This window comes from Paraburkholderia sp. SIMBA_054, assembly GCF_046534875.1.
Classification (GTDB): domain Bacteria; phylum Pseudomonadota; class Gammaproteobacteria; order Burkholderiales; family Burkholderiaceae; genus Paraburkholderia; species Paraburkholderia hospita.
Genome location: NZ_JAWRXV010000025.1, coordinates 56,811 through 114,481 on the forward strand (window position 1 = coordinate 56,811; position 57,671 = coordinate 114,481).

A 57,671-nucleotide genomic window follows, 5' to 3' on the forward strand; every position below is an offset into this window, starting at 1 on the left:
TCGAGTCCGTCGATCCGCGGAATCGCCGGTCGCGATAACAGCCCGATCGCAGAGATCACTGCATCGGCCTCGACGGTTTCATGCACGCCATTGCGCGCGATATCGAGCCGCCAGACGAGCCGCGCCTCATCGAAACGCGCGGCCATTACGCGTGCATTGAACTGCATCGCGCTGTCCACCTGATACTTGCGTGCACAATGCTTCAGATACGCAAGGATCTCGTGTTGATGACTGAACGCCCGCGACCACGACGGGTTCGCTTCGAATGAAAACGAGTACAGATGCGACGGCACATCGCATGCAGCACCTGGATACGTGTTGTCGCGCCACGTGCCGCCCAGATCGCCGGCCGCTTCGTAGATCGTGAACGATGTAAATCCCATGCGCTTGAGCCGGATCGCCATGCCGATGCCAGAGAAGCCGCTTCCGATAATCGCGATACGCATCTCAGCACGATGGGGTGAAGGCATGGGTTCAACGCTCCAACGCATCGTCGAAGTCTGCAAACTCTCCGATGCCGAATAAGATAAAAGTTGATTTGTCTACATCCGTCTACGACGGTTAAAGCGCAGGGTAGACAACTGTACACAGTGCGTCAAGATCGTTGTACAGTGCTGGCTCCAAGGCCATGACATTGCATTGGCCGTCATGCGTCGTTAAACGGAAGCTCATGCAATCCGCATCGGAACTGGAACTCGCTCCCGGCAAGCGCAAGCTGATCGAGGCCGCGTTGCGCCTGACAGCGGGCGGCCGCAGCTTCGCGAGCCTTGGGCTGCGCGAGCTGGCGCGCGAGGCGGAACTCAACCCCAACACGTTCTATCGGCACTTCGACACGCTCGACGATCTCGCGCGCGAAGCCGTCGAATCGGTCAGCCGCCGCCTGCGCCCGATGCTTCGGCGCGAACGATGGCTAGCCGCGCACGACGAGCCGCACAGCGTGCCGCGCCGCGCCTGCGTGGCTTTCTTTGCGTTTGCGCTGGAAAACCGCGAGGCCTTTCTGAGCGCGCTAGCCGAGTATCACGGCACGTCGCCGGCGTTGCGCGAGGCTGTACGAGTGAACCTGAACGAGGTGTCGGCGGAAATGGCCGAGGACGTCGTGCAGTTGAACCTGATGCCCGCGTTGCCACGCGAAACCATCGAGGAAATCTGCACGCAGATCGTGCTGCAGCTTTTCCATCTGTCGCATGAATTCATCGGCAATGCCGCGCAGCGTGAGTCGTTGATCGACTATGCGGAGCGTTTCATCGTCAGGCTGTTTGCGGGCGCCGTCGTCCTCGCGCAGCATGAGGCGCAATGAGAAAAGGGCTCCGTGAGGAGCCCTTTGCGTTTCATGCGGACGAGGTGAATCGGTCAGGTGTCGTTCCAGCCGCCCGAATCGTCGTTGCTGCCCATATCGACACCGCCGCCGCCATTGCCGCCGTCGCTCCAGTCGTTCGAGCCCTGGCCGAAGTCGATCGAGCCTGCATCGTTGCCACCGCGCTTGCGCGATTCGTCGTCGACGATCACATCGCGTTCGATCACGCGGTCGCGGCCTGAGTTGAGCGCTTCACCGAGCAGCACGCCCGTCAGCAAGCCACCCATGCCGCCGCCGAAGCCGCCGCCTTGCTGGACGATGACGGGCGGCTGCTGTTGCTGCGGCGGATACGGGTAGGGCGCTTGCGGATAACCGGGCGGGTAACCTGGCTGCTGGCCGCCGCGTCCAAACGCCGTGTCCGCTTCGCGTGCGTAGGAAGAGTCGCCCATGCCCGCCGGCGCGGCAGGCGCCGCATTCGGATCAGGCCGGCCTTCGGCGCGTGCCTTGAGGCTCGCCACCTGCCGTTCGAGGTCTTCGATCTGATACGGCGGCACGGGGTTCTTGCTATTCGACAGCGCTTCGACCAGCTGACGCAGTTGTGTCTCCGCGCCTTCGACTTCGCGTTCGAGCGCATCGTGTCCCGGTGCCGTCGACAGCTTCACGTCGAGCTTCAGCGAGCGCACGTCGTTGAGCAGATCGGTTGCGCGTTTGAGTTGCGCGCGACGGTCGTCGGTGGCGCGCGTGTCGTCCTGCGAGCGCGCGCGGCGCAGCGTCCAGCGCAGGATCAACGCGATCGCGCCGATCAGCACGACGATGCCGATCCACATGCCCATTGAAGGACCATGCCGCTCGGGCGCCGGCTGGAACGCCGACGGTGTGGCGGGCGCGGATTGCTGCTGCGCGAATGGATTGCCGGTGCGATGCGTGACGCCGCCACCGGCGCCACCGCTAACACGCGCGGCGTCCGAGCGCAGACGCGCTTCCGTCTGCGCGAAGCGGGCGGGGTCGGTGAAGCGAACCTGCGGGTCGAGCGTTTTCGCCTGTTGAAGCTGCGCGAGCGCTTCGGCGGGGCGGCCTTCGCGATCGAGCACCTGCGCGTACAGGTAGTGCGCCCGGGCGCTGTCGGGATGCGCCTTCAGCACCTCGTTCAACTGCGAGTCGGCCTTCTGCCAGTCGCCCTGTTGAATCGTCGTTTCGATCTGCGTCGCCGTCGGCAACGCGAAGGCGGAGCCAGACACGAGCATCAGCGAAAGCGTCAGGGACACACCGGCTGCTGCGAGGAGTTTTTTCATGATGCGGGCCGGGCGGATTGACGCCCGTCTCCTTGACTATCGAGTTGCCGTGTCGCGCGGCCGTCGTGTCGTAGTACACGGCGCCGCGCGGCACATCGCCTGTTGCGCGCTTATTGCACGCTTACTGCGCAGGCGTGTCCAGCTGCTTCTTCAGTGCGGCGAGACGGTCGTCGATCGACGGGCCGCGGTTCAGGTCCGCGAGCTTGTCGTCGAGCGCCTTGCCGCTCTTCACGTCGGCCGAATTCAGGCGCGCGTCGGAACGTGCCGTCGACAGCGCGACCTTGTCTTCCAGCTTCTGGAAGTCTTCAGCAAGATTCTTGCCGCCGATTCCACCCAGCGCGGTGGCCGCCGTGTCCTTGGCCTCCGCGATCTGCTGCTTGGCCTGCAGGATGTTCGAGCGCGCGTTCAGGTCGTTGCGGCGCTGACGCATATCGTCGATCTGCGTCTTCAGCTGGTCGACGGAAGGCTCGAGCGTGGTCAATTCCCTCGCGAGCGCATCGCGTTCGGCTTCCGCCGTCGACTGTGCGCCGAGCGCCTCGCGCGCGAGCGCTTCGTCGCCCGACTGCAGCGCGCGTTTGGCGCCGTCTTCGTACTTCTTCGCCTTGTCGGCGGCCACGTCGCGCTTGCTTTGCTGCGTGGCGACCTGCGCCTGGATCTCGATCAGCGAGTTCTCCGCTTTCGCGATGCTCTCGTCGAGTTCGCGCACGATCTGGCGCGCATCACGCGACGGGTCTTGCACGGAGTCGGCTGCATCGTTCAGGAGACCTTTGACCGTCCGCGTGATGCTGTCAAAAAGCGACATGAAATACCTCCATTGATTGAAATCGACGCTGAATACCCGGCGCATTGAAGCTCGCGCGAAACGACGTCGACTGAACATAGTTTACGCCGCCCTGCGCAATGCTGCGGGTCATGCTCCATGCCATCAGACAGCGCGTCTTCGCGCTTGTTGCATGACGGCGGAGCAAACGGACCTGACATCGGGGCGCGCGCACGGAATGCAATACCTGAGCGCAGATTTAAGTTGCCGCGACGCATCCGTTGACGCTTCGCACACGCTTTGCAATCGATGCATGACCGGCTATTCAACAGCTCGCGGATATTACACCACGCGTACTCTTAAAACGGTCTTAAAACGCGATTTCCTGCGCCTTTCAGCCGATGCTTTCGCAATCTTTGCGACGTGCGCGCGCATCCGCAACGTGATGGACGAATCAGCGTGCGGATTTGTCAAATCGCATGGTCGGATTCTTTCGGATAGCCGACGATACAGCGTCTGCGAGCACGACGCACACATGCCATGTAGCGCCGCTAACTCAGGCGAAACGGCCGCTGCCTTCGGCGGGATCGATGCCCGGTTCGTCGTCTTCGTGCTCCTGCTTACGCTTGCTTGCGGCATTGCGTTTCGACGAAAGCAGTGTGGGCGCGCTGGATGGCGCGCGCGTGTCGGTGGCGGCATCGGCGGCGTCGTGCGACGCGAGCGCGGCGGCTTTCGCGGCCGCCACGCGTGCGGCAGCCTGAGCGGCGGCAGCGTCGTCGGTGCTTTCGAGCGTAGCGGACACGACGGGCGTCGCGAGCGCGGCAACGGGGGTGGCGAGATCGATGGGGGCGAGCGGCTCTTGCGGCGTGTCGGAGGCGGCGAAGACGGTATCGTTTTCAGTTGGCGCGTTTTTGCTGCCCGGTGCGGGCGATCGGAGCCCGGCGGGCGTGGCTTGCCGCAGATGCTTGCTCGCGCGTGCGACGCGTTGCAGCGCTTCGTTCAGCGCGTCGGGTTCGCGCGGCGCGCGCAACCGGTCGACGATGCTCGCCGCCTTGACCTGCTCGCTGGTCGCGCCGAAGCTCAGCACCGCGCGCCGCATCAACTCGCTGACGCTGATGCCGAGGTTCTCCGCCGTCGTGGAGATGGCGCGTTTCTGGGCGGGGCTGACGAAGACGACGATGCGTTCGCTAGGCTTGTTCATAGATCGGCTCGCGTTCTTTGTTGGTGTCGAACTGCGGAGGAATCCGGGCAGGGCGGCGAGTCCTGCTTGGCGCACGTCAAACCATCATAAGACTAAATCGCGGCGCGCGGTTGCGCGCGGGCGTAAATCGGGCGGCCCGTAAAATGGCTGTCACATCAACGGGTTGCTACGTTTGCAGGTGTATTGTCCACAGGGCTGTGAACATTTTCTGTTGATAACCGCACGGCGCGCCACAGGCGGACTCGCGTGGCGCCGGACAGTATTTTTTCTTACATCGGGGCGCAATCATGAGGGAATTCTTACAAAAAAATCACCTTCCGCGCCGCTTGATTTCTTTAAAATGCGCTGTTACGTTGCGCCAGACACTACTTGGGCGCGCCGTGCGGCCGGCCGGGGCGAGGTGAAACAGTCGGTGCCGCGCGGTGGCAATCGCCAAGGGTAGAGACCGTCGTCATGCGTTGCGCGCGGGCGTCCCTTGCATGGCCGCGGTCGGATCGGCGGCAAGGCGCCGATCTGGCGCGCAACGGTGCCGCGGTCGCGCGTTATGTCGCGGAGCGGCGCCACGATCACGATTCAGGCGCACCGCGCGTGCAACTCCGGCGTGTAGGTAGCGCCCATCATTCCAGTCATGCCAATCATCAAACGACCGCAATCTTCCAGCTCGTCAGGGCATTCAGGCCGCGAGCCTTCTTTCGGCAGCAACGACAACCCGAGTCGCGATTACCGCTACGCGCAGCGCGAAGAAGACGACCGCGATGAGCGCGGCGGCGGTGCCCGTTCAGGCGGCTCAGGTCGCTCGGGTCGCACGATAGGCGGCACGATCGCGTTGTGGTTCGCAGGGCTGTTCGCGACGCTCGCGGTGGTCGGCGCGCTGATCATCGGCTATGCGCTCGTCGTGATGGGGCCGCAGTTGCCGTCGCTCGATGCGCTCACCGACTACCGCCCGAAAGTGCCGCTGCGTATCTATACGGCGGACCACGTGCTGATCGGCGAATTCGGCGAGGAGCGCCGCAGTCTGGTGCGCTTCCAGGACATTCCCGACGTACAGAAGAAGGCCGTGCTCGCAATCGAGGACTATCGCTTCTACGAGCATGGCGGCGTCGATTTCATCGGCATCCTGCGCGCGGGTTTTGCGGACCTCGCGCATGGCGGTTCGTCGCAGGGCGCGAGCACGATCACGATGCAGGTCGCGCGCAACTTCTTCCTGTCGAGCGAAAAGACGTACACGCGCAAGATCTATGAAATGCTGCTCGCGTACAAGATCGAGCGCGCACTCACGAAGGACCAGATTCTCGAGTTGTACATGAACCAGATCTATCTGGGCGAGCGTGCCTATGGCTTCGCGGCCGCGGCGCGCGTGTATTTCGGTAAGGATCTAAAGGACATCACGCTTGCGCAGGCAGCGATGCTGGCGGGGCTGCCGAAGGCGCCGTCCGCGTACAACCCGGTCGTCAATCCGAAGCGCGCGAAGATTCGCCAGGAATACATCCTGAAGCGGATGCTCGATCTGAACTACATCACGCAAGACCAGTACAACCAGGCTATCAAGGAAGATATCCGCACGAAGACGGCGGGTAACGAGTACAGCGTGCACGCCGAGTACATCTCGGAGATGGTGCGCCAGATGATGTACGCGCAGTACAAGGACGAGACGTACACGCGCGGCCTCAACGTCACGACGACGATCGATTCCGCCGATCAGGAAGCCGCCTATCTCGCCGTGCGCAAGGGCGTGATGGACTATGAGCGCCGTCACGGCTATCGCGGACCGGAAGGCTTCGTCGAGTTGCCGGCTGCCGGCGACGAGCGCGACGAAGCCATCGAAGACGCGCTGAACGATCACCCGGACAACGGCGAGATCATTGCGGCCGTCGTGACGTCGGCGACGCCGAAGGAAGTGAAGGCGCAATTGCTCGACGGCACGCAGGCGAGCGTGACGGGCGATGGCTTGCGTTTCGCGGCGGGCGCGCTGTCGGCGCGTGCGGCGCAGGCACAGCGTGTGCGGCCGGGCTCGATCGTGCGCCTGATCGCCGATGCGAACGGCAACTGGCAGATCACGCAGTTGCCGCAGGTGGAAGGCGCGCTGGTGTCGATGACGCCGCAGGATGGCGCGATCCGCGCGCTGGTCGGCGGCTTCGACTTCAACAAGAACAAGTTCAACCACGTGACGCAGGCATGGCGTCAGCCGGGTTCGAGCTTCAAGCCGTTCATCTATTCTGCGGCGCTCGACAAGGGCCTCGGACCGGCGACGATCATCAATGATGCGCCGTTGTACTTCCCGCCGAGCGCGCCGGGCGGCGACGCATGGGAGCCGAAGGACGACGATCAGCCGGATGGTCCGATGCCGATGCGTCTCGCGCTGCAGAAGTCGAAGAACCTGGTGTCGATTCGCATCCTGTCGTATATCGGCACGAAGTACGCGCAGGATTTCGTCACGCAGCGCTTCGGCTTCGACGCCGACAAGACGCCGCCGTATCTGCCGATGGCACTCGGCGCTGGTTTGGTGACGCCGCTGCAATCGGCGGGTGCGTATAGCGTGTTCGCGAACGGCGGTTACCGGATCAATCCTTATCTGATCGGCGAAGTCGACGATGCGCATGGCCAGCCGCTGTCGCGTGCGCAGCCGCTGACGGCGGGCAAGGATGCACCGCGCACGCTGGAGCCGCGCAACGCGTACATCATGAACAGCCTGCTGCATTCGGTGGCGACGGCGGGCACGGGCGCGGGCACGAATGCGCTGCATCGTAACGACCTGCAAGGCAAGACGGGTACGACGAACGATGCGAAGGACGGCTGGTTTGCCGGCTATCAGCAATCGCTCGTGGCTGTCGCGTGGATGGGTTATGACCAGCCGAAGTCGCTCGGTAGCCGCGAGTTTGGCGCGCAACTGGCGTTGCCCATCTGGGTCGAGTATATGCAGCGTGCGCTGCGTGGTGTGCCGCAGGTTGAGCCTGAGATGCCTCAGGGGGTGACTTCTGTCGATGGCGAGTTGTTCTATGCCGATATGACGCCGGGGAGTGGGTTTGTCGCGAGTATTGGGATGGATTCGGCGAATCCGCTCGCGAGTGGTGGTGATGCTGTCGGCACGGTTGGGCCGGCGGGGATGACGCCGCCAGCGCCGCCGCCGAATGTCACTTCGACTGAGAAGAAGCAGATTATGGATTTGTTCGAGTCGAATAAGCCGTAAGGGTTTGGTTTGGTTTGCGCCGCGCGGGCGGGTTGGTTTGCTTGTGTTTGCGCTGGCATCCGCGATTTGTTTTGCCTGCTTCAAGCGTCGCCCCTGTGCGGGGCGGCACCTACTTTTCTTTGCCGCCGCAAAGAAAAGTAGGCAAAAGAAAGCGGCTCACACCGCCAGCTCTTGTGTTTGCCTGAGGGCCCCCATAGGGTCTTACGCTTCACACGGTAACCACGTGACTCATTCTCGTTGCCAACGCTCTAGCGGTGCGCGTCACCCGCTTCACGCACCTGCATTGCGGTCTGCCGTGCCAGATATTCCACGGCCGCCCAGGTGGCAAACTGTGTGTAGGCCGAAGTGCTACATACGCCTCACTCCGGACCGATAGCCCACGCGTTCCACCCTGTAAGAGCGCAAACGCGTACGCCGCGACAACCTACACACAGTTTGCCACCTGGGCGGCGGATACCATTCGCTGCCGCTGACCGTTGTACGGGTGCCTGAAGCTGGTGAGGCATTCATTCACAGCGTTGGCAACGGGCACCAACGAGGGCACTGTCGTGTGAAGCGTGGGGACGTTAGGGGCCCGTGGATAAGAACACGTGCTGGCGGTGTTAGCCGCTTTCTTTTGCCTACTTTTCTTTGCGGCGGCAAAGAAAAGTAGGTGCCGCCCCGCACAGGGGCGACGCTTGGAGCACGAAGGCATAGCGCGGATGCCAGCGAAAAAGGCCAAAAGACCAAACGGCACCGCCCGCGCCGCGAAGGCAACCCGCGGACGCCACCGCAAAGGCAAGAAAACCAAAACCGTCCGCGCCACGAAGGCGCAAACACAGCTACCAGCGCACTCGCAAAAAAATCAGGCAAAAAGAGCGCCGCACACCAAAAGCATATTTCGATGCACGGTCAACGACTTATCTCACCTATCCAGAAGATATCAACAAGCCTGTGAACAAAAACTGTGGATAAGACCAAACCCAACCATCACCGACAGGTTCACCTCACAACAGGCGACGCCAATCCCTCCGGCGGAGGATTCCCCATCGCCTGAAACAACGCTGCCGTATCGTTCAGCCTTGCGCCCGTAAACCGAATCTCATCGAGCCGCGCATTGCGATACTGCTGCTCGCTCGCCCGCGACGCCGTGACAGGCACGGCCCCCAGCCGATACCGCGCGGCCGTCTCCTCAAACGACCTCTGCGCGGCCCGCGCAGCAACATTCGCGGCATCGAGCGATTGCGCATCGTGTTCGAGCGCAGCGAGCGTATCCGCGACATTCTGGAAAGCGGCCAGCACGGTCTGCTTGTACTGCGACGTCGCAGCTTCATACGAAGCGATAGCCGCGCGCCGCTGCGCGAACAGCGCACCGCCATGAAAGATCGGCTGCGTGATCGATGCGCCGATGCTCCAGATAGCCCCCGCGCCCGACAGCGCAACAGGCCAGCTAAACCCGCCTTGTCCCATCGATGCGCTCAGCGTCAAGCTCGGAAACATCTGCGCGGTTGCGACACCGACATCGGCGGCGGCCGCCTTGAGCGTCGCATCGGCGGCCTGAATATCGGGGCGCGCCTTCAGCAAATCCGATGGCACGGAGACAGGCACCTGCTCCGGCACATGCAGCGAAGCAAGATCGAGCGCAGGCGGCGCCTCGTCCGGCGTACGGCCGAGCAGCACCGCAAGTGCATGCCGCGTCGTCAGCAACTGCTGGCGCGCCGGCGGCAGACTCGCGGCAAGCGACGCCGCGCTTTGCTGCGCGCTCAGCAGATCGCTGTGCGACACCGCGCCAAGATCGTAGCGGCGCTGCGTGTCGCGCGCCTGATCGTTGGCGAGCGCGACGAGCCGCTCGGTCGTTTGCACCTGTGCGTCGAGCATCGCCGCTGAAATCGCCGCGGCCACGATGTTCGCGGCCAGCGCGCGCCGCGCCGCATCGAACTGGTACGCCTGCACGTTCACACGCGACGCAAGCGCCGCATCCGCGAGTCGCGCCGCGCCGAAAATGTCGAACGTGTACTGCGCCTGCAACTGCCCGACGAACGTGTTGTACAGAAACGTATTCGGCCCGATCTCGGGAATCGCGAGCGCGCGCTGGCGAGCCGCCTGGCCGCCGGCGTCGATGGTCGGCAACATATTGCTGCCGATCTGCGCGCGCAACTGCTCTCGCGCGGCCTTGAGACTCTTGTCGGCGGCGTCGAGCGTCGGGCTGTTGCGCAGGCCTTCGTCGACGAGCGCGTTCAGTTGGTCCGATTCGAACGTGCGCCACCATTGCGGCACCGCCTTCGCGCCGACCACGAACTGCTGCGTGACACCTTGCGCAGGAACGGTCTGCGTCGGTTGCGGATCGGCGCCGTAGTGCGCAGGTTCGGGCATCGCGGGCGGATTGCCGTTCGGCCCGAACGAACAGGCCGCCGCGAACACGCAAGCAACGGCTACGGCAAAAGACGTACGGGTCATCGAAACAAGGCTCATGTCAGTTCCCCGAATGATCGGACGGCGCGGGGCGCGGATCGCGCTCGTCACCGCGCACGCGGAACCACGCGGCGTACAGCGCGGGCAGATAGAACAGCGTGAGCACCGTCGCGCTCGTGATGCCGCCCATCAGCGCCGTCGCCATCGGGCCGAAGAAGTTCGAGCGCAACAGCGGAATCAGGGCGAGCACGGCGGCTGCCGCTGTCAGCGCAATCGGGCGGAAGCGCCGCACCGTCGCGCCGACGATCGCATCAAAGCGCTTGTGCCCCTGCGCGATGTCCTGCTCGATCTGATCGACGAGAATCACCGAGTTGCGCATGATGATGCCGAACATCGCGATCACGCCGAGCATCGCGACGAAGCCGAACGGCTTGCCGAACAGCAGCAGCGTCGCGACCACGCCGATCAGGCCGAGTGGGGCCGTCAACACGACCATCAGCACGCGCGCGAAGCTTTGCAACTGGATCATCAGCAACACCAGCACGGCAATGATCATGATCGGCATCTGCGCATTGATCGACGTCTGTCCCTTCGCGCTTTCCTCGACCGAGCCGCCGATTTCGATCCGGTAACCCACAGGCAGCGCCGAACGAATCTGCGCAAGCTGTTTGTCGACGGCATGCGTGACGTCGATGCCTTGCGCGTTGCCGCGCACGTCGGACTGCACGGTGATCGTCGGTTGCCGGTCGCGTTCCCAGATCACGCCATATTCGAGGTCGTCGCGCATGCGCCCGAGCGCGCCGAGCGGCACTGAGCCGTTGGGCGTCGGCATCGCGAGCGTCAGCAGTTGCGACGGGTCGACGCGCTCGTTCTTCGGCGCGCGCAGATCGACGCTGATCAGTTTGTCGCGCTCGCGGTACTGCGTGACCGTGTAGCCCGACAGCGTCATCGCCAGAAAGCTCGATACGTCCGCCGATGTCACGCCCAGTTCGCGCGCCTTCTTCTGATCGACCTCGAAGCGCACCGAGCGCTCGGCGGGTTCGTCCCAGTCGAACTGCACGTTCGCCGTGCCCGGGTTCGCGCGCATCGTCGCGGCCACGCGTTCGGCGATCGAGCGCACCGTCGCGATGTCGTCGCCGCTCACGCGGAACTGCACGGGATAACCGACGGGCGGGCCGTTTTCGAGCCGCGACAGGCGCGTGCGGATCGCGGGGAAATCGTTGCGCAGTTTCGGCTCGAGCCAGCGCGCGAGCTTCTCGCGATCTTCGACGGACTTCGCGGTGATCACGAATTGCGCGAAGTTCGGCTGCTGCAATTGCTGGTCGAGCGGCAGATAGAAACGCGGCGCGCCCGAACCAACGAAGTTCACCGAATGATCGATTTCGGGCCGGCCTTCAAGGGCTTTTTCGATGCGCTGCGCCTGGCGCAAGGTCGCCTGGAACGAGGCGCCTTCGGGCAACCGCACATCGACGAGCAGTTCGGACCGGTCGGAGCTCGGGAAGAACTGCTGCGGCACGAGCGAGAAGCCCGCGAGCGACACGACGAACAGAATCACGGTGATCGCGAGCACGACGAAACGTCGTTCGATGCACCACGTGATCCAGCCCGTCAAACGTCGATAGAAACGCGTTTCATAGATGTCGTGCTCGTGATCCTCGGGTTCGTGTGCCTGCCGTTTGCGCTCGGGCAGCAGGTGATAGCCGAGCATCGGAATCAGCACGACGGCAGCGAGCCACGACGCGATCAGGGCGATCGCCGACACTTCGAAAATCGAGCGCGTGTATTCGCCCGTGCTCGATTTGGCGAGCGCGATAGGCAGAAAGCCCGCCACGGTGACGAGCGTCCCCGTCAGCATCGGAAACGCGGTGCTCGTATAGGCGTAGGCCGCGGCGCGCGTGCGGTTCCAGCCCTGTTCGAGCTTCACGGCCATCATTTCGACGGCGATGATGGCGTCGTCGACGAGCAGGCCGAGCGCGAGCACCAGCGTGCCCAGTGACACCTTGTGCAGCCCGATATCGAACAGGTACATGCACAGCGCCGTGACGGCGAGCACGACGGGAATCGAGATCACCACCACCATCCCCGTGCGCACGCCCAGCGACACGAGACTCACGACCAGCACGATCGCCACCGCTTCGGCAACGGCTTCGAGGAAGTCGTCGACGGAATGCGCGACGGCGTGCGGCATGCTCGATACTTCGACGAGCTTCAGCCCCGCGGGCAGATGCGCCTGCAAGTCCTTCATCCTCTCGTCGAGCGACTTGCCGAGCTGGATCACGTCGCCGCCCGGTTGCATCGTCACACCGATGCCGAGCACGGGCTTGCCCTGGAAACGCATCTGCGTGACGGGCGGATCGTCGTAACCGCGTTTGATGGTCGCGATATCGCCGAGCCGGAACGAGCGGCCGTTGATGCGGATCAGCGTGTCGGCGAGCGCGTTCAGGTCTTTGAATTGTCCCGTGGGACGCACGAACACGCGGTCGTCGTAGGTCGTCAGCGTGCCGGACGGCGAGACGCTGTTCTGCGAGTTGATCGCCTGTGCGAGTTGATTGGGCGAGATGCCGAGACGGGTCAACTGCGTGTTCGTGATCTCGACATAGATATGCTGGTCGGGATCGCCGAAATAGTCGACCTTGCCGACACCCGGCACGCGCAACAGCACCGTGCGCAATTCGTCGGCGTAGTCGTGCAACTGCGCTGAAGAAAAGCCGTCGCCTTCGAGCGTGTAGATGTTCGTGTAGACATCGCCGAACTCGTCGTTGAAGAACGGCCCTTGAATACCTTGCGGCAGCGTCTGCGCGATATCGCCGACCTTCTTGCGCACCTGATACCAGGTTTCCGGCACGTCCTTGACGGGTGCCGAGTCCTTCATCGTGAAGAAGATCAGCGATTCGCCGGGGCGCGAATAGCTGCGCAGAAAATCGATGGCGGGCGTTTCCTGCAGCTTGCGGCCGATGCGGTCGGTGACCTCTTCCTGCACCTGGCGCGCGGTCGCGCCCGGCCAGAATGTGCGGATCACCATCACGCGAAACGTGAACGGCGGATCTTCGGATTGCGCGAGCTTCGTATAGGCGAGGATGCCAAATGCTGTCGCCAGCGTGATCAGAAAAACGACCAGCGCCTGATGACGCAGTGCCCACGCGGACAGGTTGAAGCGTCCTTCTTCGTCGTGTACTGCGCTCATGACGCGAAATCCTCGGGATGCAACGGCGGCACGACGCGGACTTTCTCGCCCGCGGTCACCGTGTGCACGCCTTGCCATACGACACGCTCGCCTTCGTTCAAACCTTGCGAGATCGCGATGGTCCGTTCGGCGTAATGCGCTACCTGCACGCGGCGCAGTTCGAGCTGATCGCTACCGCTCTTCACGATCCAGACTGCGGGCTGCGTGCCGTCATGAAAGAGCGCCGTGGCGGGCAACGTGTAAAGGTTTGCGTGCGCAGCGGCGTTGTCGTGCGTGAAGTCGATATCGGCCGTCATGCCGAGGCGCACGTCAGGACCGGGTTGGTCGAGCGTGAGCTTTGCGCGATAGGTGCGGCTTTGCGGATCAGCGGCGGGCGACAGTTCGCGCACGCGCGCATTGAATGTGCGGCCGGGCAGCGCGCCGAGCTTGACGGTTGCCATCTGGCCGACGCGCAGCGACGCGAGCGCGCCTTCGGGCACGTCGCAGACCACGTCTACATCGCCCGACCACGCGAGGTTGTAGACGGCCTGTCCCGACGACACGTTCTGCCCCGTGTCCGCCTGTTCGGCCGTGATGACGCCCGCGTGATCGGCGGCGAGTGTTGCGTATTGAAGCTGGTCTTTGGCGAGCGCGGCCTGTTGCTGCGCCTGATCGCGTTGCGCGGCGGCCGACGCATACGCGTCTTCCGTCTGCTCCAGCTGCGTCTGCGCGATCAGGTTCTCGCGTGCCTGCGCACGGTCCCGGTCGAGCTGCTGCTTCGCATAGACGAGCCGGTGCTGCGCGGCGTCGAGTTGCGCGGCGGCGCTGGCGGCGTTCTTCTGCGCGTCGGCGGGATCGAGCCGCGCGACGACCTGGCCGTTCTGCACGACGTCACCCAGCCGCACGCGACGCTCGATGATCTTGCCCGCAATACGGAACGACAGCGGCGTCGAATAGCGCGCCTGCACTTCACCCGGCAGCGACGCCGCGAGCGGCTGGCCGTCGGCATGCACGGCGACGGCGACGACAGGCCGCGGTGCGGGCGCAGCGGCTTCCTTGTTGTGACACGCAGCGAGTGTCAGCGCGCCCGCGAGGACGAGCACGCCGAGCGAGGCACGGCGAAACAACGGAGCAGAGGCGGACAGACGGGACTGCTTGCGCGCGATGGCTTGCGCGCCACGACGGGAACGATTCACGATGCCCCCAGGCTTAAATGCAAACGGATACGGCAAGCCAGAGGCTACCGACGGCGTGCAGCGAAGCGGGCCGCGAGCGTTTCGTTTCGCGTCGCAACGCGGCTCATTGCTTCAGATGGTGAATTGCATTCTAATACATACCTGTATCTGAATGCAAAACTGAATCGTGTCGGGGAACGATGCTAGACTGTTAAATATGAAACGCAAACGACTCACACGCGAACAGAGCAAAGACCAGACGCGCCTGCGTCTGCTCGATGCTGCACAGGCCATTTTCATGAAGAAGGGGTTCGTCGCGGCGAGCGTCGAAGACATCGCGGACGCGGCGGGTTACACGCGCGGCGCGTTCTATTCGAACTTCCGCAGCAAGCCCGAACTGTTCCTGGAGTTGTTGCGCCGCGATCACGAGTCGATGCAGGCGGATCTGCAGAACATCTTCGAAGAGAACGCGACGCGCGAAGATATGGAAGCGAGCGTGCTGCGCTACTACAGCCGCATGCCGAGCGAGAACAAGTGCTTTCTGCTATGGGTGGAGGCGAAGCTGCTGGCTGCGCGCGATGTGCGATTCCGTGTGCGCTTCAATGCGTTCATGCATGAGAAGCTCGAGCAACTGACGGCGTACATCACGGAGTTTTCGGTGCGCGTCGGCACGCCGCTGCCGTTGCCGGCCGAGACGCTGGCGCTGGGTCTGATGGGTTTGTGCGACGGCATGCAGTTTTTCTTTACCGTCGATCCGCAACGTTTTTCGGGCGAGCGCGCGGAAGAAGTGCTCGGCAATTTCTTCGCGCGCGTCGTGTTCGGCAGGACGATGGAGTAGGGCGCGCCCGCTCAGATCCAGACGTCGTTGGCGGCCGTGCGCTCGCTGGTTTCGCTGCCCGTGTTCTTCACACCGCGCGGCTCGATCAACAGCAGTTTCACTTCTTTCTCTGCGTAGGGCTTGTGCTCCTTGCCCTTCGGCACGACGAACATGTCTCCCGATGAAAGCTGCACCGCGCCGTCGCGAAAGTCGATGCGCAGCTCGCCTTCGAGCACGATAAACGTTTCGTCCGTATCGGCATGATCGTGCCAGATGAAATCGCCTTCGATCTTCACGAGCTTGAACTGGTAGTCGTTCATCTCGGCGACCACGCGGGCTTGCCACTGATCGTTAATCAGGCTCAGCTTGCTGGCCAAATTGATGGGGAGATAGGTGGAGGACATCGCGTTTCCTTGTGTTGAAAGTCGATGCCATCGAGTGTAGTGACGCGACCATGCACGCGTCTTGAACGTTCGTGCAAACGCTCACTGTCCTCAGCGGGTTTGCGCGTTGATCATCCGTAACCAGCGCGACGGCGTCACGCCATACGCGGACACGAAGTGCCGCGTCATATGGCTCTGATCCGCAAAGCCCGCGGCAGCGGCGGCATCGACGAGCGCCATGCCGTCCAGCATCGATTGACGCGCGGCGTCGAGACGCCGCATCGTCAGATAGCGATGCGGGCTCGTGCCGAAGAACGCGCGGAAATCGCGCGACAGGCTCCAGCGGTCACGGCCGCTTGCGGCGGCCAGTTCGTCGAGTGTAACGGGGCGTTCGAGCGCGGCATGCAGGTAATCGCGCGCCAGTTGCGCCGCGCGGAAATCAGCGGAAGCGCGCAGTGGCCGCGCGCCCGACACGGCGTCGAGCGCATGCGCGAGATCGAAGAGCGCGTCGTCCTGTTCGAGCGGATCCATTGCACGGTCGATGCCTTGCAGCAGCGCCTGCGTCGCGGCAGCAAGACGCGGATCGTCCGACAGTCCGCCTTCGATGAACGGCAGCGGCTTGCCGCCCAGCGCCGCCTGGAACAGCGCGGGCTCGACATAAATCATCCGGTAGCGGAAGCCTTCGTCGGTGCCGGCCTGACCGTCGTGCGTTTCGTCGGGGTGCAGCACCATCGTGCCGCCGGGCAGGCTGTTGCGCACGCTGCGCCGGTAATGAAAGCTCTGCACGCCCGCGAGTGTGCAACCGATCGCGTAAGTATCGTGCCGGTGCAGCGCGTAGCCGTTGTGCTGGAAAAATGCTTCGATGCGCTCGACGCCGTCCTGCGCGGGCGCGCGCCGGATCCAGTCGTGGTTGCGCTGCGCAGTGTCTGAAGGCGTTTGGGTTGCCGGCACGGCGGTCGAGCCAAGGTCCTGCATAGGTTCGCCGTCAGATGCCAAGGCCCGGCCCGAAATTGCTGCCGATCAGCTTCGTCACGGAATCGATATCCGCGTAATCCTGCTCGGGCAGGCCGTCGAGCATCGACAGCACCTCGTTGCTTGCGCCGGCTTCACGCGCGGCGTCGACGAGCGCGTCCTTGTTTAGCGGGTAGGTGACGCCGCTCAGGATATCTGCGATCTGCAGGTCAATCGATTCACCCGGAATAGCCGATCCCGTCATGCTCGCGCTCCATTGTTCTGAAAGTAGTTGGCGCGAGCGGGACGATCCGCCCATCGAATCGAGGTCGACGTATCTCGCGCCGTCATGTCTGCAGATGTTCGTCCTGTGCCACGAAGCCTCGGTCCAGATGCCGCGACTTCGGCAGTGCGATGTGCTCCCATCGCTCGGGCCGGATATCGGTCTGGGCCGCGACGTCCGGCGCGGCGGGCGCGACGGGGGCAGCGTTGGCGCGGGCGGCGGCCGTGTCGATCGTGCCGTCCGTCGCCGTATGCACCGGCGCGGCGAAACACGAAGCCGACAACGTCACCATGATCAACAGCGTCGAGGTTTTCATCGCTCGACCTCCTTATGCCTGGCAGCGCAGGAACTGCATGCAAGCGGTATGCCATTCCGATAACAGCGTACTGGCGCCCGCCCCACGCGGTCGCCGTCTGCGAGCACCGCGCGTCCCCTCATATTACGCCAGTTATTTTTACAAGCGCTGGTGAGGCGCAGCGAAGGACGGAAATCGGCTTGCGTTGATGGAGGTTTGAGGCAGTTTCGTGTCGGGTGGACGCGCCCGAGCCAGCGGCGGGGCGGATCCGCGCGATGCGCCGCGCATCCCGTATGTAGAAAGCGGGTGGCGTTAACCCGGCACGAGCCAGGACGTTCGTGAGCGTCCCGCCGCGCCGCGAGCGAGCCTTCAGCGCAGCACGTCGAAGCGCGTCCACGGCCACGAAGGCCGGTCGCGCATGTAGCCGTTCAGCCAGTTCCACTGCGGATGGCGCTTCATGAACGCCTGCGCGTCGAATGGCCGCCCGCATGGATGACCCCAGCGCGCGAAAAATGCCATGTCGCGCGCCATGTCGCTGTCGACTACCTTGCCGTCGTTCGCGCCCCACGGATTGAACGGACCGTGATCGGAACTGCCGAAGCGCTGGTCGTCCAGTTCCAGATGTCCGCATATGGTCCGCGAGCACGGATTGTCCGGGCGATCGAGATAGACGTCGTGATGGTCGGCGATCATCTGCTTCGCCAGCTCGACATCGATGCTGCCGCGATGCGTCTCTTCCAGTTGCATGAAGCGCAGCCGCCGCGCACCGTTCCTGCGCACGTCGGTGTAATCCTCGCCTTCGCCCGTGCATTCCTGATTGCGGATTTTCAGATCAGTGGCCGTGTTGTAGCCGCTGTAGAAACCGTTCTTCGTGCTTTCGAAGCCGGAGTAGTGCAGGCCAAGTTCATAGCGCGCGATCTCGCCCGTTTTCGCGTCGCCGAGCAGCCAGCTATTCGCGTAGCCGCCGTTGTTCGCGAGCGCGAACATCTCGCACCATTCGCCGATACTGTTCGCGTACTGCGTCGCGTGCCGTGAGCGGTAGAACTCAGGCGCGCCTGACGCGTTGTAACCGGCAAAATTCGAAATCGTGGTCTCCGTCACCATCAGGCCCGCCGACGTGACCCAGAAATCCGTCAGGCTCGAAATGCAGCCAGGCAGTCCCTGCATCAGAATCCGGTTGCCCGCTGCGGGCACGATGTCGAACACGACGTTGAACGCGTCGCCCGTGGCGTAGCGGTCCCACGAGTTGTGCGCCATCACGATGCGGCCGTCGCGCGTCGCGCTGCCCGTCGCGATGAACGCACTACAGTGATGCCCGCGCCGGCCGCGCCACGGCTTCAGGCCGAGTTGCGGCTTCTGCTGCGCGGCGTGCTGCGGCCACCAGCTTTGCAGCAAATCCATGTAACCGTTCCACGCGAGCACTTCGGCGAACGTGAGTTTCGCGCCATCGGCGATGCCCTGGATTTCGTCGGCGGATTCGCTGTCGATGCGTGGTGCGAACTGCTCGACGGCGGCATTGACGAACGTGTCGAATTCCTCGCCCGTGTCCCATTTCGCGAGATAGCGGGCGGTGTGGATCGCGTTCTGGATTTCGGTGGCAAGCAACGTGCCGTGCTGCTCGCCGCGCTCGTACGGCTCGCCTTCGATATGCACGAAGATCCAGCCCGCATGGTCGCGGCGCACGGCATCGATGGACGGTTTGCTCATCTTCGCTCCCGCTCGCAGAGCGGGCATCGCCGCCGGCGTTGCTCAGCGCCGTACATCGCGGGATGCGGCTTGCGGCTCGTTCATGGTCAATCCATTGTAGGGAACTTGACGCGCTTTACCATGGGCCGAACTGGGGCCGCAGTAAGTATCGATGAGGTATCGGTGAAGGGTGACGGTTAACGCGGGTTCATCCGGAAGTACGCATCGAGCAGTGAAGTCTTGTAGACCACGCCTGCGAGCGTCGGCCGCGCGGCGCTTTCGACGACTGGCAGCCGTTCGCCCTGGAACGCCATGAAGTGCTGCAGCGCGACGCCGATCGGCATGTCGGGCGTGAGCACGTCGAAATGCGGCTGCAGATAATCGGCCGCCGTTTTCGCCGACGTGTCGCGCTTGTCGAGCAGATCGGACGTGATGTCCTTCAGCGCGACCACGCCGAGAAAGCAGCCGCTGTCGTCCGTCACGTACAGATACTTGACGGGGTATTCGAGGAACACGCGCGTCATATCCTGCACGGTCGCATTCGGTTGCACGACGGTTTGCGGCGGGCGGATCAGCTCGCGCATCTGCGTCGCGCGCAACCGCATGCGCTCCTGTTCCTCGCGATTGCGGTGCAACGTGACCTCGTACATCGACGTCTTGCCGATCGCGCGCGCCGCGAAGTACGCGACCACGCACGACACCATCAGCGGCAGTACGACCTGATAGCTCAACGTCATTTCGAAGATCATCAGGATCGCCATCAGCGGCGCCTGGGTCGCGCCCGCGAGAAACGCGCCCATGCCGACCATCGCGTAGGCGAACGGCGCGGACGTCGCGTGCGGCCACAGCGTGTTCATGCCGAGCCCGAACAGCGAACCGAGCACCGCGCCGAAGAAGAGCGTCGGCGTGAAGATGCCGCCCACGGCGCCCGAGCCGACCGTCGCCGCCGTCGCAATCAGCTTGAACACGAGCACGACGACGAGCGCGGACCAGGTCCAGGGTGAATGCAGGATCGAGTTGACGACGCTGTAGCCGTTACCCCAGACCTCGGGCGTCCACACGGACAGAATGCCGACGATCAGGCCGCCGAGCGCAAGCCGCACAGGGAGGGGGATCGGCAGGCGTCGGAAGCCGGCCTTGGTGGTATCCATCAGGCGCAGGAACTGCGGCGCCGCCGCGCCGCACAGCAGGCCGAGCGCGACGAACAGCAGCACTTCGAGTCCCGCGACGGGCGGGAACACGGGCATCTCGTAAGGCGGCTTGTAACCGGCGAACTCGCGCATCAGGATGTTCGAGACCACCGACGCCACCACGACGGGCCCGAAACTTTCCATCGCGATCGAGCCGAGCACCAGTTCGGTGACGAAAAACGCGCCCGCGATCGGCGCGCTGTACGCGGACGTGATGCCCGCCGCCGCGCCGCACGCGACCAGCAGCTTAAGACGCGGCGGGTCGAAATGCACGATGCGCCCGATCAGCGATGCACACAGCGCAGCGAGCTGCACCATCGGGCCTTCGCGGCCAATCGAGCCGCCGCTCGAAATCGTGAACAGCGACGACGCGCTGCGCCACAGGCTGAGGCGCACGGGCACGACGCCATCGCCGATCACGACGGCTTCCATGTAATCCGTATGCTGTTTCTTGTCGGCGCCGCGCTGCGCGATGACCAGCAGCACGCCCGCGGCCAGCCCGCCCAGCGCGGGCAACGCGATACGCATCGCAATGGGCAGGCGCTTTGCCATTTCGACGAGACTGCCGTCCTGTCCGGTGAAAGCGCGCTGCATCAGCGAGATGCCTTCGCGGAAGGCAATCGTCGCAAGGGCGCCCACGATGCCGACGATCACCGACCACACCAGCATCGTGTGCGCGTCGGACAGACGGAAGAGATGGGCGGCGCGGGTACGCAGTCTCAGCAGGAATGAAAGCACGGCAGGAGCGGGCGTTTAGGGTTGGTATGGGGTGGCGCGCAAGCCTTCGCATGTTATCGGCATTGCGCGACGACAGGTTGAAGAGGGGCGCGTTACCCGGCGATATCTGGCATGCGCGCCGCTACGTGGCGAAAGAACGATGTCAGTTCATCTCAGCGCACGTCCTTGTCGAGTTCAGGGTAGTGCCGGAAAACGCAGGTTTCGTTGTACGGCAGACGCCGTTCCGAGTCGAGATAGGCGGCGATATTCGGGCGCTTGAGCACCGCGTCATGCAGCCTGGCAAGCCGCGGATGACGCTCGCCGAAATGCTTCATCGCGCGTGGAAAGGCGTAATGCAACCCGTCGATCAGCTGGAACATCGACAGATCGACATACGTCAGCGTGTCGCCGACCATGTGTTTGTCGCCGGCGGGGTTCTGCTTCAGCACGCGCTCGAAATAGCCCATGAACTTCGGAATCCGATTGTCGATGAAATCCGTCGAGCGGATTTTGGCAGCCTCTTTCTGCTCCTCGTAGTACATGCCCGACGCGAGTGGGTGGTGCGTATCGTGCGCTTCCGTGACCATGTCGGCGATGGTCAGCTGCAGGCCGTTCGCGACGTAGCGCAGGCTCTCGACCTTCGGCGCGAGATTCAGCTTCGGCCCGAGGTAGAACAGGATGTTCGCCGTCTGCGAAATGATCAGGTCGCCGTCCTGCAGGAAGGGCGGCGCGTACGGCAGGCACGCTTCCGACCGGCTGTCCATCACGTCGATCATCGCGCCCGTGCCGAGCCCGTCCTGTTCATCGCCGCGCGCTACCTCGACGTAGTCCGCGCGCGCTTCCTCGAGCGCGAGCCGCACGAATTCGCCACGGCCCTGCAATCCATCCCAGTAATAGAGCTGATAAGTCATCGGTCGGTTCTCATTCGATTGTCGGCGGTGCGGTGTCGCGCCACGTTTGCACACGGAAGGGAGCTAGAAGTATGCCGCGCGATGCTGGCAGTTGGTGTGCCCGTCACCATGCAAAAAAGCGCGCCGGCGCGATCGTGGCGATACAGCCCGAAAAGCACAAAAGCCCCGCACGCGGCGGGGCTTGTTCGAGAGAGTTGCCGGCTTAGCCGAGCAGATGCTGGACGAGCCACGTGATACCGAGACCGCCTGCGAAGAGCCACACGTACAGGATCAGGCCCGTCGTCAGCGCACGGGGACCGGCGTCGCGGATCTGCGAGAGGCGTGTTTCGATGCCAAGCGCGGTCATGGCCATCGTCAGTGCGAAGGTGTCGAGCATGTTGACCGTGCTGGTCGCGGCTTCAGGCAGGATATGCAGCGAGTTCACGGCGACACAGGCGAGGAAGCCAAGTGCGAACCAGGGCACGGCGAGCTTGCGAGGCGCTTGAGTGCCATCTTTCGAAGCGGCGCTGCGGGCCGAACGGTTCACCCACATGCCGACGATCAGCAGCACGGGCACGAGCAGCATCACGCGGGTCATCTTGACGATGGTGGCGATATGCGTCGCTTCCGGGCTCACGTTGCTGGCAGCGCCCACCACCTGCGCGACTTCGTGAATCGTGCCGCCGAAGAACAGGCCCACGCCCGTCGTGTCGAGATGGAGGATGCCGGCGCGCAGCAGCGCGGGGTAGAGGAACATCGACAGCGTGCCGAACAGCACCACGCTGCCAACGGCCATCGCGCTCTTGTGCGGCTTCGATTGCAAGGTGGATTCGAACGCGAGCACGGCGGCGGCACCACAGATCGCGCTGCCCGCTGCCGTGAGCAACGCGCTGTCGCGGTCGAGCTTCATCAGCTTCATGCCCGCCCAGGTGCCGATCACGAGCGTGCTGACCACGATCAGCAGCGATTCGGCGAGACCCGGCAAGCCGACTTGGGCGATTTCCTGAATGCTCACACGCAGCCCGAAGAACGCGACGGCGATGCGCAGCAGCTTGCGGGCCGAGAAATTGACGCCAGCGGCCCAGCTCTCGGGCATGCCATCCTTGAGCGCGTTGCCGTAGATCATCCCGCCGACGATGCCGACGATCAGCGGGCTGATGCCCAGATTGGCAATTGACGGAATGGCGGCGATGCGGGTAACGGCGGCGGCGAACAGGGCGACGAACAGAATGCCGTTGATCTGGCCGCGCGTCGATGACGGGGCGGGAACGGCATGGGTGTGAGCGGTGTGAGCAGTGGACATGGGCTTCAACCTGTTTGGAAAGGTTGGTTGATTCGATGGCCTTATCCTAATTTAGATATATCGATATGAGAAATCGTGATTTGGGATGAAATATATCGGCTAATCTGATACTTTGTCGCCATGACCCCGGATCAGCTTATAACATTCGCCGCCGTCGCCGAGCACCGCAACATCAGCCGCGCCGCGCTCGCACTGCATCTGTCGCAGCCCGCCGTGTCCGGCCAGTTGCGGCAATTGCAGGACGAGTTCGGCGAGCCACTCTATTTACGCGACGGCCGCGGCGTGCGCCTCACGCCCGCGGGCGAGCAACTGGCCAGCTACGCGGCGCGGCTGCGCGACACCTTCCGCCAGGCATACGCGTATCGCGACGCGCTGCGCGGCATGGAGCAGGGCACGCTGCGTATCGGCGCGAGCACCACGCCCGCTAGCTATCTGCTGCCGTATCTGATCGCCGCCTTCCAGCGCCGCCATCCCGACGTGACTGTGCACACGGACGACGGCAATACGGCGGATATCGTCGGCGCGCTGGCGTCGTTCGATATCGCGTTGGTCGAAGGGCAGGTCGGCGGCGATCTGCCGCCGGATACCGCTGTGCATCCCTGGCACGAGGACGAGATCGTCGCGATCATGCCGCGCTCGCATCCGCTCGCTGTGGAGGGCGTGCCGGCCGTCACGCTCGCCGGGCTGAGCGAGCACGCGCTCGTGCTGCGCGAGGAAGGCTCGGGCGTACGGCAACTGATCGAACGAGCGTTCGCGCGCGCAGGCTTGCCGATGCGCGTTGCGCTGGCAATCGCAGGCGTCGAGGGCGTGAAGGAGGCCGTTCGCGCCGGGATGGGCGTCGGCTTCGTGTCGGCGATGTCGATGCGCCACGAGAACGAGACGCTGTGCCGCCTGCCGCTCGGTCCCGAGCCGCTCACGCGGCGGTTTTCGATCCTCGTGCCGCATGCGAGTGCGCCGTCGCGCCTCGTCGGACGCTTCCTGGAACTGTGCCTGAACGGCGATGCGCGGCCCGCGACGGGGGCGTCCGGCCGTTAGGGGATAACCACTATGGCGTGAGGCGCCGACGCGCGGCAGTATTCGCAGCTAGCGCTAAGGCGCTTTTTTGATACCCATCTTTGGAACCGATTCCAAAGGTCGTTTTGAGCAATAAAGCAAGGTGGACGGCATGCCGGAAGTAGTTATCGTCGCGAGTGCGTTTGGGGCCGATGCGATCCGCAAGGATGGTCATCACGCGTGGCTGAAGACGGCGGCGCAAGCCGGCGCGGCCGGTTTCGAAGTGCGCCGCGAGCTGTTTGCGCTGGAGGCGGAAGCGTCGGCGGAGGCGCTGTCGGCGCTCGGCAAGGCGATTGCGGTGAAAGGCCTGTGGTCGGTGTACTCGACGCCCGCCGAACTTTACGCACACGACGGCGCGCTCGACGAAGCCGCGCTGCGCCAGGCGCTGATCGAAGCGACGGCGCTCGGCGCGCGCTTCGTCAAGCTGCAACTGGGTGGTTTCGCGGGACGCGCGCATGGCGACGCGATCGCCACGTGCACGAAGGGCGTCGCGGCGCGGCTCGTGGTCGAAAACGGGCAACTGGAGCGCGGCGGCTCGCTCGCGCAGTTCGATGGTCTGTTCAACGCGCTCGCGAAAGAAGGCCACCACAAGCTAATCGGCATGACCTTCGATATCGGCAACTGGCAATGGCCGGGCGTCGATCCCGTCGAGGCCGCGCACAAGCTCGCGGATCACGTCGAGTACATCCACTGCAAGGGGGTCGCGGGCGAAGGCGCGCGCCGTTTTGCCGTGGCGCCCGCCGCCGACGATCGTATTTTCGCGGCCGTGCTGCCGCTCCTGCCGCGCAATGTGCCGCGCGGCATCGAATTTCCGTTCGACGCGGCGCGCATCGCCGAGGACGCGTCGCACCACGTCGCGCAGCTCGCGTCCATGTAAGACGGCGCGAACGCCAAGCGAATCATCAGGAGAAGCCATGCATCCGACACTCGATGTCATTACCTACGGCGAAGCGATGGCGATGTTCGTCGCAGCCGAAACGGGCGCGCTCGCGGGCGTCGGCCAGTTCACCAAGCGCATCGCGGGCGCCGATCTCAATGTGGCGATCGGCCTGTCGCGGCTCGGCTTCAAGGTGGGCTACCTGAGCCGCGTCGGCGACGATTCGTTCGGCCAGTACGTGCGCGACACGCTCACTAAGGAAGGCATCGACGGGAGCTGCGTGACGACCGACACACGTTATCCGACGGGCTTCCAGCTGAAGTCGAAGAACGACGACGGCAGCGATCCCGCCGTCGAATATTTCCGCAAGGGTTCGGCTGCAAGCCACCTGTCGCTCGACGACTACGTTGCAGATTACGTGCTGCCCGCGCGCCATCTGCATCTGACGGGCGTCGCGCCCGCGATTTCGGCGAGTTCGCGCGAGCTGGCGTTCCATCTGGCGCGCGAAATGCGCCAGGCGGGCAAGACGATTTCGTTCGACCCGAACCTGCGTCCGACGTTGTGGCCGTCGCGTGAAGCAATGGCGGCTGCGCTGAACGAACTCGCGACGTTCGCCGACTGGGTGCTGCCCGGCATTGGCGAAGGCGAGATTCTGACGGGCTATACGAAAGCAGAAGATATTGCGCAGTTTTACCTCGACCGCGGCGCGAAGGGCGTCGTCGTCAAGCTCGGCGCGCAAGGCGCGTATTACCGGACAGCGACCGGTTCGGGCGTCGTCGAAGCGCAGCGCGTCGAGAATGTAGTCGATACCGTCGGCGCGGGCGATGGCTTCGCCGTCGGCGTGGTGAGCGCATTGCTCGAAGGCCGCACGCTGCCGCAGGCGGTGGCGCGCGGCAATCGCATCGGCGCGCTCGCGATCCAGGTGATCGGCGATTCGGAAGGCCTGCCGACGCGCCCCGAACTCGATGCCCTCGAAAGCGCCGACCCGCTCGCCGCTTGACGTTTCACCACTCAGCAGCACGACACGACAACAAGATGCCCAGCCGCGCAAACGCTCCGACGAGCAACACGCGGCTCAACAGCACGTCAACCGACCGCCTCAGCAAGACACAGGAGACATTCATGTCCTCATCACTCGCGATTCGACGTTGGTGGACGATCATGCCGATCGTCTTCATCACCTACAGCCTCGCTTATCTCGACCGCGCGAACTACGGCTTCGCCGCCGCCGCCGGCATCAATCAGGATCTGGGTATCAGCAAGGGACTGTCGTCGCTGATCGGCGCGCTGTTCTTTCTCGGTTACTTCTTCTTCCAGATTCCCGGCGCGATCTACGCGGAACGCAAGAGCGTCAAGAAGCTCGTGTTCTGGAGCCTGGTTCTGTGGGGCGGCTGCGCGGCGCTGACGGGCGTCGTCAGCAACATTCCGTCGCTGATGGTGATCCGCTTCGTGCTCGGCGTCGTCGAGGCGGCCGTGATGCCCGCGATGCTGATCTTCATCAGCAACTGGTTCACCAAGCGCGAGCGTTCGCGCGCCAACACGTTCCTGATTCTCGGCAACCCGGTGACGGTGCTGTGGATGTCGGTCGTGTCGGGCTATCTGGTGCATTCGTTCGGCTGGCGTCATATGTTCATCGCGGAAGGTGTTCCGGCGATCGTCTGGGCCGTCTGCTGGTGGTTCATCGTGAAAGACAAGCCCGAGCAGGTGACGTGGCTGTCGGAGGCGGACAAGAAACAGCTCGCCGACACGCTGCGCGCCGAGCAGGCCGCGATCAAGCCGATGCGCAACTACGGCGAGGCGTTCCGCTCGCCCGCCGTCATCAAGCTGTGCGCGCAGTACTTCTGCTGGAGCATCGGCGTATACGGCTTCGTGTTGTGGCTGCCGTCCATTCTGAAGAACAGCTCGTCGCTCGGCATGGTCGAAACGGGCTGGCTGTCGGCGCTGCCGTATCTGGCCGCGACGATCGCGATGCTCGCGGCGTCGTGGGCGTCGGATAAACTCAACAACCGGCGCGCATTCGTGTGGCCTTTCTTGCTGATCGGCGCGGCGGCCTTCGCGGGTTCCTATGCGCTCGGCTCGACGCACTTCTGGATGTCGTATGCGCTGCTGGTGATCGCGGGCGCCGCGATGTACGCGCCGTACGGGCCGTTCTTCGCGATCGTCCCCGAACTGCTGCCGAAGAACGTCGCGGGCGGCGCGATGGCGCTGATCAACAGCATGGGCGCGCTCGGCTCGTTCGTCGGCTCATATGTGGTCGGCTACCTGAACGGCGCGACGGGCTCGCCCTCGGCGTCGTATGCGTTCATGAGCGTCGCGCTGATCGGTGCCGTGATACTGACGCTTGCCGTCAAGCCGCAGCCGATGCAGACTCCAAACCTCGCTACCCCGTTGCAAGGAAAGTAATTCGATGAAGCGAAAGATCGTCGCGTACAAGCCGCTGCCGGATGATGTGCTCTCGTATCTCCAGCAGCATGCCGAGGTCGTGCAGGCGGACGCCGCGCAGCACGACGCGTTCGTCGCCGCGCTGAAGGACGCCGACGGCGCGATCGGCGCGAGCGTGAAGATCACGTCGTCGATGCTCGACGGCGCCGCGAAGCTCAAGGCGCTGTCGACGATCTCGGTCGGCTACGACAACTTCGACGTCCCCGACCTGACGAAGCGCGGCATCGTGCTCGCGCACACGCCGGACGTGCTGACGGAATCGACGGCGGACACGGTGTTCTCGCTGATCCTTGCGAGCGCGCGGCGCGTCGTCGAACTGGCCGACTGGGTGAAAGCGGGCGAGTGGAAGGCGAGCATCGGGCCCGAGTTGTACGGCGTCGACGTGCAGGGCAAGACGCTCGGCATCGTCGGTCTTGGACGGATTGGCGGCGCGGTGGCGCGGCGGGCGGCGCTCGGCTTCAACATGAAGGTGCTGTACACGAACCGCAGCGCGAACGCCGAAGCCGAACAGCGCTACGGCGCGCGCCGCGTCGAACTGGACGAACTGCTCGCGACGTCCGACTTCGTGTGCCTGCAAGTTCCCTTGACGCCGGAAACGCATCACATGATCGGCGCGAACGAACTGCGCAAGATGAAGCGCAGCGCGATCCTGATCAACGCATCGCGCGGCCAGACAGTCGACGAAAATGCGCTGATCGAAGCCTTGCAGACGGGCACGATCCACGGCGCGGGCCTCGACGTGTTCGACACGGAACCCGTCGATCCCAACTCGCCGCTGCTGACAATGAAGAACGTGGTCGCGTTGCCGCACATCGGCTCGGCGACGCACGAGACGCGCCACGCGATGGCGCGCTGCGCGGCGGAGAATCTGGTCAGCGCGCTCGACGGCACGCTGAAGATCAATATCGTCAACCGCGACGTGCTCCCTCAATGAACACACCGCCGTCAGGCGCGCCGCGCCGTGCAACGATCAGCGACGTCGCCCGCGAGGCAGGCACGGGCAAGACGAGCATCTCGCGCTATCTGAACGGCGAGCTGAGCGTGCTGTCGCCGCAACTGCGCGCGCGCATCGAAGCCGCCATCGAACGGCTCGACTATCAGCCTAACCAGATGGCGCGCGGCCTCAAGCGCGGACGCAATCGCCTGATCGGCATGCTGGTCGCGGACCTGACGAACCCGTATTCCGTCGAAGTGCTGCAGGGCGTCGAGGCCGCGTGCCACGCGCTCGGTTATATGCCGCTGATCTGTCACGCGGCGAACGAAGTCGACATGGAGCGGCGTTTTCTGCAACTGCTGACCACGTATCGCGTGGAAGGCGTGATCGTCAATGCACTGGGCGTCAGCGAAGAGACGCTGCGGCCCGTCGGCGACGGCGGGATTCCGGCTGTGCTGGTAGACCGTTCCGTCGACGGGCTTGTGACCGACATGGTCGGCCTCGACAACCAGGGCGCGACGGCGCTCGCGACGCGGCATCTCGTCGAACGCGGTTTCGACCGGCTGTGGTTTGTCGTGCAACCGTTCGAGCACATCAGCTCGCGGCGTCAGCGCGAAGCGGCGTTTCACCAGGCACTCGAACAGTATCCGCAGGTGAGCGGTCGCACTGTCGTGCTCGAACTCGGCGACGCCGACGAACTCGAGCAGACCTTGAGCGCGCTCGATGCCGAACTGGATGCGGCGGTTGCCGCGCATGAAGACCATGCGCGGGCGGGCGTCGCGCTGTTTGCGGCGAATGGGCCGGTCGCGCTGGCGCTTGCGCGGCATCTGAACCAGCGGCATGGTCCGAACTGGCAGAAGCGCGTCGCACTGCTGTCTATCGACGATCCCGAATGGGCCGAGCTTGCCGGCATCACGACGATTCGCCAGCCGACCTACGATATCGGCTATCGGGCCGTCGAGTTTCTACATCAGCGCATCGACGGCGAGCAGACCACCGCGCGCGATTGTCTGCTGCCGGGCGAATTGATCGAGCGCGCGTCGACGGCGCGCTGATCGAAGCTACACGCGCCAATTCTCCGGCATTCGGGCATCGCGCTTACAATGCGCGGCGAGTTCCGCTCTTTGCGCGCGCAGTGCGCCCGTCCCCAAGCCCATGTCCGACTTGCCCGTTTCTCCCATCACGCTTGCCGTGCTCGCCGTCGCGACGATCTTCGTCGCGCTGCTTCCCATCTATCTGTACCGCCGCTGGCGCGCGCCGTTCGCGTTGAACCGGCGCGACGCGATCGCGGGCATCGCCGTGTTCGCGCTGTCCGCGATGGTGATCGAGCGCGCGCTCAACGATTATCTGTTGCGCGAAAATGCGGCGACGAGCGAATGGCTGTCCGACCCGCTCGCGTTCGTCGTCTATGGCGCGCTGGCCGCAGGCATCTGCGAGGAAGTGGGTCGCTTCATTGCGATGCGTTGGCTCGCGCGGCGCAAGACTGGCGGTGCGACGCACGACGCGGCGAACGACGGCACCGCGCTTGCCTACGGTCTCGGCCACGGCGGCGCGGAAGCATGGCTCATCGGCGTGATCGTGCAGGCGCAATGGATCGCGTTCGGCGTGCTCGAAAATCGCGGACAACTCGATACCTATCTCAGCAACATGCCGGCAGGACCGCTGATGCGTATCCATCTGCTGCTAGCGAGCCTGTCGCCGGCGATGGCGGGCGTGTTCGTGCTCGAACGCGTGGCGGCGCTGGTGTTCCAGATCGGGCTGTCGGTGCTGATGTGGCGCGGCGTGCGTGCCGGCTGGCGTGCCATACTGCCCGTCGCGATCGTCGCGCATGCGTTGATCGATGTGCCGGCTGCGATGTCGCAGGCGGGGCTGCTGTCGCTCGTGACCGTCGATGCAATCTATGCAGTCGCGGCGATCGCAGTGGCCGCCGCGCTGATCCGATCGCATAGGCGTGCACCGCGCGCAGCCTGATCATCAACGCAGATCAACAGATCAACAGAGTAAAAGGCCAGAGGCCAATCGACATGGAAGCCTATCAGTTCGAATGCGCGAACCCGGAGATCGAAGAACTCGCGCGCGTGATCAGCGATCTCTTTCCCGAGCAGACGCAGTTCATCGAGCGTGCCGGCGAGAACGGCGTGCCGCAGATCGTCGTGCATTGGGTCGCGATGCGTTTCGGCTCGACGGCGAAGCGCATGGAGCTGACGGTTGCCATCGCACCCGCAGCGCTCGCGCGTTATCGCGCGATGCCGCCGCGCGTGCGGGGCCGCAGCTTCGCCATACTGCGCGCCTATGTGGAAGCGACGCTGGGGTCGCTCGAAGAAGAGTACGCGGAAGGCAAGACCATACCGCGCGAAGTGACCGTCGAACTCGGCGACGAGTTCGCGTGAGCCGCAAGCCGGGAACGTCAGGCTCAGTCGGCGAGCCGGTAGACCTTGGCGAAGCGCGCAGCCTGCACGACGCCATAGTCGCCGGGCGCGTATTGCATGATCCAGTCGCCCGCCGTGCCCTTGAGGACGTCGCCGCCTTGCGCCGAGCGCGCGAGCGAGAACGCCTCGTCCATCCGCTTCGCGAGCACGACGGCGGGGCGATTGCGGTACGCGCCTGGTTCGCCGTGTGCGAGCGCGGCGTCGGCGGGCAGGTACTTCGCGTCGAAGCGTTCGCGCGACACGACCCAGCGGTCGCCCGTCGAGCCCGTGATCAGCGCGTCGCCGCGCGTGTAGCGGTTTGGTCCTTCGAGGCTCATCAGTTCGCCGTCGTCCGCGGCGAATTGCACGGCGACGGTTTCGTCCTTGACGACGCGTTGCGCGGTCGGGTCGGTGAGCAGGTCGATGTTCTTGAGTTCGATCATGATGAGGCGAAATAACGCAGAGATTGACAGGGCCGCGTAACGGAGCCCAATAAGAGCCCAATAAGCGGGCATCGGTGCGACATCCAAACAGCATCGCAAACGCGGCGCAGGCGCGCATGATGCCAGATTCTCGCGACGCCTAATAAAAAAACGCCTGCCGGTGAGGGCAGGCGCTGTGATTCCCTGCGTTACAGGTTACGGCTTGACGATCGCATCCGAAGCCGGCGCGGCCGGCTTGCGCGCGCGGCTGTGATGCAGACGGCCTTCGGGCGGCTGGCGGCGAAAGGTCGTGTCGGCCAGTTTCTTCTGCTCCGGCGAGAAGCTGTTGTACAGCGGCTCGAACGCGTCGACGAGCTTCTTGGTGCCGTCGGCATGTGCCTGCGTGATCTCGGCGTATTGCTTCATGTCGTCGAGCGCCGAGACGTTTGCGTCCGCGCGGCGTGTCTCGAACAGCTTGCCCATCGCTTCGCCGTTGCTGCGCATGACGTCGGCGAATGTGTTCCACTGCGCTTCCTGCGCCGACGTGATTTTCAGTTGCGTGTGCAGATACTTGATGCGGTCTTCGACGCGCTGCTCGTGGCTAGCCTTGCCCGCACCCTGCGAAGCGGCCGCCATGGCCGGCGCGGACGCGCCAGCGGGGGCTTCTGTCTGCGCGAATGCCGCGCTCATGGTCAGCGCGGAAGCGAGAATAGCGAGAGTTTTTTTCATTGAGACTCCTGTTGTCTGTTGGTATGAGACCAAAGCTGCACGATGTGTCGACATCTATCATGCCGTGCGTTATTAGTATCACGATATCGCTGCATTGCGTCTCTATTGCGACAACTGCTTACAACCGAAACGATCGGAAATAGCCGGTGGATAAATTCGTCAGCATGGAAGTCTTCGTTGCCGTCGTCGAAGCGGGCAGCCTCACGGCGGCCGCCGAGCGCTTCGATCTGTCGTCGGCGATGGTCGGCAAGCATATCCGCTCGCTCGAAACACAGCTCTCCACACGTCTTCTGACGCGCACGACGCGCCGTCAAAGCCTCACCGAAATCGGCCGCCAATATTACGAGCAGTGCCGGCGCATTCTCGCCGACGTGAAGGCCGCGGAATCGCTCGCGGAAGCGATGACGTCCGCGCCGCGCGGCACGCTGAAGGTGACGGTGCCGCTGACTTACGGCGTCGAAGTGTTTTCGCCCGCGATGACCGACTACCTTAACCAGTACCCCGAGGTCAGTCTCGAACTCGATCTGTCGAACCGTGTCTTCGATCTGGTCGAAGAGGGCTTCGATGCCGCCGTGCGGATTGGCCGCCTGCCCGATTCGAGTCTCGTCGCAAGGCCGTTGAAACCTTACCGGATGCGTGCGTGTGCGTCGCCTGCCTATCTGCAACGCATGGGCACGCCGAAGACGCCGGCCGATCTCCTGCATCACGAATGCCTCGGCTTTCTGCATTGGGGACGCGAAGGATTGTGGCGCCTGGACGGCGATGCCGAGAGCGACTACCAGTTGCGCCCCGGACGTTTTCGCGCGAACAACGGCCAGGCGCTGAAGATGGCGGCCCTGCGCGGCTTCGGTCTGGTGCTGCAACCTGAAGCGCTGCTCGCGCGCGAGATCGAACAGGGCGAACTCGTGTCCGTGCTCGAAGACTATCTGCCCGATGGCGCGCCCGTGCATCTGATCTATCCGCGCGACCGGCAACCTACACCAAAGCTGACCAGCTTCATCGACTTCGTGATCGAGCGCTTCGGCGCGTGATGCCTTCAACGCGCCGCGCCGTTCGTGGGATATGTGCAGCCCGCATGTATTCGCGCTAGCGTGCGCAAGGCGCATAATCCGCGTCATCGGCTCGCCGTGTGTGGCGAGCGTTTTCTCTCAACCTTGACCTTGAATCGATGAGACCACCGCGCCTCGATCAGCTCGACGAACTCGACCGCAACCTCGTCGCGCTGCTGCAAGCCAATGCGCGTGAAAGCGTCGCGAATCTCGCGCGGCAACTGGGTGTTGCGCGCACCACGGTGATCGCGCGGATTGCGCGGCTCGAAAAGACCAACGTGATCGCCGGCTATAGCGTGCGGCTCGGGCAGGATGTGCTCGACGCGAGTATGCATGCGTATGTCGGCATCATCATCGCGCCGAAGTTCGGGGCGGACGTGCTGAAGAAGCTAAACCGCATGCCGGAGGTGCAGCTGCTGTGCGCCGTGAGCGGCGAGTTCGATTACGTCGCGTGGCTGCGCGCCGATTCTCCTGAGCGCCTGAACGAGCTGCTCGATCAGATCGGCGGCCTGGCGGGTGTCGAGCGCACGACGACGTCGATCATCCTGTCGCGCAAGATCGATCGCGGGATGAGCAGTCCTTGAGCGTACCGGCGTCTATTTTGCGGCCAACGTTTACACGGTTTTGATATGTTTTCGACGAATCGACGAAACGCTTCGTCACTTCGTCGAAAATCATGGTCATTGCGCAGCACTTTGCGCCTATAAACCGACTCGTCTTCTCCATAAACTCTTAGGTAGAGGTTCGCTGTGGCGCGCCGACATCAACCAGAGAGAACAAAGGAGAAGCGCATGAAAGTTGCCATCGTTGGCGCAGGTCTGATCGGTCACACCATCGCGCACATGTTGCGTGAGACGGGCGACTACGAAGTGCTCGCGCTGGACCGCGATCAGCGCGCGCTCGACAAGCTGGCCGCGCAAGGCATCCCGACGCGCCGCGTCGATTCCGCCGACGCCGCCGCGCTGCGCGCTGAAATCCAGGGCTTCGACGCGCTCGTCAATGCGCTGCCGTACTACCTCGCGGTGAGCGTGGCGTCGGCAGCGAAGGGCGCGGGCGTGCATTACTTCGATCTGACGGAAGACGTGCGCGCGACGCACGCGATCCGCGCGATCGCCGACGGCGCCGACCATGCGTTCATGCCGCAATGCGGTCTCGCGCCGGGCTTCATCGGCATTGCCGCGCATGAACTGGCCAACCGCTTCACCGAAATCCGCGACGTGAAGATGCGCGTCGGCGCGCTGCCCGAGTTTCCGACCAATGCGCTGAAGTACAACCTGACGTGGAGCGTCGACGGTCTCATCAACGAATACTGCCAGCCCTGCGAAGCGATCCGCGACAGCCGCACGCAATGGGTGCAGCCGCTCGAAGGCCTGGAGCACTTCTCGCTCGACGGTACCGAGTACGAGGCGTTCAACACGTCGGGCGGCCTGGGCACGCTGTGCGAGACGCTGTCGGGCCGCGTTGAGACGCTCGATTACAAGTCGGTGCGCTATCCGGGGCATCGCGACCTGATGCAGTTCCTGCTCGAAGACCTCCGCCTGTCCACGGACCGCGATACGCTGAAGACGATCATGCGCCGCTCGGTGCCGTCGACGGCTCAGGACGTCGTGCTGGTGTTCATCACCGTGACGGGCGTGCGCGACGGACAACTGGTGCAGGAAGTGTTCACGCGCAAGATTTTTGCGAAGACGGTCTGCGGCGTGCCGATGAGCGCGATCCAGATCACCACGGCGGGCGCGATGTGCGCGGTGCTCGATCTGTTCCGTGAGAAGAAGCTGCCGCAAAGCGGCTTCGTGCGTCAGGAGCAGGTGGCGCTGCGCGATTTCCTCGCGAACCGCTTTGGTCAGCTGTACGAAGGCCGCGCGCTCGACGCGATGGCGACTGTCTGACGTCGAGAAGGACACCAGCCGGACCGAGGGCCAGTTTGACTGATTGAGGCTTCAGAGAGAGCCGTTTGTATATCAGGCGAGAGCGAAGCGGGCGTTCAACCTTTAACAGTTGACGCCCGCTTTGTCGTTTACCCCGTCGCGTTTGCTGGAAATATGGACGGGTTACACAGGCATCGGCGGCAGAATCATGCCGGGCGGCTGCGGCGTCTGCACGATCCGCGCGAGCAGCGCGTCGTAATCGGCAGATGCGGGTGCCGTATTGTCAAACTTCAGAAGGCCGTCGCACGCGTCGCCCGTCGGCACGAAGCGGCGCTGCCTGTATTCGTCCCAATGCGCGAGCTTGTAGGCGTCGTTCGGATTGCCGCGCGCGGCGATCCGCTCGCGCGCCGTTTCTTCCTCTGTCGACACCCACACGACGCTGATATTCACGTCCCTCGGCACGCCGAGCCACACGTGATCGAAGAGCTTGCGCTCGTGCACTTCGCGCGACAGCGGGCCGACGGCGATCACGCCGATGCCCAGCCGGAGGTTCTCGGCGGCCGTGTCGAACAGCCCGCGGTACTCCGGGTCGCGAAAGTGCTGCAGGAACAGCGGGCTGTCGCGATCGTTCGGATCGCCCGTCAGCGCGCCGATCGCGGCCGCGCTGTAGACGCCGTATAGCGTGTCCTTGTCGAGCAGGCAAAAGGCCTGGCCGGTTGCCCTCATCAATGGGCCGATCAGCCGTTTGGCGAGCGTCGTCTTGCCGGTGCCTGCATGGCCACAGATAAAAACCAGATGCGTCACGTCGATGAATCCCGGTGGTGAAGGTAAGAGGGCGGTACCGCCGTTCGCGAGCCGCCGCAACCGATCTTGAATGGGATGGCGGCACGTCGCAACCCCTATGCCATCTGGCCAGATTGACTGCGCGAATCTGTTTGATATCATTGCTATCACACGTGTGGCGGGGAATTGAAATGGCAAATCTTTTGGTCCGAAATCTGGACGATGCGTTGGTGCAGAACCTGCGTGAGCAGGCCGCGGCTCACGGGCGCAGCGTCGAAGCAGAGCATCGGGAAATCCTGGCGCAGGCGCTCTTTCAGCCCAAGAAGCTCAGCTTCGCGGAATTGCTGATGAGCATGCCCGACGTCGGCGACGACGCCGACTTCGAGCGCCGCAATGACGTAACTGACGATAGCGGGGGACCGGGTGTATTTGATTGATACCAATGTAATCAGCGAAATGCGCAAGAGCAGTCGCGCCAATCCAGGCGTGCAGGCTTTTTTCGAAGCGGCGAAGGAAGGCGGGCATCGCCTGTATCTGTCGGTGGTGACGGTCGGCGAACTGCGGCGCGGCGTCGACCTGATCCGGCATCGGGGCGACAAGTTCCAGGCGTTGCGCCTGGAAGGCTGGCTCGACACGATCATGAATTCGTTCGGCAGCCAGATCCTGAATGTCGGCACCGACGTCGCGCAGACGTGGGGCCATCTGCGCGTGCCGGATCCCGAGCACTCGCTGGACAAGCTGATCGCGGCGACGGCCCTGATCTACAACCTGACTGTCGTGACGCGCAACGTGGCAGACTTCGATGGCACGGGCGCACGGGTGCTGAATCCGTTCCAGCTTCTTGACGCATGACCTGTCCTGCATAGCGACGGGTAGTGGCGCATGACGGCAAAACCAATCGACCAGCAGGGAAGGCGAACCATGCAACGGGGAGACGAACGATGACACGCACGCAAAGCCGCGCGTCGCGGGCAGCGATCAAGGTCATGGCGGCAGCTTCGGGCGCTGCCGCCGCTGCCATCATTGCCGCGCTTCTCTCCGGCTGCGCAGCAACGCCCGCCGACAAGGTGCCATTCAAGGACGTCCCCGCTGATCGCATCGTCAAGCAGGGCTACACGCAGCCAGGCGCCGACAAGGTCGCCGTCGATCTACGTCGCGAGCGGAGCGATAACGTGATCGTGCGGTTTCGCGACGCGCTCGTGTATGTCGACGGCGAGCGGGTCGCGGACATCATGAACGGCGAGCACATCGTCTTCTGGCTCACGCCCGGCACGCATCGCATCGGCGTGTCGACGCAGTTCGATCCCGTCGTCGAGATCAACTTCATCGTCACGTCCGACAGCCGCTACTCGAATCGCGCCAGCGTCTCGTTCAAGGACGATCACCGGATCATGCTGCGGCGCGTCGCCAATTGATTGAAGGTGAGTGAATGAGCCGGGCTCGGCGCGGCGTTGACAATTCGACACAGCGTATCGGTTCAACTCCACGTAACATCGCAGCTTGACACCGCGCGCCGCGCGGCTTTGCATTGGGACCGGGACCGAAGGAGACATCGGCTCGCCCATCGCGACTAACAATTTGTAATCCGCAAAGCCGATTCGTATTCAAGGTATTCAATCATGCTGATCAACTGCGCCGCGTACCAGGACGGCCGCAAACTGGCCGACATCGAAATCGACGACATCAGCGTCTATGTCGCCAAACCCGAATGCTTCGTCTGGGTCGCGCTGAAAGATCCCGGCCCCGGCGAACTCGAAGTGATGAAGCACGAATTCGGGCTGCACGAACTGGCCGTCGAGGACGTGCGCCATGGTCATCAGCGTCCGAAGATCGAGGAGTACGGCGACTCGCTGTTCGCCGTCATGCACACCATCGAAACCGACGACGACGGCGAATTCGTGATCGGCGAAGTCGACGTATTCGTCGGCTCGAACTATGTGCTGTCGGTGCGGCGCGGTACGCGTCACGGGTTTCAGGAGGTCCGCGCGCGTTGCGAGCGCGAGCCGCAACTGTTGAAGGAAGGGTCGGCGTTCGTGCTGTACGCGCTTGCCGACAATGTCGTCGACCGGTACTTCCCGATTCTCGAAGCAATCGGTACCGAGATCGAGGAAATCGAAGACCGTATCTTCGACAAGCACGACCTGTCCGCGTCGCGCGCGATCATCGAAGACCTGTACTCGTTGAAGCGCCGTCTCGTGATGCTCCAGCATCACATCGCGCCGTTGCTAGAAGGCATCAGCAAGCTGACGGGCGGGCGCATCCCCGCTATCTGCGTCGGCATGCAGGCGTACTTCCGCGATGTGTACGATCACCTGGACCGCAGCGTGCGGACCATCGAAGGCCGCCGCGAAATGATCGTCACGGCCATCCAGGTCAACCTCGGCATGATCTCGCTTGCGGAGAACGAGGTGACCAAGCGTCTCGGCTCGTTTGCCGCGCTGTTCGCCGTGCCGACCATGATTGCCGGCATCTACGGGATGAACTTCGAGCACATTCCCGAGCTGCATTTCCAGTACGGTTATCCCGTCTGCGTCGCGGCGATGGTGGTGGTCGATCTCATCTTGTACTTTCGCTTCAAGAAAGCGAACTGGCTGTGAAGCGGGCTGTAAAGCGCGTTGTAAAGCGCGCGGCCCGTCTCGACGAATCGCTCAGCGCTTCGTCAACGCGAGCCGCACACCCAGGCCGATAAAGCCCGCGCCGATCACCCGGTCGATCCACCGCCGCACGGAAGGCCGCGAGTTCACGGCGCGCGCCGCCGTCGCGGCGAGCCACGCGATCACGCAGTCGTTGAAAAGCCCGAGCGTCACGAACACGGCACCGAGCACGAGAAACGCCAGCGTCTTGTGCGGGCTGTCGGCGCTGACGAACTGCGGGAAGAACGCGATATAGAACAGCAGCACCTTCGGGTTCGACGCGTTCGTCACGAAGCCGCGAAACAGCAGCGTGCCGCGCGACAGACGCGGCATGCCCGGTGCCGCTTCGCCCTTGACCACGGCGGCCGCCGTGGGCCACAGCATCCGCAAGCCGAGATACATCAGATACGCGGCGCCGATCCACTTGATCGCATTGAAAGCGCCCGGCGACGCCGCCAGCAGTGCCGTGATGCCGAGCGCGCAGGCAACGGTATGCATGCAGCCGCCGAACGCGACACCGAGCGCGGAAAGCATGCCCGCGCGCCGTCCCTGGGCGATGCTCTGGCCGGCGACATACGCGATGTCCGGTCCGGGCGTCAGATTGAGCACGGTGACGGCGACGAGAAACAGCGGGAACTGGCTGATACCCAACATGGCAACCTCGTGGCAACTCTGCAGATGAATACACGGCCGGCCTCGATGCCGCGAGCAGCGGCAACCGATGACCAGGCCATTCGGTCCATGATACCCCGTCCCATCTGTTGCGCAGATCCCGATGGCAAGCGCTATTTAACTTGCAGCACGCGCAATTAAGCGCCAGCATATGCGACCTGCCTGCCACATAACTTGCGGCTCGCGGGAAGATAGGGAAGCAGCAGTAAGGCAATACCGGCGCGTTCCAGCGCCGTGCATCAACGAACGCCGCTGCGAACAGGACGCGAGCCTTTGCACGGGCCGCGTCGTTCGCACAGGCCGACCAACGCAGAACAAGCGAGCCATTCTTGCAACGACGACATTCGCCGTACCGCCGAAGCTTCACGGCAAGCCCTGCGTTCAGCCGCGCGCTGCACGTCGGGGTGCGCTGTGCAGCGCAGCACTGTCAGTCGTTGACACTGCGAACAGGCGCCGCCGAGAATAGCGCTCGCAAACGTTTGCGGACAATCAAAAAACGGGCTCGCACGAGTCCAACAACTGGAGATACTGCATGAACCAACGCATTCGCCGCCGCGTTTTGACCACCGCCGTCGTGCTCACGGCAGCCGCCGCGATGCCATTCTCGTCGGCCTGGGCCCAGGCCGCGAAGAAACCCAAAGTCGCGCTCGTGATGAAGTCGCTCGCCAACGAGTTCTTCCTCACCATGGAAACGGGCGCGAAGGACTACCAGAAGCACAACGCCAACCAGTTCGACCTGATCACGAACGGCATCAAGGATGAGACCGACACGGCGAACCAGATCCGCATCGTCGAGCAGATGATCGTGTCGAAGGTCGATGCGATCGTGCTCGCGCCGGCCGATTCGAAGGCGCTCGTGCCCGTGGTCAAGAAGGCGGTGGATGCCGGCATCATCGTCGTGAACATCGACAACAAACTCGATCCCGACGTGCTGAAGTCGAAGGATCTGAACGTGCCGTTCGTCGGCCCGGACAACGCGAAGGGCGCCGAGAAAGTTGGCGACTATCTGGCCAAGAAGCTGAAGTCGGGCGACGAGGTCGGCATCATCGAAGGTGTGTCGACCACGACCAACGCGCAGCAGCGCACGGCGGGCTTCAAGACGGCAATGCAGAAGGTCGGCGCGAAGGTCGACTCGGTGCAATCGGGCGAATGGGAAATCGACAAGGGCAATGCGATCGCGTCGTCAATGCTTAATGCATATCCGAACATCAAGGCGTTGCTGTGCGGTAACGACAACATGGCGATCGGCGCGGTGTCGGCCGTGCGCGCGGCGGGCAAGCAGGGCAAGGTCTATGTGGTCGGCTACGACAACATCAACGCGATCAAGCCGATGCTGAAGGATGGCCGCGTGCTCGCCACGGCTGACCAGTACGCCGCCAAGCAGGCCGTGTTCGGCATCGACGTCGCGCTCAAGGCGATTTCCGAGCACAAGAAGCAGTCAGACCTGTCGGGCGTCGTCGAAACGCCTGTCGATCTCGTCACGAAGTAACGGCCCGCGCGGGCGTCGGACGGCACGCTGCCGGTGATGCGTGCCGGCCTCGCGCGAATGTTAACCAAACGCTCAAGAAATTCGCCGCGCCGCCGTTATGCCAGAGGTAAGCGTCATGACGACGAGCGACTCGCGCGAGGATGAGGAGGGACAACGCGCAGTCCGAAGCGTTCTGCTTCGGCATGCGCAGGGCTTGTTCCTCGCTTGTGCCTTTTTTGTGCCCGCTTGCCGCATGACTTGCGCGGCTGCCGGCCAGTGCCGCCTGACGTGATACCGGCCTTGCCGGATTCGCGCAGGCGCCGCGCGGCGGCTACGAGATCTGGATCACGATGGCATCAACCGACCAAGAAGCATTGCCTGCTGTGCTGTCCGTGAAGGGCATAGGCAAGACCTACGTCGAGCCTGTGCTGGCCGACGTCTCGCTGGCGTTGCACGCCGGGGAGGCGCTCGCGCTGACGGGCGAGAACGGCGCGGGCAAGAGCACGCTGTCGAAGATCGTCGGCGGGCTGGTCGATCCGACGACGGGCACGATGCAGCTCGAAGGCAAACCGTATGCGCCTGCGAGCCGCACGGAAGCGGAAGCGCTCGGCATCCGGATGGTGATGCAGGAACTGAATCTGCTGCCAACCTTGTCGGTCGCGGAGAACCTGTTTCTGAACCGTCTCCCGCGCAACGGTTTCGGCTGGATCGATCGCGCGAAGCTGCGCGAGGACGCGCGCGGGGCGATGGCGCAAGTCGGGCTGGAGGCGATCGACCCGGACACGCTGGTCGGCGAGCTGGGCATCGGCCATCAGCAGATGGTGGAGATCGCGCGCAACCTGATCGGCGATTGCCGCGTGCTGATTCTGGATGAGCCGACCGCGATGCTGACGGCCCGCGAAGTCGACTTGCTGTTCGAGCAGATCGACGCGCTGAAGGCACGTGGCGTCGCGCTCGTCTACATCTCACACCGGCTCGAAGAGCTGGCGCGCGTGGCCGAGCGGATCGCCGTGCTGCGCGACGGCAAGCTGGTGCGCGTCGACGCCATGGCGAACCTGACGAGCGACCAGATCGTGACGCTGATGGTCGGGCGCGAGCTTGGCGAACGGATCGATCTGGGCGTGCGCAACATCGGCGCGACGCTGTTGAAGGTCGAACGGATGAGCCGCGCGCCCGTGGTGCGCGACGTGTCGTTCGAGGTGAAGGCGGGCGAGATTTTCGGGGTCAGCGGACTGATCGGCGCGGGGCGCACGGAGCTGATGCGGCTGATCTACGGCGCGGACCAGAAGGACAGTGGCACGGTATCGCTGGCGGCTGCGCCGGGTGCCGCGCCCACTCCCGTGCAGATCGACACGCCTGCCGACGCCGTGAAGCACGGCATCGCGCTGATCACGGAAGACCGTAAGGGCGAAGGCCTGCTGCTGCCGCAGCCGATCGCGGCGAACGTGTCGCTGGGCAATCTGCGCAGCGTCGCGCGGCATGGCATCGTTGACGCGAAGCGCGAGAATGCGCTGGCGAAGAAGCAGATCGACGCGATGCGAATCCGCACGTCGGGGCCGGCGCAGCCGGTCGGCGAGCTGTCAGGCGGCAACCAGCAGAAAGTGGTGATTGGCCGCTGGCTTGCGCGCGATTGCAGGGTATTGCTATTCGACGAACCGACGCGCGGCATCGATGTCGGCGCGAAGTTCGATATTTATGGATTGATGGGCGCGCTGGCTCGTGATGGGCGCGCGCTGGTGGTCGTGTCGAGCGACCTGCGTGAACTGATGCTGATCTGCGACCGGATCGGCGTGATGTCGGCGGGACGAATGACGGGTGTGTTCAAACGGGACGAGTGGACCCAGGACGCGCTGCTCGCGGCGGCATTCGCGGGCTATCGCAATCGCGAGGCGCTGCTGCACACGCACGACACCGACGAGGGAGAAACTCAGTCATGAACGACCAACGGGTCACGGACAAGGATTCGACGGCGAGCGCCGGCGCTGCCTCGGCGCCCGCCGCCGATCCGTCGGCGCCGCTCGCCAGCGGCAAGCCGGCGGGCACGCGTCTGGGTTTTTCGAACTATCTTGGCCTGATGGGCGCGCTGATCGCGATGATCGCGCTGTTCTCGGTGCTGAGCTCGCATTTCCTGACCTACGAGACGTTCGTCACGATCGCGAACCAGATTCCCGATCTGGTCGTGATGTCGGTGGGGATGACCTTCGTGCTGATCATCGCGGGCATCGACCTGTCGGTGGGCTCGGTGCTGGCGCTCGGCGCGTCGGTCGTGAGCGTCGCGGCGCTGAAGTGGCAGCTCGGTCCGTTCGCGGCGGCGGTGCTGGGTCTCGCCGCGGCGGCGCTGACGGGCACGGTCACGGGCGCGGTGACGGTGGGCTGGCGGATTCCGTCGTTCATCGTGTCGCTCGGCGTGCTGGAAGCGGCGCGCGGGTTGGCTTACCAGATGACGAACTCGCGCACCGCCTATATCGGCGACGCGTTCGACTTTCTGTCCAACCCGATCGCGCTGGGCATTTCGCCGGCCTTCCTGATCGCGGTGGCCGTGATGATCATCGCGCAACTGGTGCTCACGCGCACGGTGTTCGGCCGCTATCTGGTCGGCATCGGGACGAACGAGGAAGCGGTGCGGCTCGCGGGCGTGAACCCGAAGCCGTACAAGGTGATCGTATTTGCATTGATGGGCGCGCTGTCCGGGCTCGCGGCGCTGTTTCAGATTTCGCGTCTGGAAGCGGCTGACCCGAACGCGGGCGCCGGGGTGGAGTTGCAGGTGATCGCGGCTGTCGTGATCGGCGGCACGAGTCTGATGGGCGGGCGCGGGTCGGTGATCAGCACGTTTTTCGGCGTGTTGATCATATCGGTGCTGGCGGCGGGCCTCGCGCAGATCGGCGCGAACGAGCCGACCAAACGGATCATCACGGGCGCCGTGATCGTGGTCGCGGTCGTGCTGGACACGTATCGCAGCAGGCGCAAACGCAGTTGAAACAGGGGCCGCCGTGGCGCGGGACGGCGGACACCCAGTAAGAACTAACGAGAGCACCGCGGATGCAGCATGAGCTGCATTGGCCAGCAGTAAGAACAGGCAGGGGGTTTTCAGCTTATGGCGACGATCAAGGATGTGGCGGCCATAGCCGGCGTGTCGTTCACGACGGTATCGCATGTCGTGAACAATACGCGGCCGGTGTCGGCGGATGTGCGCTCGAAGGTCGAACTGGCGATCCGCCAGCTCAACTACGTGCCGTCCGCCGTCGCGCGGTCGCTGAAGGCACGCTCGACGGCGACGATCGGGCTCGTCGTGCCGAACAGCACGAACCCGTATTTCGCGGAAATGGCGCGCGGGATCGAGGATGGTTGCGCGCGCAATGGCTATTGCCTGTTCTTCTGCAACTCGGACGACGATCCGGCGAAGCAGCGCAATTATTTGCGGGTGCTGCAGGAAAAGCGCGTCGACGGGCTGATCGTCGCGTCGGCGGGCGACGACGCGACGCTCGCCAAGACCCTGGCCGATTCGCGCGAGCCGCTGGTGATCGTCGACCGGAACATCGAAGGCATATCCGCCGATCTCGTGCAGATCGACCACGAAAAGGGCGCCTACCTCGCAACGCGCCATCTGCTGCAGCTCGGGCACTCGAAGATCGGCTGCATCACGGGCCCGGTCGAGACGGCCGTCAGCGCGATGCGCGTGCACGGCTTCATTCGCGCGATGGCCGAGCGTGGCATCGAGATCGCGCCGAACGGCATCGTCGAAAGCGACTTTTCGGGCAGCGGCGGATACCGCGCGGCGGGGCAACTGTTCGACACCGTGCAGCCGACCGCGATCTTCGCGGGCAACGACATGATGGGCATCGGCGCGCTGCGCGCGGCGGCCGAGCGCGGCCTGCGCGTGCCGCAGGACTGCTCGGTGATCGGCTTCGACGACATCGAACTGGGGCGCTTCACGTATCCGGCGCTGTCGACGGTCGGCCAGTCGGTGCGCGCGCTCGGCGAAATGGCGGCGCAGACGCTGATCGAGCGCATCAGCGGCACGCCGGTGGGCACACCCACGGGCGCCGCGTTCCGGCGCCGCGTGATCGCGCCGCGCCTGATCCTGCGCGAATCGACGGCGGCTTTTGCCGGCGCGCGTCGCGGGGTCAAGGCGGCCTGAGCGCAGCCGCGGCGCACGCATGACGAATGCGGGCGCAACGAGGAAGCACCCGGTTGGCAACCACAGGAGGCAACCGTGGCAACGAATGAAGCGCGCGGCCACGTAACCGTGGTCGGCAGTCTGAATATGGATCTCGTCGCGCGTGCGCCGCGCCTGCCGCAGCCCGGCGAAACGCTCGCGGGCCACGCGTTCGCGCAGGTCGCGGGCGGCAAGGGCGGCAATCAGGCCGTCGCCGCGGCCCGCCTCGGCGCGCAGGTGTCGATGCTCGGCTGTGTCGGCGCCGATGGGAACGGCGCGCAACTGCGCGCGGGCCTCGAATCGGAACGCATCGACTGCACCGCGCTTGAAACGAGCGCGACGGCACCGACAGGCGTCGCGCTCATCATCGTCGACGACGGCAGCCAGAACGCGATCGTCATCATCGCGGGCAGCAACGGCGAGGTGACGCCCGCGACGATCGCGCGGCACGAAGCCGCGCTGGCTGCGGCGCAGGTCGTGATCTGCCAGCTGGAGACGCCGCCCGCCGCCGTGCATGCGGCGCTGGCCGCCGCGCGACGGCTCGGCAAGACCGTCATTCTCAACCCCGCACCCGCTACGGGCCCGCTGCCCGCAGACTGGCTGCCTCTCATCGACTATCTGATTCCGAACGAACTCGAAGCCGCGACGCTGACGGGCTTGCCTGTCACGTCTCCCGCTGAGGCGAACGCCGCCGCCGACGCATTGCGCCGCGCTGGCGTCCGCAACGTGATCGTGACCATTGGTGCGCAAGGCGTCGTGGCCGCGCTCGGCGAGGCGGCGCCACAGCATTTCGATGCACCGCGCGTCAAGGCCGTCGATACGACGGCTGCAGGCGACACGTTCATCGGCGGCTTTGCCGCGCAACTGGCGCGCGGCGCGGATGTCGCCGACGCGATCCGCTTCGCGCAGCGCGCCGCGTCGATTTCGGTGACGCGCGCCGGCGCGCAACCGTCCATTCCTACCCGAGCCGAAGTCGGCGGCGCCTGACACGCACGACGCTCGAAGCCAACGGGCGCAGCGTCGCCCGTTGTCGCTTGTAATACTTACAGTCCCTTCCAGTCTATTTCCTCAGACCATATAGAAGCTTCAAGTCTTCCGTCGATGTGCCGTAAACGCAGTCAGAGCGCCATGATCCATAGCAAACGGCGCCGCGCACAACCACCGCATACGCAATGCGTTACGACGCGCCTCTCATCGACATCTCACAGGAAGAAGCATGAACAAGGGCATCACCATCAAGGCGCGAATCGGCCTGACGATGGCTTTTCTCGCCGCGTTGCTGGTCGCGATTGGCCTTCTCGGGCTGTTCGGCCTGAGCCGCTCGAACGAATCGATGCGCGACATGTACACGAACCAGATGCCGAGCGCCGTCGATATCGGCAACGCCGAGATTTACGCGGCGCGCGAGCGTCTCGCGCTGGATCGCGCGGCGTTCATGATCGGCACGCCGGAAGCGGCCTCGACGCTGGAGCGCGCCCGTTCGATGCGCACGTTGTCGGATGAATGGTGGAAACGTTATCTGTCGCTGCCGCGCGAAAGCGAAGAAGATCGCCTCGCGCAGGAAGCCTCGGGCAAGCGGGACGCGCTGCATCAGGTGATGGAGTCCTTCTACGCAATCGTTAGCGCAAACGATCAACCGAAAATCCTCGACGGCGCGAAGCGTCTGCAAGCCGCCTATAACGACCTCTCCACGGCCGACGACACGCTGCGCAAATACCAGTTCGAACAGGCAAAAGATGGCTTCGACAGCGCGCAGTCGAGCTTCTCGACGTTCCGCGTGTTTAGCATCATCGGACTCGCCGCGGGTGTGCTCGCCGCGCTCTTTTCGTACTTCACGCTGCGCGGCGCGATTGCAGGGCCGCTGTCGGAAGCGCTCGGGCACTTCGACGCGATCGCCTCGGGCGATCTGCGCCGTCCCATCGTCCCGACCTCGCGTGACGAAATGGGCCAGCTGATTGAAGGCATCGGCAAGATGCAGCGCAGCCTGACGGAGACCGTGCGGTCCGTGCGTTCGGGCAGCGAGTCGATCGCGACGGCCACGCGCCAGATCGCGGCGGGCAATATCGACCTGTCGTCGCGCACGGAAGAGCAGGCGTCGGCTCTGCAGGAAACGGCATCGAGCATGGAAGAGCTCACGGGCACCGTGAAGCAGAACGCCGACAATGCCCGCCAGGCGAGCGCGCTCGCGGCGAATGCGTCGGATATCGCCAATAAGGGCAGCTCGGTGGTCGGCCAGGTGGTCGGCACGATGGGCGACATCAACCAGAGCTCGGCGAAGATCGCGGACATCATCGCGATCATCGAAGGCATTGCGTTCCAGACCAACATTCTCGCGTTGAACGCGGCCGTCGAAGCGGCCCGCGCGGGCGAGGAAGGCCGCGGCTTCGCGGTGGTCGCGGGCGAAGTGCGCAGCCTTGCGCAGCGCTCGTCGGCGGCGGCGAAGGAGATCAAGGAACTGATCGATACGTCGGTCGAGCGCGTGCAGGTGGGCTCGGCGCTGGTCGACGAAGCGGGCCGCACGATGACGGAGATCATCAGCGCGGTGCAGCGCGTGACGGACATCATGGGCGAAATCGCCGCGGCATCCGAGGAGCAGAGCAGCGGCATCGACCAGGTCGCACGCGCTGTCACGCAGATGGACGAAGTGACGCAGCAGAACGCGGCGCTCGTGGAGGAAGCGGCGGCGGCTGCGTCGTCGCTGGAAGAGCAGGCGGCCAAGCTGCGCACGACCGTTTCCGTGTTCCAGGTCGACGAATCGGGCGGGGGCGGCGCATTTGCCGCCACGCCGGCGAAGCGCGCCACGCGTCACGCCGCGCCCGTCAGCGCGCGCCGCAGGGTCGCGCCGTCGATGCCCGCGGTGAACCCGGCGCCCGCCGCGCCGGCCGCTGCGTCCGCATCCGCGCCCGCCCGTGCGGCAGCGGCGCCGCAAAAAGTGGCGGCGACATCGGATGCGGATTGGGAAACTTTCTGACGCACCAAAACTGGGCTTGCGAGGCGGCATGCACCGCCATGCGTGAGCGAGCGCTTCGTCCGCTGGCGCGGACGGTTGCGTAGTGATGCAGAACCGGGGACGACTGCCCATGCCAGGGCAGTCGTCTTTTTCTTTTTGGCGCACGCCGAACCCGACCCGGCGCGTAATTGTTCCGGTACATTGACGAACGCGGTGGCGAACCGGCCGCCCGATGTCGTCATGCATCGTCCCACGCCGCATGACAGCATGCAGACCGTATGACGTGAAGGCCGTGCGGCAACCCTCGTCGTGGCCTTTGCGTTGCCGCAACGCCATGCGCCGTTGCATCTGCCTCGCCACGCCACGCCCCAACAGCCAACAGGGAAACGACATGACGGATCATGACCTCGCGCAACGCCTCGTGCATGCGCGCCGCCAGCACCGCGCCATCGGCACGCTGCCGCTCGACACCCTTCCTCCCGATGCCGCCACGGCCTACGCGATCCAGCAGGCGGTGATTGCGGGCCTGGGCGGCACGACGGGCGCCTGGAAAATCGGTGCCAAAGCGCCGGGCGGCTCGACCTCGGGTGCGCCGATTCCGGCTGCGTTGACGGTCGCGTCGCCGGCGCGGCTCGAACATGGTGCATTTTTCCGCGTGCTGCTGGAGCTGGAGGTCGCGTTCCGCTTTGCCGAGCCGATCGAGCCGCAAGGCCAGGCCTATGCGCGCGATGAAGTGCTCGCGCGCGTCGGTTCGGTGCTGCCCACCATCGAGATCGTCGACAGCCGTTTTGCCGAATGGCCGAACATCGCGCCGCTCGCGCAACTCGCCGACGCCCAGAACAATGGCGCACTGGTGACGGGGCATCCCGTGCCTTATGCGTCGATCGCGCGCTCGTTCGATTTCGTTTCGCCCGAGCTCGAACTGACGTTCGACGGCAAGTCGCTCGTGCCCGAATCGCCGGGCAATCCGGCAGGCGACCCGCGCGAGCTGCTGGTGTGGTTCGTCAACCATTGCGCGGCCATGGGTATCACGATCGAACCGGAATGGACCATTACGACGGGCTCGTATGTGGGCGCGCATCGCGTCGATGGCCCGGGCCGCGTATATGGCCATATCGACGGACTGGGTGAAGTCGAAGTCGAGTTGACGTAAACCACTAACGTACCACTGCGCGTCGAACGCCACCTTCATCCCACCCCATGCGGCAGCGGCACGTCGATGACGTTCCGCTGCATGCGCATGCACCCATGCCCGCCTGCACCGGCACTGTCGACCATGAACGGCAGGCGAAGACGGGCGAACATCTGGTTACATCCATCTATTCAGATACGCGCTGCACACGTCGTCATACAGACATGAACGAGCGTGCATGCTGACCCTGCGCACATCATGGATTTTGACGTCGCGCAACGTTTGCGACGTCGGGAGCATGCAGTCGTGCGTATGCAGGTTTGCGTTGAACGAAATGACATACGCGCTGACGAACAGCAGGAAATGCGCGTTGGCGCACATGCGAAACATGTAACACAGCGAGCGCGCTGTCGTCGCAAGCACCGATGCGCGCGTTATGGCGGAAAGGACGGCAGCGACGCTGTCGAAGCATGAAGCATCGCGACGATGGAAGTGAGTCACATGCACTGCACGTACATGCAAGACGAAGTAATGTGTGGACGTAATGTGGTCAGGCAGACAGCGTGCTACGTGGGTCTTTTGCGAATGTGCGTAAAAGTGCAGGAAACGGTAATGCAGGAAACGCGAGTGCAGGGAACGCGAGTGCAGGGAACGCGAGTGCAGGGAACCGCGCGATGCCACATGGTTCGTACGTCATGCGACAGATGAAGTGCGGGGAAGGAACGCAGGATGCAATGCAGCACTGCCGGTCATATTCCGCGCGGTGTGGGCAATGATTGTAGGTGACCGAATTTGCGTCATCAAGCAGGGGTAGGACAGTGCTAGCTGTGGCGCGATTTTCACAACGTAGTTCGTGAAAAAAAATTTAAAAGGGTTTAGGATGAATTCGAGCGATGTCGTTTCCTGATAGCGCGCCGCGCACGACATCGTCCCAGACTTCGGCGAGGAGGTAGCATGGATATCTACAGCAGTTTCGCGACCCGCTTCGAGAAAACACGAGAGGAGGAACTTTCGCTCGAGGAGTATCTCGCGCTCTGCAAAGAAAATCCCGCCGCGTACGCCACGGCCGGCGAACGCATGTTGACGGCAATCGGGGAACCGGAACAGATCGACACTCGTAACGATCCGCGCACTTCGCGCATCTTCGCGAACAAGGTCATCAAGGTATACCCCGCGTTCCGTGAGTTCTACGGAATGGAAGACGTGATCGAGCAGGTGGTCGCCTACTTCAGGCATGCTGCCCAGGGGCTCGAAGAAAAGAAGCAGATTCTGTATCTGTTGGGCCCGGTGGGCGGCGGCAAGTCGTCGATCGCCGAACGGCTCAAGCAGCTGATGGAACGCGTGCCGTTCTATTCGATCAAGGGTTCGCCCGTCAACGAATCGCCCCTCGGGCTGTTCGATTATGACGAGGACGGTCCTATCCTCGAAGAGCAGTACGGCATACCGCGCCGCTACCTGAAGAACATCCTCAGCCCGTGGGCGGTCAAGCGTCTGCACGAGTACAACGGCGACATCCGCAAGTTCCGCGTGGTACGCCGCTACCCATCCATCCTGCGGCAGATCGGCATTGCGAAGACCGAGCCTGGCGACGAAAACAATCAGGACATTTCGTCGCTCGTCGGCAAGGTCGATATCCGCAAGCTCGAACAGTATGCGCAGGACGATGCGGATGCATACAGCTATTCCGGCGGCCTGTGCCTCGCGAACCAGGGCTTGCTCGAGTTCGTCGAAATGTTCAAGGCGCCGATCAAGGTGCTGCACCCGCTGCTCACGGCCACCCAGGAAGGCAACTTCAAGGGCACGGAAGGCTTCGGTGCGATCCCGTTCGACGGTGTCATCCTCGCTCACTCGAACGAGTCCGAATGGAAGGCGTTCCGCAACAACCGCAACAACGAAGCACTGCTCGACCGTATCTTCGTCGTGAAGGTGCCGTACTGCCTGCGCTACTCGGAAGAGATGAAGATCTACGAGAAGCTGCTGCGCAATTCGTCGCTGTCCAACGCCGTGTGCGCGCCGGGCACGTTGAAGATGATGTCGCAGATGTCGGTGCTCACGCGCCTGCAGGAACCGGAGAATTCGAGCCTCTTTTCGAAGATGCAGGTGTATGACGGCGAGAACCTGAAGGACACCGATCCGAAGGCGAAGTCGTATCAGGAGTATCGCGATTTCGCGGGCGTCGACGAAGGCATGACGGGTGTGTCCACGCGCTTTGCGTTCAAGATACTCTCGCGCGTGTTCAACTTCGACACGACGGAAGTCGCGGCGAATCCGGTGCACCTGATGTACGTGCTCGAACAGCAGATCGAGCGCGAGCAGTTCCCGCCGGAAACCGAGCAGAAGTATCTGTCGTTCATCAAGGACGTGCTCGCGTCGCGTTATGCGGAATTCATCGGCAAGGAGATTCAGACCGCGTATCTGGAGTCGTATTCCGAGTATGGGCAGAACATTTTCGATCGCTATGTGACGTACGCCGACTTCTGGATTCAGGACCAGGAGTTCCGCGACCACGACACAGGCGAGAGCTTCGACCGCGCGTCGCTCAATGCCGAACTGGAGAAGATCGAGAAGCCTGCCGGTATCAGCAACCCGAAGGACTTCCGCAACGAGATCGTCAATTTCGTGTTGCGCGCGCGTGCCGCGAACGGGGGCAAGAATCCCGCGTGGATCAGCTATGAAAAGCTGCGCGTCGTGATCGAAAAGAAGATGTTCTCGAATACGGAAGAACTTCTGCCCGTCATCTCGTTCAATGCGAAAGGGTCGGCGGAGGAACAGCGCAAGCACGAGGACTTCGTCAACCGCATGGTCACCAAGGGCTATACGCCGAAGCAGGTGCGGCTCTTGTGCGACTGGTATCTGCGGGTGCGCAAGTCGTCATGAAATGCGTAGCGCAAAGCTCGCTCGAACGGGTTCGCTTCACCCGGTTCGCGCGAGCCTCCTGCGAGGCGCGAGCCGCATGGACATAAGGTTGCATGCGCAACTTGCGCCCCGCGTATTCCAAATCGGAGCGGGAGACTGGATGTGCTTCATCAAATCATCGACCGCAGGCTGGCAGGCAAGAACAAGAGCATTGCAAACCGCGAACGCTTTCTGCGTCGCGTAAAGGGATACATTCGGCGCGCTGTTTCGGAAGCGGTGCGCGACCGTAGTATCAAGGATATTCAGAACACCCAGAGCATCACGATTCCGCGCAAGGACATCGCCGAGCCTTCGTTCCGGCATGGTCCGGGCGGCAAGCGCGAAATGGTGCACCCGGGTAACGCCGACTATATCCGCGGCGACAAGATCCAGCGTCCGCAAGGAGGCGGCGGCAGCGGCGGCGGTGGCAGCGCCAGCAACGAAGGCGATGGGCAGGACGATTTCGTCTTCGAACTGAGCCGCGAAGAGTTCATGCAGTACTTCTTCGACGATCTCGAACTGCCGCGTCTCGTGAAGACCCATCTGCTTGCCGTGCCGACGTGGAAGAGCATTCGCGCGGGCTGGGCTGCGGAAGGCACGCCGAACAACATCGACGTGGTGCGTTCGCTGCGCAGCGCGTTGGGCCGGCGTATCGCGCTCGGCGCGCCACTCGTCAATGAACTCCACGAACTCGAAAAACAGCTCGAAGAGATGAAGGCGGACCCCGCCGACCGTCGCGACGAGATCAAGGTGCTCGAAGACGAGATCCATCATCTGCGCGGCCGCATCTGGCGCATTCCATTTATCGACCCATTCGATCTGCGTTACGTGAACCGCGTGAAGCAGCCGCAGCCGTCCAGCCAGGCCGTGATGTTTTGTCTGATGGATGTGTCGGGGTCGATGGACGAGCAGCGCAAGGATCTCGCCAAACGCTTCTTCATCCTGCTGTATCTGTTCCTCAAGCGTAACTACGAGAAGATCGAGGTGGTGTTCATCCGCCACCATACGCGTGCCGAAGAAGTCGACGAAGACACGTTCTTCCATTCGACAGAGAGCGGCGGCACGGTCGTGTCGAGCGCGCTGGAACTGATGCAGAAGATCCTCGACGAACGCTACTCGCCTACTGAATGGAATATTTACGGCGCACAGGCTTCGGACGGCGACAACTGGACCGACGACTCGCCGAAGTGCCGCAAGATACTCAGAGATGACATTCTCGAGAAGGTGCGGTATTTTGCGTACATTCAGGTGACGCCTGAAGAGCAGAACCTGTGGCTCGAATATGCGCAACTCGCGCTGTCGCAGCCGCATATGGCGATGAAGAAGGTCGAAACAGCGGCGGATATCTATCCCGTGTTCCGCGAGCTGTTCGAAAAGCAGGTGGAAGCCGCATGACGACTCGTCACCTGCACAACGAGGCGCGAGGGTACGAGCCCGAGCGTAAGAAAGGCGTGCCGAAGCAGGGTAAGGCCGGGCATGCCGAGGCGAACACGGCACACGCGCAGGACGCGCGTGCGCCCGATGCCGGAGCAGGCGTAGTGCCTGACGCAGCTGCAGCACGGGGACCCACCGGGGCGCCCACCAAAGGGCAAAGGGAAGTCCGTATGAACGTTGCCGACAGAAGGCCGTTGCCGTGTCCGTCCGACTGGACCTTCGAGCTGATCGAAGAGTACGACACTCACATCTCGCATGTTGCGGAGCAATATGAACTTGATGTCTATCCAATCCAGCTCGAGCTCATCAGCGCTGAACAGATGATGGACGCGTACGCGTCCGTCGGCATGCCGGTCAATTACCGGCACTGGTCGTTCGGCAAACACTTTCTCGCCACTGAAAAAAGCTACAGACGCGGGCAAATGGGCCTCGCGTATGAGATCGTCATCAACTCCAACCCCTGCATCGCGTATCTGATGGAAGAGAACACGATGACGATGCAGGCGCTCGTCATCGCGCACGCGGCCTATGGGCATAACTCGTTCTTCAAGGGGAACTACCTGTTCCGTCTGTGGACGGATGCGCACGCGATCATCGATTACCTCGTCTACGCGAAGAACTACATCGCGGAGTGCGAAGAGCGTTTTGGCCTCGACCGCGTCGAGGAACTGCTCGACTCGTGTCACGCGCTGATGAACTACGGCGTGGACCGCTACAAGCGTCCGCAGAAGCTGTCGCTGCAAAAGGAGTTCGCCGCGCGCCGCGAGCGCGAAGCCTATCTGCAGTCGCAGGTGAATGAATTGTGGCGCACGCTGCCGAATCGTCACACGCCGCTGCCCGAGGAAGTGGACGAGCGCTATCCGCCGGAGCCGCAGGAGAACCTGCTGTATTTCGCGGAAAAGAACGCGCCGCTGCTCGAACCGTGGGAACGCGAAGTCATCCGGATCGTGCGCAAGGTTGGTCAGTACTTTTATCCGCAGCGTCAGACGCAGGTGATGAACGAAGGCTGGGCGACGTTCTGGCACTACACGCTGCTCAACACGATGTACAACGAGGGCAAGCTCGAAGACGGCTTCATGATGGAGTTCCTCCATTCGCACAGCAATGTCGTCTATCAACCGCCCGTGACCAAGCCGTATTACAGCGGCATCAATCCGTACGCGCTCGGCTTTTCGATGATGAGCGACATTCGGCGCATCTGCGAGAGCCCGACGGAAGAGGACCGCAAGTGGTTTCCGGAGCTCGCGGGCAGTCCGTGGTTGCAGGCGCTGCATTACGCCATGCGCAATTTCAAGGACGAGAGCTTTGTCGCGCAGTATCTGTCGCCGCATCTGATCCGTGAAATGCGGCTCTTCTCGGTGCTCGACGATGATATGCGCGATGCGCTCGAAGTTTCCGCGATACATGACGACAGCGGGTATCGGTATGTGCGTCAGGCGTTGTCGCGGCAGTACGATATGCATCATCGCGAGCCGAATATTCAGGTGTATTCGGTGAACACGCGCGGCGATCGTAGTCTGACGTTGCGGCATTTCATGAGCGATAACCGGCACCTGTCGGGTGATAGCGATGAAGTGCTCAAGCACATGGCGCGGTTGTGGCAGTTTGATGTGTACCTGGAAAGTGTCGATGAAAACGGCACGGTGAGGAAACGCTACGAATGCCGTTATACGGCGCCTGCCGTGCGGGTCTGAGTGGATCTTTCCGGCTGGCTTTGCCTTCGTGGCGCGGCCGGTTTGGTTGTTCTGGCGTTTGCGGGCATTCTGCTTTTGCCTTTATGCCTTTTCGCTGGCATCCGCGTTGCGGTGTCTGCCATTCAAGCGTCGCCCCTGTGCGGGGCGGCACCTACTTTTCTTTGCCGCCGCAAAGAAAAGTAGGCAAAAGAAAGCGGCTAACACCGCCAGTTCTAGTTCTTGCCTGAGGGCCCCCAAACGGTCCCGCGCTTCACACGGCAACCACGTGACTCATGTTTGTTGCCAACGCTCTCTCTGTGCGCCTCACCCGCTTCACGCACCCGCGTTGCAGCACACCGCGCCAGACATTCCTCTGCCGCCCAGGTGGCAAACTGTGTGTAGGCCGTAGCACTGCACACGCCTCACTTCGGACCCGATAGCGCGCGCATACCTCCATGTAAGAGCGCCAAGCTATACGACGCGACAACCTACACACAGTTTGCCACCTGGGCGGCAGAAACCATTCGCTGCCGCTAGCACGTGTGCGGGTGTCTGAAGCGGGTGAGGCGTTCATTCGAAGCGTTGGCAACGAGCACTAACCAGGGCACTGCCGTGTGAAGCATGGGGACGTTGGGGGCCCGTGGATAAGAACACGGGCTGGCGGTGTGAGCCGCTTTCTTTTGCCTACTTTTCTTTGCGGCGGCAAAGAAAAGTAGGTGCCGCCCCGCACAGGGGCGACGCATGAAGCACGAAGGCAAAACGCGGATGCCAGCACAGGGGCGACGCATGAACGGCAAACACCGTAACGCGGATGCCAGCGAAAACACGAGCAAACCAAACCAAACCAAACCAAACCGCTCACGCAACAAACCCCCGCATCGCGAATGCCAAAAAACCCTCCAGAACCGCACCCACGTGCCGTTATCCAACGATATCCGTTAAGATACCGACCGCGCAAAACCTTACATATCTATAGAATCTCGCACGCGTGCTGCAACCCGGTTGCAACGAGACCGAAACCTGGATGCAAACCAGGTTGGAGCGCAAAACAAAGCGGCGTTCGACCGCTAAAACCTTAAGAAGGGACCGACCCAGCATGACCGACACGACCATCTTCACTCCCTCCGACACCCGGCGCCGCATCTTTGCGATCGTCGGCGCTTCGTCGGGCAATCTCGTCGAGTGGTTCGATTTCTACGTCTACTCGTTTTGCGCGCTGTACTTCGCGCCGGCGTTCTTTCCGAAGGGCGATACCACGGCACAGCTGCTGAATACAGCGGGCGTGTTCGCCGCGGGCTTCCTGATGCGCCCGATCGGCGGCTGGTTCTTCGGGCGCCTCGCGGACAAGCGCGGTCGTCGCTTCGCGATGATGGTGTCGGTGTTCATGATGTGCGGCGGCTCGCTCGTGATCGCCATGCTGCCGACCTATGCGCAGATCGGCGCGCTCGCGCCCGCGTTGCTGCTCGTTGCGCGCCTGTTCCAGGGTTTGTCGGTGGGCGGCGAGTACGGCACCAGCGCAACCTACATGAGTGAAGTCGCACTGAAGGGCCGTCGTGGATTCTTCGCGTCGTTCCAGTACGTAACGCTGATCGGCGGCCAGTTGTTTGCGCTGCTCGTGCTCGTGATCCTGCAGCAACTGCTGACGACGGAAGAACTCAAGGCCTGGGGCTGGCGCGTTCCGTTCGTGGTCGGCGCGCTTGCCGCGCTGGTCGCGCTGTACCTGCGCCGCTCGCTCGACGAAACGACCACGGCCGAGACGCGACAGCGCAAGGAAGCGGGCACGCTGCGCGGCATGTGGAAGCACAAGGGCGCGTTCTTCACGGTGCTCGGCTTCACGGCGGGCGGCTCGCTGATTTTCTACACGTTCACGACCTACATGCAGAAGTACCTCGTCAACACGGCGGGCATGCACCCGAAGACGGCCAGCAACGTGATGACGGGCGCGCTCTTCGTGTACATGATCATGCAGCCCGCGTTCGGCGCGCTGTCGGATCGCATCGGCCGCCGTCAGTCGATGCTGCTGTTCGGCTTCTTCGCGACGATCGGCACGGTGCCACTGCTGCACGCACTGAAGGACGTGACGAGCCCTGTGATGGCGTTCGTGCTGGTGGTGATTGCACTGGCTATCGTGAGCTTCTATACGTCGATCAGCGGCCTCATCAAGGCCGAGATGTTCCCGCCGGAAGTGAGGGCGCTCGGCGTCGGCCTGTCGTATGCCGTTGCCAATGCGATCTTCGGCGGCTCGGCGGAATATGTCGCGCTGTGGCTCAAGCAGGCGGGCAGCGAATCGATGTTCTACTGGTACGTGACCGTGCTGTGCGCGATTGCCGGCCTCGTGTCGTTCCGCATGCGCGATCCGTCGAAGGTAGGCTACCTGCGTAACGAGCCGTGATGCGTGCGGTCTGAAGCGCGAGGCTGAAATGCAAAAAGCGGCTCTTTGAAAGAGCCGCTTTTTTTTATGGTGCTTTTGACTGCTGCGCGATGCGCGCGAAAGACGCTCAGGGGAAGCGCGGCGCCGAAGGCGGCAGTCCGCCGCGCGACCTCATCGCGATGAACGCGCGCGCGATCAGCGACAGGTGATAGTAGAACCGCGTGTCGAAACCATATGCATACGCATACGGATGCTCGAACGCCACGCGCAGCGCCGCAAACGGCGCGTCATTCTTCGCGTACAACGACACGACGATGGGCGCGAGCCTTCGCAGCGCGAGCCGGCGAGCCGGTTCAAGCGACGCGTCGAGTTTGAGTGCCGTCACGAACTCGAAGGCCGTCCGCGAAGCGGCGAATGTCGAGCCGCGCGTGCTGTGCGAAATCGATACGTCTGTCTTGCGGTAGTACGACACATAGCGATGCAGGTAATACACCTGTGAAGCGGCAAGGCACAACTCCGAGCCGAACACGTAATCGCAGCACATGCCCACATCGTCGCGATAGCTGATGCGCTTGACGAGATCCGCATTCGCCATCCAGCCGTTGTTCGGGAACATCTGCACGAGACCCGTGCGTCCCGGCTGCTTTTGCAAGCCTTGCGCGAGCGCCGTGCGATGGAAGTCGGCATTCAGCGCCGCGCTTTTCGACGTATCGACGTTGCCTTGCACATCCACTTCATACTGGT

The 57,671-nt window shown here is 63.5% G+C and carries 51 protein-coding genes (2 of these 51 cut by a window edge); 30 read left to right on the forward strand and 21 right to left on the reverse strand.

The annotated features are described in order from the left end of the window. On the reverse strand, positions 1-470 hold the 5' end (the start) of the coding sequence (locus SB822_RS27975) for a flavin-containing monooxygenase (protein WP_090836025.1). The gene continues 1,024 nt to the left of window position 1, outside the view; 470 of the gene's 1,494 nt are visible here — the first part of the coding sequence; it begins with the start codon at positions 468-470; the stop codon falls past the left edge of the window. Positions 471-670: 200 nt separating this feature from the next. Here SB822_RS27975 and SB822_RS27980 point away from each other — a divergent pair, with 200 nt between their 5' ends. Further along, positions 671-1,297: a TetR family transcriptional regulator gene (locus SB822_RS27980; protein WP_007588310.1), complete on the forward strand. Its 627-nt coding sequence runs from the start codon at positions 671-673 to the stop codon at positions 1,295-1,297. 53 nt (positions 1,298-1,350) lie between these two features. On the opposite strand, the gene SB822_RS27985 is transcribed toward SB822_RS27980, so the two are convergent. The 4 genes from SB822_RS27985 to SB822_RS28000 form a co-directional block, all read right to left on the reverse strand. Further along, positions 1,351-2,586 carry a tetratricopeptide repeat protein gene (locus SB822_RS27985; protein WP_090836026.1) on the reverse strand — a complete coding sequence of 412 codons (1,236 nt, stop codon included), beginning with the start codon at positions 2,584-2,586 and terminating at the stop codon, positions 1,351-1,353. Between the two features lie 121 nt (positions 2,587-2,707). Further along, the gene (locus SB822_RS27990) at positions 2,708-3,388 is read right to left on the reverse strand and encodes a PspA/IM30 family protein (protein WP_007588312.1); all 681 of its coding nucleotides are present in this window, start codon (positions 3,386-3,388) and stop codon (positions 2,708-2,710) included. Further along, complete coding sequence (locus tag SB822_RS27995) at positions 3,375-3,500, reverse strand: hypothetical protein (RefSeq protein ID WP_278254753.1); 126 nt, start codon at positions 3,498-3,500, stop codon at positions 3,375-3,377. Before SB822_RS27995 ends, SB822_RS27990 begins: the two co-directional genes overlap by 14 nt. A 402-nt stretch (positions 3,501-3,902) precedes the next feature. Beyond that, positions 3,903-4,547, reverse strand: a complete 645-nt coding sequence (locus SB822_RS28000) for a hypothetical protein (RefSeq protein WP_090836027.1) — start codon at positions 4,545-4,547, stop codon at positions 3,903-3,905. A gap of 628 nt (positions 4,548-5,175) precedes the next feature. On the opposite strand from SB822_RS28000, the gene SB822_RS28005 reads away from it, so the two are divergent. After that, positions 5,176-7,734 carry a penicillin-binding protein 1A gene (locus SB822_RS28005; RefSeq protein WP_079485137.1) on the forward strand — a complete coding sequence of 853 codons (2,559 nt, stop codon included), beginning with the start codon at positions 5,176-5,178 and terminating at the stop codon, positions 7,732-7,734. Between the two features lie 981 nt (positions 7,735-8,715). Here SB822_RS28005 and SB822_RS28010 read toward each other — a convergent pair. Genes SB822_RS28010 through SB822_RS28020 form a run of 3 tightly spaced genes read right to left on the reverse strand, consistent with a single transcriptional unit; the run spans position 8,716 to position 14,433 of the window. After that, on the reverse strand, positions 8,716-10,185 hold the full coding sequence (locus SB822_RS28010; protein ID WP_090836028.1) for an efflux transporter outer membrane subunit: 1,470 nt from the start codon (positions 10,183-10,185) through the stop codon (positions 8,716-8,718). Between the two features lies 1 nt (position 10,186). Continuing rightward, complete coding sequence (locus SB822_RS28015) at positions 10,187-13,309, reverse strand: efflux RND transporter permease subunit (protein ID WP_090836029.1); 3,123 nt, start codon at positions 13,307-13,309, stop codon at positions 10,187-10,189. After that, complete coding sequence (locus SB822_RS28020; RefSeq protein ID WP_051495304.1) at positions 13,306-14,433, reverse strand: efflux RND transporter periplasmic adaptor subunit; 1,128 nt, start codon at positions 14,431-14,433, stop codon at positions 13,306-13,308. Before SB822_RS28020 ends, SB822_RS28015 begins: the two co-directional genes overlap by 4 nt. 247 nt (positions 14,434-14,680) lie before the next feature. On the opposite strand from SB822_RS28020, the gene SB822_RS28025 reads away from it, so the two are divergent. Further along, positions 14,681-15,301 carry a TetR/AcrR family transcriptional regulator gene (locus SB822_RS28025; RefSeq protein WP_007588318.1) on the forward strand — a complete coding sequence of 207 codons (621 nt, stop codon included), beginning with the start codon at positions 14,681-14,683 and terminating at the stop codon, positions 15,299-15,301. A gap of 11 nt (positions 15,302-15,312) precedes the next feature. Here the strand turns inward: SB822_RS28025 and SB822_RS28030 are convergent, their stop codons facing one another. From SB822_RS28030 to SB822_RS28065, 8 genes are all read right to left on the reverse strand, one after another. Continuing rightward, positions 15,313-15,684, reverse strand: coding sequence for a cupin domain-containing protein (locus SB822_RS28030; RefSeq protein WP_007734091.1), 372 nt, complete (start codon positions 15,682-15,684; stop codon positions 15,313-15,315). Between the two features lie 90 nt (positions 15,685-15,774). After that, positions 15,775-16,638, reverse strand: coding sequence for an AraC family transcriptional regulator (locus SB822_RS28035; protein WP_090836031.1), 864 nt, complete (start codon positions 16,636-16,638; stop codon positions 15,775-15,777). Between the two features lie 10 nt (positions 16,639-16,648). Beyond that, a complete protein-coding gene (locus SB822_RS28040) occupies positions 16,649-16,879 on the reverse strand; it encodes a DUF2795 domain-containing protein (RefSeq protein WP_007588322.1) in 231 nt (76 codons plus the stop codon). Positions 16,880-16,961: 82 nt separating this feature from the next. Next, the gene (locus SB822_RS28045; protein ID WP_007588325.1) at positions 16,962-17,213 is read right to left on the reverse strand and encodes a hypothetical protein; all 252 of its coding nucleotides are present in this window, start codon (positions 17,211-17,213) and stop codon (positions 16,962-16,964) included. Between the two features lie 348 nt (positions 17,214-17,561). After that, positions 17,562-18,899, reverse strand: a complete 1,338-nt coding sequence (locus tag SB822_RS28050) for a C45 family autoproteolytic acyltransferase/hydolase (RefSeq protein WP_007588326.1) — start codon at positions 18,897-18,899, stop codon at positions 17,562-17,564. A gap of 176 nt (positions 18,900-19,075) precedes the next feature. After that, complete coding sequence (locus SB822_RS28055; RefSeq protein WP_090836032.1) at positions 19,076-20,806, reverse strand: ClcB-like voltage-gated chloride channel protein; 1,731 nt, start codon at positions 20,804-20,806, stop codon at positions 19,076-19,078. A gap of 152 nt (positions 20,807-20,958) precedes the next feature. After that, positions 20,959-21,696: a glutathione S-transferase gene (locus tag SB822_RS28060; protein WP_007734083.1), complete on the reverse strand. Its 738-nt coding sequence runs from the start codon at positions 21,694-21,696 to the stop codon at positions 20,959-20,961. Positions 21,697-21,898: 202 nt separating this feature from the next. After that, complete coding sequence (locus tag SB822_RS28065) at positions 21,899-22,978, reverse strand: YeiH family protein (RefSeq protein WP_007734081.1); 1,080 nt, start codon at positions 22,976-22,978, stop codon at positions 21,899-21,901. 120 nt (positions 22,979-23,098) lie between these two features. Between SB822_RS28065 and SB822_RS28070 the strand changes: the two genes are divergently transcribed. From SB822_RS28070 to SB822_RS28105, 8 genes are all read left to right on the forward strand, one after another. Continuing rightward, positions 23,099-24,013 carry a LysR family transcriptional regulator gene (locus SB822_RS28070; protein WP_079499736.1) on the forward strand — a complete coding sequence of 305 codons (915 nt, stop codon included), beginning with the start codon at positions 23,099-23,101 and terminating at the stop codon, positions 24,011-24,013. Between the two features lie 130 nt (positions 24,014-24,143). After that, positions 24,144-24,908: a xylose isomerase gene (locus SB822_RS28075; protein ID WP_090836033.1), complete on the forward strand. Its 765-nt coding sequence runs from the start codon at positions 24,144-24,146 to the stop codon at positions 24,906-24,908. Positions 24,909-24,945: 37 nt separating this feature from the next. After that, entirely contained in the window at positions 24,946-25,908 is a 963-nt protein-coding gene (locus SB822_RS28080; protein ID WP_007588334.1) for a sugar kinase, read from the forward strand. Positions 25,909-26,030: 122 nt separating this feature from the next. Continuing rightward, a complete protein-coding gene (locus tag SB822_RS28085; protein ID WP_007588335.1) occupies positions 26,031-27,311 on the forward strand; it encodes an MFS transporter in 1,281 nt (426 codons plus the stop codon). 4 nt (positions 27,312-27,315) lie between these two features. Next, positions 27,316-28,284: a 2-hydroxyacid dehydrogenase gene (locus tag SB822_RS28090; protein WP_090836034.1), complete on the forward strand. Its 969-nt coding sequence runs from the start codon at positions 27,316-27,318 to the stop codon at positions 28,282-28,284. Further along, on the forward strand, positions 28,281-29,339 hold the full coding sequence (locus SB822_RS28095) for a LacI family DNA-binding transcriptional regulator (protein WP_079485172.1): 1,059 nt from the start codon (positions 28,281-28,283) through the stop codon (positions 29,337-29,339). The genes SB822_RS28090 and SB822_RS28095 overlap by 4 nt, the downstream gene beginning before the upstream one ends. 100 nt (positions 29,340-29,439) lie before the next feature. Then, positions 29,440-30,255, forward strand: coding sequence for a YhfC family intramembrane metalloprotease (locus SB822_RS28100; RefSeq protein WP_007734066.1), 816 nt, complete (start codon positions 29,440-29,442; stop codon positions 30,253-30,255). Positions 30,256-30,308: 53 nt separating this feature from the next. Further along, positions 30,309-30,674: a DUF3022 domain-containing protein gene (locus SB822_RS28105; protein ID WP_007588341.1), complete on the forward strand. Its 366-nt coding sequence runs from the start codon at positions 30,309-30,311 to the stop codon at positions 30,672-30,674. 23 nt (positions 30,675-30,697) lie between these two features. Here the strand turns inward: SB822_RS28105 and SB822_RS28110 are convergent, their stop codons facing one another. Continuing rightward, on the reverse strand, positions 30,698-31,135 hold the full coding sequence (locus tag SB822_RS28110; RefSeq protein ID WP_035537702.1) for a PGDYG domain-containing protein: 438 nt from the start codon (positions 31,133-31,135) through the stop codon (positions 30,698-30,700). 195 nt (positions 31,136-31,330) lie between these two features. Beyond that, positions 31,331-31,843 (reverse strand): Spy/CpxP family protein refolding chaperone, encoded by a 513-nt coding sequence (locus SB822_RS28115; protein ID WP_410856116.1) that lies wholly within the window; start codon positions 31,841-31,843, stop codon positions 31,331-31,333. A 146-nt stretch (positions 31,844-31,989) separates the two neighbouring features. Between SB822_RS28115 and SB822_RS28120 the strand changes: the two genes are divergently transcribed. The 3 genes from SB822_RS28120 (at position 31,990) to SB822_RS28130 (ending at position 34,781) form a co-directional block, all read left to right on the forward strand. Then, the gene (locus tag SB822_RS28120; RefSeq protein WP_090836036.1) at positions 31,990-32,874 is read left to right on the forward strand and encodes a LysR family transcriptional regulator; all 885 of its coding nucleotides are present in this window, start codon (positions 31,990-31,992) and stop codon (positions 32,872-32,874) included. A gap of 137 nt (positions 32,875-33,011) precedes the next feature. Continuing rightward, a complete protein-coding gene (locus SB822_RS28125; RefSeq protein ID WP_007734062.1) occupies positions 33,012-33,476 on the forward strand; it encodes an Lrp/AsnC family transcriptional regulator in 465 nt (154 codons plus the stop codon). A 207-nt stretch (positions 33,477-33,683) separates the two neighbouring features. After that, positions 33,684-34,781 carry a saccharopine dehydrogenase family protein gene (locus SB822_RS28130; RefSeq protein WP_090836037.1) on the forward strand — a complete coding sequence of 366 codons (1,098 nt, stop codon included), beginning with the start codon at positions 33,684-33,686 and terminating at the stop codon, positions 34,779-34,781. Positions 34,782-34,943: 162 nt separating this feature from the next. Here SB822_RS28130 and SB822_RS28135 read toward each other — a convergent pair whose 3' ends face one another. Then, the gene (locus SB822_RS28135; RefSeq protein WP_090836038.1) at positions 34,944-35,564 is read right to left on the reverse strand and encodes an AAA family ATPase; all 621 of its coding nucleotides are present in this window, start codon (positions 35,562-35,564) and stop codon (positions 34,944-34,946) included. A 170-nt stretch (positions 35,565-35,734) separates the two neighbouring features. Here SB822_RS28135 and SB822_RS28140 point away from each other — a divergent pair, with 170 nt between their 5' ends. From SB822_RS28140 to corA, 4 genes are all read left to right on the forward strand, one after another. Next, on the forward strand, positions 35,735-35,980 hold the full coding sequence (locus SB822_RS28140; protein WP_007588356.1) for a FitA-like ribbon-helix-helix domain-containing protein: 246 nt from the start codon (positions 35,735-35,737) through the stop codon (positions 35,978-35,980). 19 nt (positions 35,981-35,999) lie between these two features. Beyond that, positions 36,000-36,395, forward strand: coding sequence for a type II toxin-antitoxin system VapC family toxin (locus tag SB822_RS28145; RefSeq protein ID WP_242684224.1), 396 nt, complete (start codon positions 36,000-36,002; stop codon positions 36,393-36,395). Between the two features lie 89 nt (positions 36,396-36,484). Continuing rightward, positions 36,485-36,958, forward strand: a complete 474-nt coding sequence (locus SB822_RS28150) for a hypothetical protein (RefSeq protein ID WP_024162918.1) — start codon at positions 36,485-36,487, stop codon at positions 36,956-36,958. A gap of 204 nt (positions 36,959-37,162) precedes the next feature. Then, the gene (corA, locus tag SB822_RS28155; protein WP_007588359.1) at positions 37,163-38,140 is read left to right on the forward strand and encodes a magnesium/cobalt transporter CorA; all 978 of its coding nucleotides are present in this window, start codon (positions 37,163-37,165) and stop codon (positions 38,138-38,140) included. A gap of 51 nt (positions 38,141-38,191) precedes the next feature. Here corA and SB822_RS28160 read toward each other — a convergent pair whose 3' ends face one another. Next, complete coding sequence (locus SB822_RS28160; RefSeq protein ID WP_007739112.1) at positions 38,192-38,830, reverse strand: LysE family translocator; 639 nt, start codon at positions 38,828-38,830, stop codon at positions 38,192-38,194. A 550-nt stretch (positions 38,831-39,380) separates the two neighbouring features. Between SB822_RS28160 and SB822_RS28165 the strand changes: the two genes are divergently transcribed. The 12 genes from SB822_RS28165 (at position 39,381) to SB822_RS28220 (ending at position 56,948) form a co-directional block, all read left to right on the forward strand. Beyond that, positions 39,381-40,337, forward strand: coding sequence for a sugar ABC transporter substrate-binding protein (locus SB822_RS28165; protein ID WP_007588361.1), 957 nt, complete (start codon positions 39,381-39,383; stop codon positions 40,335-40,337). A gap of 329 nt (positions 40,338-40,666) precedes the next feature. Next, a complete protein-coding gene (locus SB822_RS28170) occupies positions 40,667-42,253 on the forward strand; it encodes a sugar ABC transporter ATP-binding protein (protein ID WP_007588363.1) in 1,587 nt (528 codons plus the stop codon). Then, positions 42,250-43,293, forward strand: a complete 1,044-nt coding sequence (locus tag SB822_RS28175) for an ABC transporter permease (RefSeq protein ID WP_007588365.1) — start codon at positions 42,250-42,252, stop codon at positions 43,291-43,293. Before SB822_RS28170 ends, SB822_RS28175 begins: the two co-directional genes overlap by 4 nt. A 117-nt stretch (positions 43,294-43,410) precedes the next feature. Further along, a complete protein-coding gene (locus SB822_RS28180) occupies positions 43,411-44,454 on the forward strand; it encodes a LacI family DNA-binding transcriptional regulator (RefSeq protein WP_007739109.1) in 1,044 nt (347 codons plus the stop codon). Between the two features lie 75 nt (positions 44,455-44,529). Continuing rightward, complete coding sequence (gene rbsK / locus SB822_RS28185) at positions 44,530-45,459, forward strand: ribokinase (RefSeq protein WP_090836039.1); 930 nt, start codon at positions 44,530-44,532, stop codon at positions 45,457-45,459. A 229-nt stretch (positions 45,460-45,688) separates the two neighbouring features. Then, positions 45,689-47,443, forward strand: a complete 1,755-nt coding sequence (locus SB822_RS28190; RefSeq protein ID WP_090836040.1) for a methyl-accepting chemotaxis protein — start codon at positions 45,689-45,691, stop codon at positions 47,441-47,443. Between the two features lie 370 nt (positions 47,444-47,813). Next, positions 47,814-48,575, forward strand: coding sequence for a 2-keto-4-pentenoate hydratase (locus tag SB822_RS28195; RefSeq protein WP_086910160.1), 762 nt, complete (start codon positions 47,814-47,816; stop codon positions 48,573-48,575). 933 nt (positions 48,576-49,508) lie between these two features. Continuing rightward, a complete protein-coding gene (locus SB822_RS28200) occupies positions 49,509-51,431 on the forward strand; it encodes a PrkA family serine protein kinase (RefSeq protein ID WP_007586951.1) in 1,923 nt (640 codons plus the stop codon). Positions 51,432-51,572: 141 nt separating this feature from the next. Further along, the gene (locus SB822_RS28205) at positions 51,573-52,844 is read left to right on the forward strand and encodes a YeaH/YhbH family protein (protein WP_007586952.1); all 1,272 of its coding nucleotides are present in this window, start codon (positions 51,573-51,575) and stop codon (positions 52,842-52,844) included. After that, positions 52,841-54,577: a SpoVR family protein gene (locus SB822_RS28210; RefSeq protein WP_007739090.1), complete on the forward strand. Its 1,737-nt coding sequence runs from the start codon at positions 52,841-52,843 to the stop codon at positions 54,575-54,577. Before SB822_RS28205 ends, SB822_RS28210 begins: the two co-directional genes overlap by 4 nt. A gap of 720 nt (positions 54,578-55,297) precedes the next feature. After that, positions 55,298-55,498 (forward strand): hypothetical protein, encoded by a 201-nt coding sequence (locus SB822_RS28215; RefSeq protein WP_143055707.1) that lies wholly within the window; start codon positions 55,298-55,300, stop codon positions 55,496-55,498. Between the two features lie 154 nt (positions 55,499-55,652). Continuing rightward, a complete protein-coding gene (locus SB822_RS28220; protein ID WP_007586954.1) occupies positions 55,653-56,948 on the forward strand; it encodes an MFS family transporter in 1,296 nt (431 codons plus the stop codon). 106 nt (positions 56,949-57,054) lie between these two features. Here the strand turns inward: SB822_RS28220 and SB822_RS28225 are convergent, their stop codons facing one another. Next, positions 57,055-57,671 carry the 3' portion of a glycosyltransferase family 2 protein gene (locus SB822_RS28225; protein ID WP_090836041.1) on the reverse strand. Its footprint extends 364 nt past the window's final position, so only the last 617 of its 981 coding nucleotides appear in the window; the start codon falls outside the window, past its right edge; it ends in the stop codon at positions 57,055-57,057.

Bases quoted from the DNA above. Each gene is read 5' to 3' on its own strand.
- SB822_RS27980 (WP_007588310.1), top strand. From the start codon at position 671: ATGCAATCCGCATCGGAACTGGAACTCGCTCCCGGCAAGCGCAAGCTG.
- SB822_RS27985 (WP_090836026.1), bottom strand. From the start codon at position 2,586: ATGAAAAAACTCCTCGCAGCAGCCGGTGTGTCCCTGACGCTTTCGCTG.
- SB822_RS27990 (WP_007588312.1), bottom strand. From the start codon at position 3,388: ATGTCGCTTTTTGACAGCATCACGCGGACGGTCAAAGGTCTCCTGAAC.
- SB822_RS27995 (WP_278254753.1), bottom strand. From the start codon at position 3,500: ATGACCCGCAGCATTGCGCAGGGCGGCGTAAACTATGTTCAGTCGACG.
- SB822_RS28000 (WP_090836027.1), bottom strand. From the start codon at position 4,547: ATGAACAAGCCTAGCGAACGCATCGTCGTCTTCGTCAGCCCCGCCCAG.
- SB822_RS28005 (WP_079485137.1), top strand. From the start codon at position 5,176: ATGCCAATCATCAAACGACCGCAATCTTCCAGCTCGTCAGGGCATTCA.
- SB822_RS28010 (WP_090836028.1), bottom strand. From the start codon at position 10,185: ATGAGCCTTGTTTCGATGACCCGTACGTCTTTTGCCGTAGCCGTTGCT.
- SB822_RS28015 (WP_090836029.1), bottom strand. From the start codon at position 13,309: ATGAGCGCAGTACACGACGAAGAAGGACGCTTCAACCTGTCCGCGTGG.
- SB822_RS28025 (WP_007588318.1), top strand. From the start codon at position 14,681: ATGAAACGCAAACGACTCACACGCGAACAGAGCAAAGACCAGACGCGC.
- SB822_RS28030 (WP_007734091.1), bottom strand. From the start codon at position 15,684: ATGTCCTCCACCTATCTCCCCATCAATTTGGCCAGCAAGCTGAGCCTG.
- SB822_RS28035 (WP_090836031.1), bottom strand. From the start codon at position 16,638: ATGCAGGACCTTGGCTCGACCGCCGTGCCGGCAACCCAAACGCCTTCA.
- SB822_RS28040 (WP_007588322.1), bottom strand. From the start codon at position 16,879: ATGACGGGATCGGCTATTCCGGGTGAATCGATTGACCTGCAGATCGCA.
- SB822_RS28045 (WP_007588325.1), bottom strand. From the start codon at position 17,213: ATGAAAACCTCGACGCTGTTGATCATGGTGACGTTGTCGGCTTCGTGT.
- SB822_RS28050 (WP_007588326.1), bottom strand. From the start codon at position 18,899: ATGAGCAAACCGTCCATCGATGCCGTGCGCCGCGACCATGCGGGCTGG.
- SB822_RS28060 (WP_007734083.1), bottom strand. From the start codon at position 21,696: ATGACTTATCAGCTCTATTACTGGGATGGATTGCAGGGCCGTGGCGAA.
- SB822_RS28065 (WP_007734081.1), bottom strand. From the start codon at position 22,978: ATGTCCACTGCTCACACCGCTCACACCCATGCCGTTCCCGCCCCGTCA.
- SB822_RS28070 (WP_079499736.1), top strand. From the start codon at position 23,099: ATGACCCCGGATCAGCTTATAACATTCGCCGCCGTCGCCGAGCACCGC.
- SB822_RS28075 (WP_090836033.1), top strand. From the start codon at position 24,144: ATGCCGGAAGTAGTTATCGTCGCGAGTGCGTTTGGGGCCGATGCGATC.
- SB822_RS28080 (WP_007588334.1), top strand. From the start codon at position 24,946: ATGCATCCGACACTCGATGTCATTACCTACGGCGAAGCGATGGCGATG.
- SB822_RS28085 (WP_007588335.1), top strand. From the start codon at position 26,031: ATGTCCTCATCACTCGCGATTCGACGTTGGTGGACGATCATGCCGATC.
- SB822_RS28090 (WP_090836034.1), top strand. From the start codon at position 27,316: ATGAAGCGAAAGATCGTCGCGTACAAGCCGCTGCCGGATGATGTGCTC.
- SB822_RS28095 (WP_079485172.1), top strand. From the start codon at position 28,281: ATGAACACACCGCCGTCAGGCGCGCCGCGCCGTGCAACGATCAGCGAC.
- SB822_RS28100 (WP_007734066.1), top strand. From the start codon at position 29,440: ATGTCCGACTTGCCCGTTTCTCCCATCACGCTTGCCGTGCTCGCCGTC.
- SB822_RS28105 (WP_007588341.1), top strand. From the start codon at position 30,309: ATGGAAGCCTATCAGTTCGAATGCGCGAACCCGGAGATCGAAGAACTC.
- SB822_RS28110 (WP_035537702.1), bottom strand. From the start codon at position 31,135: ATGATCGAACTCAAGAACATCGACCTGCTCACCGACCCGACCGCGCAA.
- SB822_RS28115 (WP_410856116.1), bottom strand. From the start codon at position 31,843: ATGAAAAAAACTCTCGCTATTCTCGCTTCCGCGCTGACCATGAGCGCG.
- SB822_RS28125 (WP_007734062.1), top strand. From the start codon at position 33,012: ATGAGACCACCGCGCCTCGATCAGCTCGACGAACTCGACCGCAACCTC.
- SB822_RS28130 (WP_090836037.1), top strand. From the start codon at position 33,684: ATGAAAGTTGCCATCGTTGGCGCAGGTCTGATCGGTCACACCATCGCG.
- SB822_RS28140 (WP_007588356.1), top strand. From the start codon at position 35,735: ATGGCAAATCTTTTGGTCCGAAATCTGGACGATGCGTTGGTGCAGAAC.
- SB822_RS28145 (WP_242684224.1), top strand. From the start codon at position 36,000: ATGCGCAAGAGCAGTCGCGCCAATCCAGGCGTGCAGGCTTTTTTCGAA.
- SB822_RS28150 (WP_024162918.1), top strand. From the start codon at position 36,485: ATGACACGCACGCAAAGCCGCGCGTCGCGGGCAGCGATCAAGGTCATG.
- corA (WP_007588359.1), top strand. From the start codon at position 37,163: ATGCTGATCAACTGCGCCGCGTACCAGGACGGCCGCAAACTGGCCGAC.
- SB822_RS28160 (WP_007739112.1), bottom strand. From the start codon at position 38,830: ATGTTGGGTATCAGCCAGTTCCCGCTGTTTCTCGTCGCCGTCACCGTG.
- SB822_RS28165 (WP_007588361.1), top strand. From the start codon at position 39,381: ATGAACCAACGCATTCGCCGCCGCGTTTTGACCACCGCCGTCGTGCTC.
- SB822_RS28170 (WP_007588363.1), top strand. From the start codon at position 40,667: ATGGCATCAACCGACCAAGAAGCATTGCCTGCTGTGCTGTCCGTGAAG.
- SB822_RS28175 (WP_007588365.1), top strand. From the start codon at position 42,250: ATGAACGACCAACGGGTCACGGACAAGGATTCGACGGCGAGCGCCGGC.
- SB822_RS28180 (WP_007739109.1), top strand. From the start codon at position 43,411: ATGGCGACGATCAAGGATGTGGCGGCCATAGCCGGCGTGTCGTTCACG.
- SB822_RS28190 (WP_090836040.1), top strand. From the start codon at position 45,689: ATGAACAAGGGCATCACCATCAAGGCGCGAATCGGCCTGACGATGGCT.
- SB822_RS28195 (WP_086910160.1), top strand. From the start codon at position 47,814: ATGACGGATCATGACCTCGCGCAACGCCTCGTGCATGCGCGCCGCCAG.
- SB822_RS28200 (WP_007586951.1), top strand. From the start codon at position 49,509: ATGGATATCTACAGCAGTTTCGCGACCCGCTTCGAGAAAACACGAGAG.
- SB822_RS28210 (WP_007739090.1), top strand. From the start codon at position 52,841: ATGACGACTCGTCACCTGCACAACGAGGCGCGAGGGTACGAGCCCGAG.
- SB822_RS28215 (WP_143055707.1), top strand. From the start codon at position 55,298: ATGAAGCACGAAGGCAAAACGCGGATGCCAGCACAGGGGCGACGCATG.
- SB822_RS28220 (WP_007586954.1), top strand. From the start codon at position 55,653: ATGACCGACACGACCATCTTCACTCCCTCCGACACCCGGCGCCGCATC.